Genomic DNA, 45175 nt, shown 5'->3' on the forward strand with positions numbered 1-45175 from the left:
GCTCGCGGCCGGCGATGCGGAGCGGCTCGCCGCGACGGCCGCCGAAGCCGCCCGGCGCGGCCTGCGCACCGCGATGACCTACAGCCGGATGCCGAGCGGCGGCACGCTCGGCCGGCTCGCGGAGCAACTCGAAAAGCGCGCGCTGCGCGTGCCGCGTTTCGACCGCTTTCCGCTCGAACAGGCGGCCCGCGCACTCGATCTCGTTCAAACGGGCGAGGCGAAAACGAAGCTGGTGCTTCATGTTGCGGATATCGCCCGCTGAGCGGCCCGCACGCACATCACAGGAGACAACGATGACCGATACCCGAACCGGCGTACTGGCCGGCAAGTGCGCGCTCGTGACGGGCGCAAGCCGCGGCATTGGCCGTGCGATCGCGCAGCGCCTCGCATCCGAAGGTGCGATCGTCGTCGTGACGGCGCGCAGCCTCACGCAATCGGCGACGACCGCCGGCACGCTCGCCGAAACGGTTGCGCTGATCGAGCAGGCCGGCGGCCGTGCGATCGCGCTTGCGGCCGACCTGTCGAACGCGGCCGAGCGCGATGCGCTCGTCGGGCGCGCGGCGCAAGCCGCCGGCGGCCTCGACATCCTCGTCAACAACGCGGGCGTGGCCGACTACGCGTGCGTCGACGCGATGCCGATGACGATGTTCGACACGACGATCGAGCACTATCTGCGGATTCCGTTCGCGCTGGCGCAGGCCGCGATCCCGCCGATGCGCGCCCGCGGCGCCGGCTGGATCGTGAACGTCGGCTCGGTGACGGCGCTGCCGCCGCTGCGGCCGTTCGACGATTTCTCGCGTGTGGGCGGCGCGACCGTCTATGCGGCGGTGAAGGCGGCGCTGTCGCGCTTCACGCAGGGGCTCGCGGCTGAACTCGAAGCCGACGGCATCGCGGTGAATCTCGTCGCGCCGAGCACGGCGATCCGCACGCCGGGCGCCGCGCGCTACATCCCCGAAGGCTATCCGACCGAGGACGTCGCGTATCTCGCCGAAACCGCGCTCGCGCTGTGCCGCCTGCCGGCGCGCGAACGCACGGGCCTCGTCACGCACAGCCTGCATTTCCCGCTCGCGCAGCAGCTCGCGGTGCGTTCGCTGGACGGCCGCACGGCGCTGCCGCCGCCGGTGATTCCCGCGTATGCGCATCCCCACATCGACCCGACAGGACTTTGATTGATATGACGAACTCGATTCGCTTCGACGGCGGTACCGCCGTGATCACCGGCGCGGCCAGCGGCATCGGCAGCGGGCTCGCGCGCCACGCCGCCGGGCTCGGCATGCGCGTCGTGCTGGCCGATCTCGACCCGGCGAAGCTCGACGCATTCGCGGCGACGCTCGACACCGACGTGCTGTGCGTGCCGACCGACGTCAGCCGGCCGGAAGCCGTCGATGCACTGGCGGAAGCGGCCTGGCAGCGCTTCGGCGGCGTCGACCTGCTGTTCAACAACGCGGGCGTGATGGCGACCGGCTTCAGCTGGGAAATCACGCCGGAACGCTTCGAGCGCAGCTTCGCGATCAACGTGCACGGCGTGCTGAACGGGATCCGCAGCTTTGTGCCGCGGATGCTCGAGCGCAACGTGCCGGCGCGCGTCGTGAATACCGCGTCGGTCGGCGGGTTCCTGCCGAGCCCGTTGATGTCGCCTTATTCGGCGACGAAATTCGCGGTGGTCGCGCTGACGGAATCGCTGTACGGAGAACTGAAGATGTTGGGCGCACCGGTCGGCGTGTCGTTGCTCGCGCCGGGCCCCGTGCACAGCAGCATCTTCAACGACCCGTTCGGCGATGCGCACGACCGGCCCGAGGTGCGCGGCTTCGTCGACACGATGCGCTCGATGCTGAACGCGCACGGGCTCACGCCCGACGCGTTCGCCGAGCGGGTGTTCGACGGCATCCGGGAAGGGCGCTACTGGCTGATTCCGCAACCGGAGACGATCGACGGCGCGCTGCAGCGGCGCACCGACGACATTCTCGCTTCACGCGATCCGTCGCTGCCTGCGTTCTGAGGGCCGGGCGGGGCAGCCGCGCCCGGCGTGCGCCGTCACATGTGCGTGCCGGCGTGCGTGCGGCCGCTCGGGTCGCCGCCGCGATCGGGTGGCGTATTGTTCTGATCGATCTTCGCGAGCACGAAGCCGGCGTGCGGCAATGCGCCGGGCGAGCGGTGCGTCGCTTGCGCGACGGCGTCGTGCGGCGACGCAGCGGGGAAACCGGATGACGTCACGCCCGGTTGAGCGAACGCCGAAAGGGAAGCAGCCGCCAGGGCGGCGGCGACGATCGCGTGCGATTTCATGGTGGCTCCTTCACGACTGACTACGGGACAACGTAATCAGTCTAGGGCGCGAAACTTAACGCGACGTGAAGGAGTGGTGCGGCGCGTATGACGGAATATTCATGCGCGCCGCGGCATTCATGCCGGCGCCGACACCAGCGCGCAGAAGTTCTCGAGGTCGACGTTGCCGCCGCTGATCACCACGCCCACCCGTTTGCCTTTAAGCACATCCTTCATCCGTCGCACGGCGGCGAACGACAGGCAGCCGGTCGGCTCGACCACAATCTTCATACGCGCGGCAAAGAAGCGCATGCAGTCGACCAGTTCCGCGTCCGTCGCGGTCAGGATGTCGTCGACGTCGCGGCGGATGATCGGGAACGTCAGGTTGCCGAGGTGTTGCGTCTGCGCACCGTCGGCGATCGTGCGCGGCGTGTCGATGTGCACGATCGCGCCGGAGCGGAACGATTGCTGGCCGTCGTTGCCGGCTTCCGGCTCGACGCCATACAGCGTCGCGTGCGGCGACAGCGCGCGTGTGGCGAGCGCGGTGCCCGACAGCAGCCCGCCGCCGCCGAGCGGCGCGAATACCGCGTCGAGCGGGCCGACTTCGTCGAACAGTTCCTTGGCCGCCGTGCCCTGGCCGGCGATCACGTCCGGGTGGTCGTAGGGCGGGATCAGCGTGAGCCCGTGCTGCGCCGCGAGATCGCGCCCGATCTGTTCGCGATCCTCGGTGTAGCGGTCGTAGGTCACGGCCTTGCCGCCATAGCCGCGCGTCGCGGCCATCTTCGCGGCCGGCGCATCCTGCGGCATCACGATCGTCGCGGGAATGCCGAGCATGCGCGCCGACAGCGCGATCGCCTGCGCATGGTTGCCGGACGAGAATGCGACGACGCCGTTGCGGCGCTGTTCCGCGTCGAAACGCGACAGCGCGTTGAACGCGCCGCGGAACTTGAATGCGCCCATGCGCTGGAGGTTCTCGCACTTGAAGAACACTTGCGCGCCGAGTGCTTCGTCGATCGTCCGCGACGTCATCACCGGCGTGCGGTGCGCATGGCCTTCGAGCCGGGCCGCGGCAGCGGCCACATCGTCGTACGTGGGGAGAGTCGGAGAATTCATGGGTTGCCCGGTGGTCGTGAGAATCGGTCAGCAGGAGAGCAGCGCGGGTAACGCGCTTGCATCATTTCGCATCGTTGTAGACGGTCGCGCGCGAGACGCCGAGATGCTGCGACACGATCTCCATCGCGCGGCGCACTTCGAGGAAACCGTCGGCCTTCAGCGTCTGCATCAGCTCGCGGCGCTGGTCGGTCTTCAGTTCGCGCGGCGTCGTCGCGAGGCGCATTGCGAATGCGTCGATGCGCTGCCGGATCGCGTCCGCGCCGGCCGGGTCGAGCGTTTCGGCGATGGCTTCGCCGTCCGTGCTGCAGAACTGGTTCAGCATGCCCTGGAAGCCGCGGAACAGCGTGACGTCGGCATTCAGGCACAGCGCGGCCACATAGCGGCCGGTGGAATCCTTGATGCCGATCGACGTGCTTTTCGCAGTGCGGCCGTCGGCGAAGCGGTTCGGGTAGTTCGCGAGCACGGGCGGGAAATCGTCGTCCGCGATGCGGGCGAGGCCGAGCTCGGTCGCAGGGTCGCCGACTGCGCGCCCCGACAGGTTGTTGTGGATCGCGAGGATCGCGTGCTTCGGCGTGCGCAGGTCGTGAACCACGACCTCGGTGAACGGCGCGAACATCGCGCCGAGCCCTTCGGCAATGCGCTGCACCTGTTCGATCAGCGAGGCCTGCTCGGACAGCACGAGTTTCCGGGTGGTGGTCATGATGGTTTCGCGGTCAGGTTTCGGATCGATGCGACGGCTTCGGGAAAGGCGCAACCGGCGTGTTACTCGCCGTCCGCCGCTTCCGGCCGCGTGATGTCGGCAAGCAGCGGCTGCGCGATCCGCACGTAGTCGGCGGCGTCGAGCACGACGGAGCGGTCGAGGCGGCCCGCGTTGAACGCGATCTCGGTGTTGCGTTCGACCAGTGCGGGATCGACCACGAGCGTCACGCTGGAGTCGAACACGAACGGCGGCACGGCACCCATCACGCAGCGCGTGACGGTGGCCGCGAGGTCGGGCGACGCGAGGGTGGCCTTGCGGCGGCCCACCGCATCGGCGACCTTGCGGAAATCGATCTTCAGGTGGCCGGGAATCACGGCGAGCGCGGTGGTGTCGCCGCCATCCTTGAACGTGCACAGCATCGCCTTCGCGCCCTGTTCGGGGCGTGTGCCGCGCAGCGCGGCGATCGCGTCGGATTTCCCTTCGGCCGGGTGCTCCAGCACGCGGAACCGCGCGCCGGACGTGTTCAGCAGATCGCAAAGCGTGTCGAAAACGGAGTAGTCGCTCATGTCGCTCCAGGCAGGTGAGGCCGGGGAATCGGGGCGCGCTCGGATTCGAATGCTTCGGCGTGCCGGTCGATGGATTGTCCAATTATAGACGTTTTGTCATGGATGTGGCAAAGGGGCAAAGAGACGGGAACGCGCCACCGCCCGCCGTTACTTCGTCAATCCGCGTTCCTCCCATCGGTCCCACGTCTTCAGTGCCTGACGGGCCACCCGGCCGAACAGAAACGACAGGGTGTCGCTCTTCATCGACATCGATTTCCTGTTCACGATCCAGAAGTCCGTCAGAGCCGATTGCTTTCCGCTCAGCAGATCCGCGATCGTCCGGCCATTGAGGTGCGTCAGGGCGACGCCATGACCGAAACATCCGCCCGAGTAGATGATGCGTTCGTCATCGATGAAGCCGATTTCCGGCACCATGTCCATCGTCACCGAAACCGGGCCGCCCCATCGGTAGTCGATGCGCGTGTTGCGCAGCTGCGGGTAGATCCACTTCAAGTGTGCTTCGCAATGCCGCCACGCTGCGGGGGCGGGAACCTCGTCCATTGCGTCCGTCCGGTAGCTGATCGCATCGCCGCCGCCCATGAGAATGCGGCCATCGGCTGTCGGCCTGAAATAGTGCAGCATCTGCCGGTTGTCCCCGAACGACTGTCGTTCCTTCCAGCCGATGCTTTCCCATTGCGCATCGCTCAAGGGTTCGGTGACGACCTGATACGTCCAGAGCGGATACTGGCGCGCTTTCAGCTTCGACGAGCCGGGAATCTCGCGAGAATAGGCATTCGTCGCCACGACGATCCGGTCCGCCTCGATCCGGCCGTGCGGCGTCGCGATGCGTACCGCCAACGGCGTTCTTTCCAGGCTCGTGACAGGTGTCAGCTCATGGATCGACACCCCGCTCGACATCGCCAGGGCCTTCAGCGACCGGACTTGCTTGCAGGGGTTGAGATAGCCGGTGTCCGACTCGTAGATGCCGCCTGCGAAACGTTCCGAATGGAAGTCCTGCTGGAACTGTTGCGCGCTGCGCCACGCCATGTCCGCGTCGATGCCCAGCTTCTGGAACAACTCGAGCGTCTTTTGCATGCGGCCCAATTGCTGCTGCGTGTAGCTCGCGCGGACCAGGCCGCCATGGCAGTAGTCGGACTGAAAGCCATGTTCCTCGATGAGGTGCCGGGTGTGCGCCACGGCGAGCTTCAGGTAGTGATGGGCATCGACCATCTTTTGCCTGCCCCAGCGCAGCAGGACCATTTCCGGCTCCAGGCCGAACATTTTCGTGCTGAACCCGGCGTTGCGACCGCTGGCGCCGAATCCCACGATGGCGGCTTCCAGCACGACGACTCGCGCGTTGGGATTGTCCTTCTTGAATTGAAACGCGGTGTTCAGCCCGGTGAAGCCGCCTCCGATGATGGCGACATCGACCTTGAGATCCCCGGACAGCGATGGATTGGGCGAATATTCTCCGTAGGCGTGCTGCCAGAACGATCTGGCCTGAAGCAGTGATGTTTGATCGAGTGCCATGGCGATGCTCACAGGTGGGGAGGTCCGGTTGCCGCTCGATGAACGATGAAAGGGCGCAGCGGCAGATCTCACGGGTTGCAAAGGCTCACGCCTGCTGATGATGGTGATTAATTTCGGTATGCATAATTATTTGCTCGTGCCGATGAATGAACGCGTCGACACGGCTTGCCAGCACGGCGTCATCTCCGTCCAGCGAGCGCCTCATCATGTCGATCTGAAATTCCTCCTGATCGACCATGTAATTCAGCAGGGCGCGCGAATCGGAGGGGCCGATGTCTCGTAGGTGCCGCAACGTTTCGCAGTAGGCGATCGTCTGTGCGTACACGTATTTCAGGAGCGGCTTCAGCACACACGTCGGGACTGAACCGATTACCCATGCCTTCACCCGCGTAGCCAACCTGGGCGAATCATCCATGCCCCAACGAGTTGCCGCAGCGTGGTAAATCGGCGCATTGAACGCTTCCAGTTTTAAATAGGCTGCCCATAGTCGCTGGCGAGGATCGCCGTCGAGACGCCCCGCAAGTCGTCCAATGGCACGCAAGGCGAAGGCGCGGTTCTGGATCTCGTAGTGAAATCCATCGGTAAATGCGTTGGTCGGCATCAAGGTTTTCCGCTCGTGTAGGGCCGGTGCCTGACCAGGAGAGCCTGCTCCCCGTCATGCCGGCATGTCGATCGATTCGAACAAGCACAAAGCAATCCTAATGATTGAGGTCTGACATCTCTCAATGGTCGGATCAATGGGCTACGTACTCAATTGCTGGAAACGCCGTCCGTCCCGCGCTCGACACCTTTCGTATCGCTTCCCGAAAGGCAAGCGATCCTCCTGAGCGCGTCTTGAGCGACGTCGGGCAATCTGCCCCGCATACCGTCGCCGGGGCGTATTGACAATAATATGTCACGTGACCTATTTGTGCAACATCGACGCTGAACGTGTACCGTGGGCAGCGAAACCTGGTTGCGGCCGTCCAGCCCGGCGCCACGAGGCTGGGGGCGTGCTTCTTGAGTCATGGAGCGGTGCGCTTGCCACTGCGCCGGACTGTTTTCCCAGGGAGGATTTGCGCAAGTGGAAGACAAGCACGGATTCCCCGTGCAGACGGACGGACAACCTGTCTTGTGTGCGTTCGCCAATGGGCAGCGTCTCGTCTCCTCCGTTTTGAAACCTGCGTAGAATGTCGCCGTCAGGTTCGGCGTCTCGGCTGCCACAGTGGAACCGAGGCCTTGAAGCCGGCGGCAAATGTGGGTCGACCGACACGGCCCGATGTCGGGTAGCGAAGTTTTGCAAAATCCGGTCGACCAACCTATATTCCCGCTCGCGGTGTATCGAGCGGACCCGACTCGCGCGGTATGCGACCGGGCATGAGCGGCGCCGAAGCGTCATCAGTACCATCGCCCCGGGGCATGCGCGCACGGGGCAGCAGGAGGAATTCTTGAAGAGGGCGGCTCTCGATAACGGACGCGTCTTGACCGAACGCGGAAAGAACGCGGTGAACAAAATTATGGCCAGTGCGATCGAGATCTTCGTGGACGAAGGCTACGGTGGGCTGACCATGCGGAAGGTCGCGGCAAAGGCGGGATTGGCGCTGTCCAACCTGCAGCACTACTTTCCGACGCGCGAAGACATCTTCGAGGCCATCCTTGCCGTGACGAGGGAGGCGTACGCCAATACGTACGACAGCGTGCGCGCGGACATGTCGCTGACACCCGAGGGCCGCCTGGAGAAAGTGGTTCGCCTGTTGCTCGAAGACGGAAAGCAGCCCAAGACCCAAAGCCTGTTCGTGAACTTCTGGGCACTGGCCCAGACCCAGGAGTTCGCGCGGAAAATGCTCGAAGAGGGATATGGATTTCAGCGGAGCGTGATCGCGGGATTCATCGAAGCCGTCAACCCGGCGCTGTCACCGGCAGTGCTTACCCGGCGAGCGGCACTGGTGACGGCGCAGATCGAGGGGCTCATCGTGTTGATTCCGCAAAGGAATCGGTTCCCGTCGGATATCAAGGGAATCGAGGATGACGTGGTGATGGCCATTCTGGCTTTGGCCAAGGCGCCGTGAGCTGAATCGCTGCGGCGGCTTGGCGTCAGGCCGGATTTGAGGCGGCTTCAGAATACGGACGATGCTGCGCGCCGACGCTGGCCGAGGCACGGCGATATCTCACGCAGGCCGCGAGAGGCCGTTCGACGACGGACGTGGCAAGCGTTCGAGTCGTCGGAGCCCATCAAGTCAAACGCAGAGTCGAGGGCCCGGTGAGGCTTGCCGGCAACTGGCTGGAAAATGGATCGACGGGGAGTACACGGGCAATGGTGACCAGTACGCAGGAACACCGCGAAGCGGATTCATCGTCGGCGCGGCGATATCCGGGCATCCGAACAAGCAAGACGCGCCACTTCTACGTACAAACGGCGCTATCGCTCATGCTCGCGCTTGTTGCGCATTGCACGTTTGCCTCGAGCGACGTGAGCGACGAGGCTCAGCAGCAAGCTGCGTTGCGTGCCCTGATGGGCAAGGATCCTGCGCCGGCGGATAGTGTCAAGGGCATTGCGCTGTCGCCATGGGCGCATGGGCCATCGGCTTCAGGGCCGCTGTGGGTCGTGTCGGCTTTGGTCCAGCGTTCGAACGAGAACGTTGACGCGGAGTTGTGGACAGGTGTCCTGACCCGCGACGAGCAGGGGTTCCGCCTGCTCGCGAGCGATCGAAGCGAGCGCGTCGATACGTCGCCGATGTTGTGGAGTGCAGTCCTGGTCATGGACGTCATTCCCTATCGCATCAGTGCGCAGGAAACCGCCTTTGGCGTTCGCTTCAACAATAACTACACATCGACTTCTTTTAGCGATTCGACCGAGATACTGAGCCTGTATCGCTATGCCGATGCGCGCGTGATGCCGATCTTCACCGCAGTTACCGACTGGTCGACCTTGGACAAGGACGGGGCTGCGACGTGTGTCGCGGAGAAGGCGGGAAAAGGCAAGGATCCGGGCGACGCACGGCAGGATGCGTGTGATGCGGAAAACACGGAGGAGGTTCATTACGTGTTGTCGTTCAGCCCTCGCATGACCAACGGGCACTACGACCTCATTGTGCGTCCGAAAGGCAAAGTCGCGTCGGGCAAGTCCGCGCGGTTTACCTGGAACGAGAAGACGTATCAGCCGCGCCGATTCACCGGCGACTGGCACTGAAATTCGGCCGTGTCGGATCGGCGCTACGTGTCGACACGGCCGCTTCCATCGTTGAACCATAGCGATGGTCTCATGCACAGCTGAGGCCGTCGGGAATGGTTCTTCATCAGAGAGATCTTTGACAAACCATGCAGACGGAAATCGAAGCGCCGGGCCCAGCCGGCCCGTTGAAAGGCACGCTCTTGTCCCCGGACACCGGCGATGTTCCTGTGGTGCTGATCGTGCCGGGCTCCGGCTCGACCGACAGAAACGGCAACGCACCGAGCTGGCTTCAGGCGTCGACTTATCGATTGCTCGCGGAAGGATTGTGCGAAGAAGGTATCGCGTCGGTACGAATCGACAAGCGCGGCATGTACGGCAGCGCGTCGGCGATACCGGATGCCAATGACGTCACGATCGAGGATTACGCGGCCGACATCTACGCGTGGGTCGCCGCCATCCGGGCGCGGACAGGCGCTTCCAGCGTATGGGTGTTGGGGCACAGCGAGGGCGGTTTGGTGGCGTTGCTGGCGGCACGGCAATCGGCCGATATCGCCGGCCTGATCCTGGTTGCCACGGCGGGGCGTCCGTTGGGGCCCGTATTGAGGCAGCAACTGCGATCGAACCCGGCAAATGCCCCGATCCTGGAAAATGCAATGTCGATCCTCGATTCGCTGGAAGCAGGGGATCGTGTCGATGCAGCCAGCATCGATCCAGTGCTCATGCAGTTGTTCAGGCCGCAAGTTCAGCGCTTCGTGATGAGCGAATTGACTGTCGATCCGGCAGCGCTGCTGGCCGGTTACATGAAGCCCGTGCTCATCGTGCAGGGAACGCGGGATATTCAGGTTGACGTGCAGGACGCGGAACTGCTGAAGCATGCCAATCCGCGGGCCGAAATGGCGCTGATCGCCGACGCCAATCATGTGCTCAAGACGGTCCGCACGCCGGATCTGCAAGAAAACCTTGCGGCTTATTCGAACCCGGATCTGCCGCTGACGGAGGGTGTCGTGGCGGCTATTTCAGCGTTCGTGCACGCATCCACGGCGAGTCGGCGTTAGGCCTGGTCGAATCTGGTTTGTCCGTTGGGGCGGCCTGAACGGGGGCGGGCAAGCGCCGGATGACGTCAAGCGTCTGCTGTCCGCAAGCGAGACGGACCGCATCAGCCGGCCCGGGCGGAACGCATTGAGCGCGAGCTGGCGGCAGGCGACTTTCGACGAGCAAGCACAAATTCCGGAAATCGTGCGCCGTCAGCGACTCAGGTATTCAGTCACGCGCACCTGCAGGTGGGGGATCGCATCGGTGAGCCGCAGATACGCGTCGACATCCATCAGCGTCCATTCCTGGCCTTCGTCGCCGAAACGGATCGCGGCGACTTCCGCACCGCTCAACCAACCGGCGAAGAACCAGTGTGGCAGGCGATCCGGTCGATTCGACGGATAGACCCGCGACCAACCGATCCGGCTGCCCGGTATCGTCAATCCGAATTCCTCATGGAGTTCACGTAGCACGCAAGCTTCGGGCGTCTCGTTCCCTTCCCGGCCTCCGCCCGGCAGGTCCCACAGACCGGGAAACGGTATGTCGGGCTTGTCGTCGCGTCGATAGACGAGGATTTCCCGGTCCTTGAAGAGCGCGATTTTCGAACCACTGAAGGGGGCGGGCGATTCCATGCAGGATCCATATCGTGGAAGCGGGGTTGTCAGTGTAGATTCTCGGACATCGACGCGTACGCTCGATTTAATATAAGCATCCGTTCGGCACGACAACGATGATCCGGCAGGCGCTCGCGTAGCCTGAAAATTAGCGTCGGCCCGGGGCCGGGCATATTCCGCATAGAGACGAGATGAGCGCGATGGTGTCGATCAGAGCAGCGAGGCAGGCAGACGCCGCGCGTATTGCCGTGCTCGGCGCACATGTCTGGGTGGACACCTACGCAGCGGCGGGCGTGTCCGAGGTCATTGCACAGTACGTGCTGAGGACTTTTACGCCCGAACGAATCCTGACTCTGGTGAACGATCCCAGCACCGTCCTGCTGGTTGCCGAGGCAGATGGAAATCTTGCCGGATATATCGTCATCCGTCTGGATTCTCGCCATTCAGACGTTCCCGTCGAAATTGAAACGCTCTACGTCCAGGCGACCTTTTCCGGCCGTGGAATCGGATCGTCACTGCTGACGCATGCGCGCGGCATCGCAGAGGAGAGAACCGGAAGTCGGTCATTCTGGCTCAGCGTCAACTCGCAAAACGAGAAGGCCATCGCGTTCTACCGTTCCCGGGGAATGGCGCAGGAAGGGACTGCGTACTTTGAGCTTGGCGGGATCCGGCACGAGAACAAGATCATGGTCGCCAGGGGCTGACAGGGCTCCTGGCGTCGTGAAGCGCTGTCGAGCGCCGGAAAGTGTGCTGCATCGACGGGTTGAATCCGCAAGGAACATGGCGGGCCGTTGAGGTGCGAGGCCGCCGCTGGCCGGTACCGGTCAACCACCGATGCACGGAAACAAAAAACGAACCATGACAAACCTGATTCGATTCCGCGTCCGACCGGTATTTCACGGCAGCGATCTTCTGGTCGAGGTACTTGACGACCATCGGACGGTGGATTTTCCAAACCTCGCTGCGATCCTGCAAGATGCGCTGCATTCGATCCAGGTCCCGCATCCGGACGGCCTGGATGAACCCGAGGTCGCATTGTCTCAAGACCGCTACTTCAGCTATTGGACATACGCTCGGGGCAGCTATGAAATTGACGACGATATCTGGGGCCTGTTCGTCACGGCAACGATCGACAACTTGCCCATCGTCGCGGACATCGAAAAAGCCCTTCTTTCAACGGGAAAGTTCGTCAAGGAAGAAGTGGATTTCAGTGCGTTCAGGTGAGTTGAAACGAGCCGGCGACGCGTGCAAGCGCTCCACCGGCCCGCAACAGAACACCGCAATCCATCCAGGGAAAGGTGATCGCACCACGCGATCACCTGACTTCACCCTCGCACAGCCTTCACCACATACTGACTCGTCGGCACCACATCGATCTTGTCGAAATCGATGAAGCGACCGCAGCTATCCATCATCTCCGCCACATTCCGCTGGAATTTCTCATCATCACCGACCGCGTCGAAGAACGCGTGCGGATCGGTCATCGCGGCGGCCGGGAAGCATTCCTCGACGATCGCGTCGTACCCGGGCGCCGCATGCGTGAGCGCCCGCACGACGACGTTCTGCACGTACAGGAAATTGTCCTGCGTATCGATCGCGACGCGCGTGTGATGCCCGTGCCACACGTCGAGCCACGCTTCGTGCGTCAGCCGCGGCGGCCGCTTCAAGAACGCGAGCTGCGAAAAACCCGTAGTGCGCTCGCCCGGCCGCGCCGGAAAGCGCGTATTCGGAATCGGCTGCGACTCGGTGACGAGATACGCCGCCATGTGCGGGACCACGGCGCGCACCGCGTCGTCGAACGGCTGGCGGAACATCGCGTTCGCGCTGTCGACCCACACCGCGACGATCCCGTCGATGCCCGGGTGCGTGTTGGTCTGCTTCAGGCCAGCGGCCGGTGCGACATCCGCATCCGCGACGTTCACCTGCACGCCGTGCGCACCGAGCGACAGCAGCTTGTCGGCGAGCTGCGCGCGCACCGTGCGGTTCCACTGATCGGGCGCGGCCTGCGCGTCGCGCCACAACACGTAAATGACTTTCTCCATTGCTCCGGCTCCAGGGGGGAATGACGGGATCGGCGGCGGTGCCGCCGGGGTTCAGGAAGCGGTTTCAGGCGATCCGGCCGCCTGGTGCGCGCCCGGTGCGAACCGGTTCGCGGTCAGCGAGAACGACGGCGGGATCGGCGACGTGACGGTTTCGAACAGCCGCTCGTGGCGCGTCGCGTGAATGCGCCATACGCCGTCGCGTTTTACGTACTGGTCGTCGTAGAACGCCGTGCCGTGCAGCAGGTAGTTATCCTCAAGATTGATCGCGTGATCCTCGAGAAACCACACGCCGCACGCGTGATCGGCCGAGACCAGCGTGAGCTCCGGATGATGGCCGTGATGCATCGTCAGGAAGGTCGGCTTGCCGATCAGCTCACGCAGGCTCGATACGAACGCGTCACGGCCGTCGTATGCATAGCGGCCGCCGTACAACCGCGCCTCGCAGTCTTCGGTCAGGCAATCGGCGAGCAGCGCCCAGTCGTGCGTGTCGACCGCGCGGAAATACCGGTACTTCAACTGTCGGATCTGCTCGTACTCATGGAGCGTGCGGGTCGTGTCGTCCATCGCCGGGTCTCGTGGTGGTGTCGTTCGATGGTAGGAACGAAGCTGCCTGCGTCACATCGTCTGTTCGGACGAATGCCGTTGTCGAACATGAACGGCACTGCCGAAACGAATCACCGGTTTCATCCGAACGGGTGATGGCCGTCGCATCGTGCGGCGGTAACGTGGCATCGACGCGGCGTTCGAACCGCGCCGGCACCGAACAAGGAGACAGGATGCCCCTCATCGAATCGCTGGAAGCGCGCGTGCGCCGGCTCGAGGACGCCGACGCAATTCGCCGGCTGAAGGCGCGCTACTTCACGTGCTGCGACCGCAAGGATCCGGAAGGCATGCGCGACTGCTTCGCACCCGGCCACGTGCCCATCGACTACGGCGTGATCGGCACGTTCGACACGCGCGACGCGCTGGTCGACGTATTCGCGCAACTCGGCTGCCATCCGCACATCGTCGAGATGCACCACGGCGTGAATCCCGAGATCGATGTGCTCGACGCGACGCATGCGCGCGGCACGTGGGGCCTGCACTACCAGATGATCGACACGAACGCGCGCACGCTCACGCAGCTCGGCGCGTACTACGACGACGAATACCGGAAGGTCGACGGCGAATGGAAGATCGCGGGCACGCGCTGCGTCGTCACGTCGACGCTGTCGGCCCGCTACGAAGGCGATGCGCCGGGCGTGCTGTTCGCCGGCGCGCAGCCGCCGGCCGCCTGACGCACGCCAGCGCCACCCACGTGGCGCACATTCCACAGGAGACATCGAACATGACACAGAAACACGATGCGCCGGTTGCCGTCGTGACGGGCGCATCGCGCGGCGCGGGCAAGGGCATCGCGCGCGCGCTCGGCGCGGCCGGCATGACCGTCTATGTCACGGGCCGCTCGCAGAACGAAGGCGATGCGCCGCTGCCCGGTACGATCCACGAGACCGCACGCGAGATCGATGCGCTCGGCGGCCGCGGGATCGCGGTGGCCTGCGACCACGCGGACGACGAACAGGTGAAGGCGCTGTTCGAGCGTGTCGAACGCGAAAGCGGGCGGCTCGACATGCTCGTCAACAACGCGACTTACCTGCACGATCAGCTGATCCTGCCGGGCCCGTTCTGGGAGAAGTCGCTCGACCTCGTCAACATCCTCGATGTCGGGCTGCGCTCGGCCTATGTCGCGAGCTGGCACGCGGCGCGGCTGATGGCGCAGCGTCGCAGCGGGCTGATCGCGTTCACGTCGTCGTTCGGCGCGAGCTGCTACATGCACGGCGCGGCCTACGGTGCGCAGAAGTCCGGTGTCGACAAGTTCGCGAAGGACATGGCCGTCGATCTGAAGCCGTTCGACGTCGCGGCCGTGTCGATCTGGATGGGCCCGCTGCGCACCGAGCGCACGACGCGCGTGTGGGAAGAACACCCGGATCTGTACAAGGAATTCTCGCTCGTCGCGGAAAGCCCGGAGTTCACGGGCCGCGTGATTCATGCGATCCACGGCGATCCGCAGCGCATGGCGCTGTCGGGGCAGGTGCTCGTCGGCGCGGAAGCCGCGCTGCGGTACGGCATCGCCGATCTCGACGGCGAGCAGCCGCCGTCGTACCGCGAACTGCTCGGCGGGCCCGTGCAGGCGCATCCGGCGATCGTCGCCTGAGGAGCGCGCATGGGCATCCTGACAGGCAAGGTCGCGCTCGTGACGGGCGCGGGACAGGGCGTCGGCCAGGGCGTTGCGCAGGCACTCGCTGCGGAAGGCGCGCAGGTCGCCGTGGTCGGTCGTACGCGCGACAAACTGCTCGCGACCTGTGACGCGATCCGCACGCGCGGCGGTGTAGCGGAGCCGTTCGTGTGCGACGTGATGGACGCAACGCAGATCGAGCAGTGCGTCGACAGCGTTGTCGCGCGGTTCGGTGGCGTGCAGATCCTGATCAACAACGCGCAGGTCGTGCCGCTCGGCCGCCTGCTCGACGTGACCGACGCGGATTTCATGGCGGGGCTCGAATCGGGGCCGATCGCGACGCTGCGGATGATGCGCGCGTGCCATCCATATCTGAAGGGCGACGGCGTGATCGTCAATTTCGCGTCGTCGGCCGCGGTGCGCTGGGATGCGTCCGGCTACGGCGCGTATGCGGCGACCAAGGAGGCGATTCGTGCGTTGACGCGCGCGGCCGCCTGCGAATGGGGCGTGGACGGCATCCGCGTGAACGCGGTCGCGCCGCATGCGTTGTCGCCGGGCCTGAAAGGCTGGGTCGATGCGAATCCGCAGGAAGCCGCGGCGTTCTTCCGCACGATTCCGCTCGGCCGCGTCGGCGACTGCGAGCAGGACATCGGGCGCGCGATCGTGTTCCTGGCGAGCCGCGATGCCGCGTACCTGACCGGCGCGACGTTGCCGCTCGATGGCGGGCAGGCTTACTGGGGCTGACGGCGGGGGCCGACGGCGTGCGGCGCTGGCCGCGTGCCAATCATGAACCGGCAAACACGCGCCGACATGCGCGCGGCAGCCGGCCAACCGGATTCGAAGAGAGGACGACATGGGTCGACTGGAAGGAAAGGTAGCGATCGTCACGGGCGGTGCGCGTGGCATGGGTGCGGCGACGTGCCGGTTGTTCGTCGCGGAGGGCGCGCGCGTCGTGATCGGCGACGTGCTCGACGCGGAAGGCGAAGCGCTCGCGCGCGAGCTTGGCGACGCGGCGCGCTTCATGCGGCTCGACGTCGCCGACGAAGCGAACTGGGTGCGCGTGACCGACGCGACGATGGAGCAGTTCGGCCGTATCGACGTGCTGGTCAACAATGCGGCCGTGCTGACGTTCGGCGGCATCACCGAGCTGTCGAAACGCGATTTCGAACGTGCGGTGTCGATCAACCTCGTCGGGACGTTCGTCGGCATCCGGACCATCGCGCCGCACATGATCGCGCAGAAGAGCGGGTCGATCGTCAACATCTCGTCGGTGGACGGGCTGCGCGGCGTGAACGCGCTGGCCGCGTACGTATCGAGCAAGTGGGGCGTGCGCGGGCTGACGAAGGTCGCGGCGCTCGAACTCGGCCACCAGGGTGTGCGCGTGAATTCGATCCATCCGGGCGGCGTGAATACCGCGATGTCGAACCCGACCGGCGCGCCGCTCGAGGAAATCAACAAGCACTACGCGAATGTGCCGCTGCAGCGCGTCGGCCTGCCCGACGAAATCGCGCGCGCGACGCTGTTCCTCGCGAGCGACGACGCGTCGTACTGCAACGGCGCCGAACTGGCCGTCGACGGCGGGATGGCGGCAGGCGCGTATTACCCCGGATTGCCTGGCGCACCGTTTTGAGCGGGGGCGCTCGTCGCACGCTCCTGTCAGATGTTTGTGTACGCAACCTAATTCGGGGTTTCCCGCAGTAGCGAAAACGCGAATTCGCACGGCTTGCGTTGGCGTTTGCGAAGCGCGGGAGCGGCAGGCCGATTTTGCCGCTCCCGCGAAACCCTTGCCGGACGGCCGTCCTGGCCGTTTTGTCCCCAAATCGCACGCAATGGCGCTGTAAAAAGGACGCGCAGGCAACCGGCGTGCCGGCTCGCCGACATAGTTGTTTCTTGTTGCAACGCAACGTTTGCCGAATAACGGCGATGGTATGCTGGCCGTCATGGAGTTGTACGGCAGGTTGCTTGTATGGCGAAACTCGCGTTCGCAATTACTAAAGAGACATCACCTTCTCTCGCATGCATCGCGGCATCGACGCGCGCTCCGCTCGCGCGTCCCGCCCTGCGTGCCGCCGCACCCTGCGCTCCAATCGCATCCCCCATCTCGCGGGCTCGCCCCGCAACCCCCATCCCCGCCCAATAATCTGGAGACATCCTCATGTCGCAAAACACTTTGGCCGAAGCAACACACGGCCCGCTGATCGCTCCGCCGGCTTTCGTCAAACATCGCAAGCTGATCGACTGGGTGTCGCGCATCGCGGCGCTCACGGAGCCCGAGCGCGTCGTGTGGTGTGACGGTTCGCAGGAAGAAAACGACGCACTGTGCCAGGCGATGGTCGACCAGGGCACGCTCACGCGCCTGAACCCGGCGAAGCGCCCGAACTCGTATCTCGCGCAATCCGATCCGTCCGACGTCGCGCGCGTCGAGGATCGCACGTTCATCTGCGCGGCCTCGCGCGACGACGTCGGCCCGACCAACAACTGGGTCGAACCCGCCGAAATGCGCGAGACGCTCAACGGCCTGTTCCGCGGCTCGATGCGCGGCCGCACGCTGTACGTCGTGCCGTTTTCGATGGGCCCGCTCGGCTCGCCGATCGCGCACGTCGGCGTCGAACTGTCCGACAGCCCGTACGTCGCGGTGAACATGCGGATCATGACGCGCATGGGCCGCGAGGTGTACGACGTGCTGGGTGAGGACGGCGAGTTCGTGCCGTGCGTGCACAGCGTCGGCCATCCGCTCGAAGCCGGCCAGCAAGACGTGCCGTGGCCGTGCAACCCGGTCAAGTACATCGTGCATTTCCCCGAGACGCGCGAGATCTGGAGCTTCGGCTCGGGCTACGGCGGCAACGCGCTGCTCGGCAAGAAGTGTTTCGCGCTGCGTATCGCGTCGACGATGGGCCGCGACCAGGGCTGGCTCGCCGAACACATGCTGATCCTCGGCGTGACGTCGCCGGCCGGCAAGAAATATCACGTCGCGGCTGCGTTCCCGTCCGCATGCGGCAAGACCAACTTCGCGATGCTGATTCCGCCGCAGGGTTTCAACGGCTGGAAGGTCACGACGATCGGCGACGACATCGCATGGCTGAAGCCGGGCCGCGACGGCCGGCTGTATGCGATCAACCCGGAAGCCGGCTTCTTCGGTGTCGCGCCGGGCACCGGCGTGAAGACCAACCCGAACGCGATTTCGACGCTCACCGAAAACGTGATCTTCACGAACGTCGCGCTGACGGAAGACGGCGACGTGTGGTGGGAAGGGCTGACCGACACGCCGCCCGCGAAGCTGACCGACTGGCAGGGCAACCCGTGGACGCCGGAAATCGGCAAGGAAACCGGCCGCAAGGCTGCGCATCCGAATTCGCGCTTCACGGCGCCGGCCGCGCAGTGCCCGTCAATCGACGGCGACTGGGAAAACCCGGCCGGCGTGCCGATCGACGCGTTTATCTTCGGCGGCCGCCGTTCGACGACCGTGCCGCTCGTGACGGAGGCGCGCGACTGGGTCGAAGGCGTGTACATGGCCGCGACGATGGGCTCGGAGACGACTGCCGCGGCGGTTGGCCAGCAGGGCATCGTGCGTCGCGATCCGTTCGCGATGCTGCCGTTCTGCGGCTACAACGTCAGCGATTATTTCGCGCACTGGCTCAAACTCGGCAAGCAGCTCGACGGCGCGGGCGCGAAACTGCCGAAGATCTACTGCGTGAACTGGTTCCGCAAGGATGCGAACGGCAAGTTCGTGTGGCCGGGCTTCGGCGAGAACATGCGCGTGCTGAAGTGGATGCTCGATCGCCTCGAAGGCACGGGCGGTGGCGGCGAGCATGCGTTCGGCGTGTCGCCGGCGTATGAGGACCTGCACTGGGATGGGCTCGATTTCACGCGCGAGCAGTTCGATGCGGTGACGTCGATGAACGCCGACGAATGGCGCGAGGAGCTGAAGCTGCATGCGGCGCTGTTCGATACGCTGAAGCTGCGCCTGCCGGCCGAAATGACCGACACGATGAAGAAGATCGAGCAGCGCATCGGCGCCTGACGGTCCGCATCGACGGCGTTGTCCTGACGTCCCGCCGCCGGCATGCATCGCCGGCGGCGGGACGTTTTTGCATCGGCTCTACACACGCGCTGTCCGCTTACTGCGTGCGGCAATGCGCGACGACTTCATCCACCGCGCGCTGCACGTCGCCGCGCCGGTAGCGCAGCAGCGCGCTGTCGGCCGGATCGGGCTCGTACGACACGACGTTGCCACGCCCCGTGTAGATCGCCATGTCGGGCAGCAACGGATGCTCCTGGTCGAGCGACGGCACGTCCTGCGGATTGCCGGCCGCGCGGAAGAAGGCTGCGAAGTAGTCGGCAAAGCTGAGGTTCTCGTCGCCGACGAGGTAGGCCTTGCCCGTTTCGCCGCGCTGCAGCGCCCCCCAGATCGCTTCCGACAGCGATTGCGTCGAGATGAAGTTGCTGCCACCGGCCGGCCCGAACACGGGCAGCCCCGCGAACTGACCCTGCGCATAGCCCGTGTAGGCAGCGAACATCTCGTTGCGCAGCCCCGGCACCGATCCGACGACGAACGGCGCATTGACGCTGCAGACGGCAAACGACGGCGTCGCGAGCGCACGCACGCGTTCGTCGGCGAGATGGCGCGAGCGCACGTACGGCACCGTGTCGACGAGCGCCGGCGCGACCTGCGGATAGAAGCTGCCGACCAGCACCGCACGCTTCACGCCCGCGTCGCGTGCGAGCGCGAAGAAGCGCGGCACCGCGTCAACGTTCGCGCGTTCCCAGTGCGCAGCTTCGTCGGTGCCGGGCGGCAGGTGGCGGATATCGTTGCCGGCTGCGAACACCACGGCGTCGAACGGCGCGAGATCGTCGCGCGTGAAGTTGCCGGCCACGTAGTCGCGCAGCAGCACGTCGAACTGCGCGAGCGCGCTGCCGGGCGCGGGCGGCTTGCGCGCGGCGAGCGTGACGTGGTTACCCTGCGCGTGCAGGTGCAGCGCGGCATGGCCGCCAATGAGGCCGGTGCCGCCGACGATCAGGATCTTCATGGTGTCTCCCGTAGCGGCGCAACCGCGCCGCGTGAAATGAACAGGCGAGCGGTGCCGCTCAGAAGTTGAAGCCGTTGCCCGAGACGACGGGCATGTTGGTCCAGAAGCCGTTCGGGTCGCGATACCAGCCGGCCGCCGCGAGCGCGCCGCCGTCGACATGCAGCGTCGTGCCGGTGATCCACGCGGCGAGCGGGCTCGCGAGGAACAGCGCGGCGCCTGCGATATCGCCGGCCGCGCCGAAGCGCCCGAGCGGGATCCAGCGCGGGATGTGCTCGCGATGCTCGGCCGCGACCATCGCGCTCACAGGCACCTGCGGCGTCTCGGTGGTCTCGGGAGCGATCTGGTTCACGCGAATGCCGGCCGGCCCGAGTTCGACGGAAAGGCTCTTCGTGAATCCGGTCAGCGCGGCCTTGAACGACGCGTACACGGTGCAGTTCGGAATCGCGCGAAAGCCTTCGATCGACGACACGCCGACGATGCTGCTGCCCGCACCGCGCTTGCGCAGCAACGGCAGCATCGCGCGCGTGACGATGAAGACCTGGCGCAGGTTCACGTCGAACAGACGCGCGATGTCGTCGTCGGTGCAGTCGTCGAACGGTTTCGCGATCTGCAGGAAATCGCCCACATTGTTGACGAGCACGTCGAGGCCGCCGAAACGTGCGTCGACGGTTCGCGCGAATGCATTGACCTCGTCGCGGCGCGTGACGTCCACGGTGCCGACGAGCGCATCGACGCCCGCCGCTTCGAGCGCCTGGCGCACGTCCTGCGCGCGGGCCGGGTCGATCTCGGCCACTGCGACGCGCGCGCCGGCTGCGCCGAACGCTTCCGCGCACGCACGGCCGATACCCGCGCCGCCGCCGGTGACCAGCGCGGTCTTGCCGGTGAATGAAATCATTGATGGACTCCTTTGAACGGGAAGGCAGGGCGTCGCGTCACAGCGACGACACCAGTTGTGCGTTGACGATCCGCAGCTCCGCACCGTTCACGAAACGCGATTCGTCGGACGCGAGGAACAGCACGAGATTCGCGACGTCCTGCGGGTCGCACATGCGCGCCATCGGATCGCTGCCGATACCGAGCGCGGCCGGGTCGAGATCGGGCATCAGCGCCTGCGTCATCGGCGTCCAGATCCCGTCCGGATGGATCGAGTTGCAGCGGATCCGGTAGCCGCTGCGCTTGCAGTGCACGGCGACGCTGCGCGCGAGCGCCGTCACCGCGCCTTTCGACCCGGTGTACGCGCACATCATCGGCAGCCCGCCGAGTGCGGCGACCGACGACATCATCACGATCGAGCCCGGCGTGTCGTTCCCCTTCATCGCGCCGATCGCATACTTGCAGCCGAGGAAATAGCCATCGGCATTGGTGCGCATCACGCGCCGCCACGTGTCGAGGCTCGTGTCCTCGATCGAGCCGACCGGGCAGATCGCCGCGTTGTTGACGAGCACGTCGAGACGGCCGAAGCGGTCGAGCGTCGATGCGATCGCATGCTGCCAACCGGCTTCGTCGGCGATGTCGTGGCGGACGAACAGCGCCGCGTCGCCGATCTCGCGTGCGAGCGCACGGCCTGCGTCCTCGTCGATGTCGGTCAGCACGACACGCGCGCCTTCGGCGGCGAGCAGCAGCGCATCCGCGCGGCCGACGCCGCTTGCCGCGCCGGTAATCAGCGCGACCTTGTTTGCGACTCGATTCATGGTCGGTCGAATTCCTTTGAGGTTGAAAGAAGGCCGGCACTCATGCGGCGCCCGGCACGCGGCCGGCCTTGATCGCGTCGAGCGCGGCCGTGCCGTAGATCTGCGCGATCGTGTCGTCGACGCGCGGGTTGGTGCGCAGCTCATGGCCGCCGTCGACCGCGAAGCTCTGGCCGGTCACCCAGCCCGACTCGGGGCCGGCGAGATAGCGCACCGCATGCGCGATCGCTTCCGGCTCGCCGAGCGTGCCGAGCGGGATCTGTTCGAGAAAGCTGTCGACGAGCGCGCGGTTGTCGAACATCGGCGCGGTGGCTTCGGAGCGCGTGAGGCCCGGGCGCACCGCGTTCACGCGGATCTTCGCGCCGGCCAGTTCCTCGGCCGCGCCGCGCACGAGCGCTTCGAGCGCGGCCTTCGCGGTGCAGTACGCGGACAGCCAGCGGAAATTGATCTGCGCGGCCGTCGACGAAATGCAGACGATCGCGCCGCCGCCGCTGTCGGCGAGCCGCGGGGCGGCATGACGGATCGCGGCGAACGCGCTGTGCAGGTTCAGGTCGATTTCGGCGCGGAAGGTGTCGGCGTCGTGCAGCAGCAGCGGCCGGAAGCCCGCACCGCCGACCGTCGGCACGACGATGTCGAGGCGCTTGTCGAGTGCCCATGCGCAGTCGAGCGCGGCTTGCAGGTCGGCCTCGTCGCACGCGTCGCCCGCATGGATCGCGACGCGGCTGCCGGGTACCGCGTCGGTCAATTGCCGCTGCGTGCGTTCGAGCGCATCGCGGCGGCGGCCCATCAGCACGACGGCCGCGCCGTCGGCGACGAGCGCGTGCGCGCAGGCCGCGCCGATGCCGCCGGCGCCGCCCGTCACGAGTGCGGTGCGGCCGTCGAGGGGAGCAGGGGTGCGCATCGTTCAGCCCTCCAGCGGCAGGTCTTGGGCCCAGTCGACGTGCAGCGTGCGCGCGGCGAAGCGCCACGTGTCGCCGTCGAACACGCAGCGGTCGCGATAGCGCAGCCCCCAGTCGAGCTTGCGCTTCACGCCGTCGCGCACGTAGACGTGGCAGGCGACGCCGTAGGTTTCGACATCGGCCTCGCCGCCGTCGAGCGTGACGAGCTGGTTGTGAACGTGATGCTGGGTCGCTTCGTAGCGCTCGATCACGCGCATGCCCGCGACGATCGCGTCGCGGTCGTCGAAGCGGAAGCCGGGGCCGGCCAGGGTGGCATCGGGGGTGAAGAGTGCGGTGAGGCGTGGCCAGTCGCGCCGGTCGACGGCTTGCGCGTAGCGGCACGCCAGTTCGTACAGCGCGTGGCGGGGATTGGAATCGGTCATGCGTGGGCTCCCGTGGAAGAACGGAACGCGTCGGCTGCGCGAAGCGGGCCGACGCGGCGGCATTGCGACGTCGACGCGCAGGTTCGCACCGGGCAGGCCGGGATTCATCATCCATACGGAGCAGGGCGAGGGTCGGGGAAAACACCGGGGCAGGCCGTGACGCGTCACATGAGGACGCATGGATGGTGCGGCGCAGCGACCGGTGCGCGACATGCGTCTGACGATTCGTGTGGCCGGCTGCGACAGGCGCGCGACGTGCCGCGTTTCATCGACGTGGGCGAAGCCGTGGCGCGCGATGTTGCGATGCGGCAGGTCGCGCATCGTCCGCTCAGCGTTTGCCCCTAGTCGAAACGGACGATGGCCGGCGGCCGGGCGCTGGCTACCGTGCAGTCATCCGGTGCCGCATGCGATGCACGCCGGACACGAACCGCACCAGCGGACAACCGGAGGGGACGACGATCATGAGACTGACGACTCGCAAGCTGTGCGTATTGGCGATAGGCACGTTCGCTGCCATGGCGATGGCGCGATACGGCGCCGATCAGATTCCGTCGCCGCCGTATGCAGCCGGCATCCTGCAATGCCGCTCGGTCGACGCGAACGGTTTGCCGATCGGATGCGTGCCGATCGATCCGTCGCACTTCGGTTTCGCCGCGATGCGCGGCATGTGACGCCAGCGCCGGCGCCGACGCGGCCGCACGTCGCGCAGCGCGGAAGCCGTGGCGGCGCGATGGCGTACGGATGTCTTTCGCTACGCCCACGGTTGAATCACCCTGCGGCGATCCGGTTTCACGCGGCTCGACTTCATCCGGACATGAGGCGGCGAGCGTCTGGCACACGCGCCGTCTCGCAACCGTCGCGGCAACAGGGCATTGCGGCGACGTCCACGCCGCACCGTCTGTCAGGCCCTCGCCACATCCGCCGCTTTCCGCAGATTTCCCCAACGCTGACCCATTCCTCATGTCATCCGACTATTCCCTGACTCACCCCCTGAATACCTGCGACGTGCATCACTGGGACGCCGAACACGATGTCGTGATCGTCGGCTTCGGCGCGGCCGGCGCCTGCGCGGCGATCGAGGCCGCGAGCGCCGGCGCCGACACGCTGATCGTCGAGCGCGCATCGAGCTACGGCGGCACGAGCGCGCTGTCGGGCGGCGAGATCTACCTCGGCGGCAGCGGCGGCACGCCTGCCCAGCGGCAGGCCGGCTTTACCGACGACACCGAGGATCTGTACCGCTACCTGATGCTGGCCGGCGGCCGCGACGCCGATGACGCGAAGGTGCGCCTCTACGCGAACGAAAGCCTGGCGCACCACGACTGGCTCGTTGCGCAGGGCCTCACGTACAAGAACACGTTCATCGCCGAGCGGATCGTCGAACCGGAAACCGACGACTGCCTGATCTGGTCGGGCAGCGAGGAAGCCTGGCCGTTCAGCGAGGCCGCGAAGCCGTGCCCGCGCGGGCACACGCCGCAATGGCCGGGCTGGGGCGGCGGGCAGATGCTGATGCGCGTGCTGGCCGAACGCGTGGCGGCGCTCGGCGTCGCGACGCGCTACGACACGCGTGCGCTCGCATTGATCGTCGATGACGGCGGCGCGGTGCGCGGCGTCGTGCTGCGCGCCTATGGCGAGACGGCGTTCGTGCGGGCCCGTCGCGCGGTGATCCTGTGCGCAGGGGGCTTCGCGATGAACCGCGAGATGGTGCGCCGACACGCGCCGCAGTTCCTGCGCTCGGACGAACCGATCGGCAGCCCCGGCGACGACGGCTCGGGCATCCTGCTCGGCCAGAGCGCGGGCGGCGCGGCGATCCACATGGATCAAGGCTTCGTCAGCCTGCCGTTCTACGCGCCCGAAGCGCTGATCAAGGGCATCTTCGTGAACGCGCGCGGCCAGCGCTTCATCAACGAGGACGGCTATCACGGCCGCACGGGCCATCACGCATTTCACCAGGCCGACGACCGGATCTACCTGCTCGTCGATCAGGCGACGTATCAGGAGCCGCCTGCGATCGCGCGGATCGGCATCGCGGCGGCCGGCGAAACGTGGGAGGAAGTCGAACGCGACCTGCAGATGCCGGCCGGCACGCTGACGGCGACCGTCGACGTGTACAACCGCCATGCGGCCGAAGGTGCCGATCCGCTGTTCCACAAGGCGAAGAAGTGGCTGCAGCCGCTGATCGAGCCGCCGTTCGTCGCGCTCGATTGCCGGATCGACTATGCGTTCTATCCGCACTTCACGCTCGGCGGGCTCGACACGCTGCCGACCGGGCAGGTGGTCGATGCGGCGCGCGCGCCGGTGCCGGGGCTCTATGCTGCGGGCCGCACGACCTGCGGGCTGCCGCGCTGGGGCGCCGGGTACAGCTCGGGGCTGTCGCTGGCCGATGCGACGTTCTTCGGCCGGCAGGCCGGGCGTCACGCCGCGCAAGCGGCGTGCGACGCAGTGCGCCGCGCCGCGTAGCGTTGTCAGGCCGGAAATGAACGACGCCCCGGGCAATCGCATTGCCCGGGGCGTCGTCGTATCAAGCAGTCAAGCGGTCAAGCCGCCAATCAGTCAGGCCAGTCGGCCCTCAGCCGAGATCGAGCGCATTCGTCAGATCACCCGGCGGCGTCGCGCCGCGCGCGGCGAACGCCTTGTTGCGCGCGACCACGCCGTCGAGCGGCGCGAGCCCGTGCACGCGGCTGATGAAGCGCAGGATCGAGTTCGTGTCGTACAGCGTGTGATCGACGAAACCCTTCTTCGCGAACGGCGAGATCACGAGCGCCGGAATCCGCGAGCCCGGCCCCCAGCGATCGCCTTCCGGCGGCGCGACGTGATCCCACCAGCCGCCGTTCTCGTCGTGCGTCATCACGATCACGGTGTTGTCCCATTGCGGACCGCGCCGGATATGGTCGATCACGGTTGCGATGTGACGGTCGCCCGATTCGATGTCCGCGTAGCCGGCATGCATGTTCAGGTTGCCCTGCGGCTTGTAGAACGTGACGGCCGGCAGGCGGCCGGCATCGATGTCGGCGATGAAGTGGTTGGTCGACGGCGCGTCGCCGAGCCCGGCGTCGCGCAGGTGCTTGCTGCGTGCGTCGGTGCCGGGCGCGTAGTTTGCGAAATAGTTGAACGGCTGGTGGTGGTACTGGAAATCGGGCACGTTGCCCGTATCGCGATGTTCGAGCGCGTACTGCCACGCGCCGCTGTACCACGCCCAGTCGACGTTCTTTTCCGACAGGCGGTCGCCGATCGTCGCATAGCCCTGCGGCGGCATCACGCGATGGTCGGCCGGATCCGCATACGCGGCGTTGCCCGGATCGGGCGGCGGTACGTAGCTCGGCTGGTATGGCGGCGCCATCGTGTTCACGCCGTAGCCGTCCGGCGTCAGCGCGCCGTCGGCGGCGAACTTCGGCGGGCCGTCGAGCGCGGACGCAGGCGAATTGTCGGCGAGTTTCAGGCGCGTCCCGGCGGGATCGTCGCCTTCGACCTTCGACAGCAGTTTCGCCGCATGCGGATGCTTGTGCGCGTCCGGATACAGCGGCGGCTGCGCGGAGATCAGGAACATGTGGTTCATCCACGAACCGCCGAAGGCCGCCATGAAGAAGTTGTCGCACAGCGTGTATTGCCGCGCGAGATTCCACAGCCGCAGCGTGTCGGCCGAGTTGCGATAGTGGCCCATCACGAGGCCGCCCGAATCGGCCCACGCGGCGAACTGGTTGTTGCGGCCGGCCGCGATCTGCATCTGGTTCTGGTAGAAGCGGTGCCACAGGTCGCGCGTGATCACGCCATTCGGCAGCGCCTTGCCCTGTGCGTCCGTAATCAGGAACGGCGCATTCGGCAGCTTGTCGATGTCGCGCTCGGCGATCGCGTAGCGCTTGCCGTCCACTTCCTGCGCCTGCGGCACGAGCCCGCCCCAGATCTTCGGCAGCACGGGCAGCGGCGTCTTGCCGTCGCGATCGAGCTGCTGCGCGTGTTCGGGCCGCACCTCGCTCAGCGGATGGCGCACGCCCGGGAAATCGCCGTACAGGTTCGCGAAGCTGCGGTTTTCCGCATAGATCACGACGATGTGGCGCACGCGCTGGCGCAACGCTTCGTCGATGCGCAGGTCGGCGGCGGAACGCGGCGCGCTGCCTGCCGTGGATTCACAGCCGCTGAGCGCGACACCCGCACCGAGCGCGGCGAGGCCGCCGAGCACTCGGCGGCGGTCGGGATCGGCGGGAAGGTCGTCGGGGCGATCGGGGGTGTCGTTCACGTCGTGGGTTCCTCGAATGGGCGGGTGGACGGGGGCGTGATGCGTGGCGGTGTCGCACAGGCTGCCGCGCCGCGGGATGGAAAGCAACGGCCCGTGTTGCATCCGGGCAGGTGCGATGCATCTGTCACAAAAATGTCACGAACGCGACTATAACGCGGCAACGGGGGCGGGTGAAAGGTGTTTGTCGGACGATTCGAGTCGCGCCTCGGGCGATGCGCGACGCTCGCGCGCGAGCTAGACTGGATTCAGGGGCGGCGCGTCGCAGCGTGCCGCCCGGGCGAGGATTGCCCGGCGGCGCCGGCCGATGGCGTCGTCGCGGTGCCGTTGATGCGACGAACGAGGCGATGAGGCGAGGCGACGATGGCGCGCATGAATGCCGCTTCCGCATGGCCGCCGATGGCGCGCGCCGGCTGCGCGCGCGCCCGCACACGTCCGCCGTGCCGCGCCACGTAGCGCGCACGTCCGGCCCGATGCCATGGACAGGAAATTCGACTACCCGGGATTGCTGATCGCGGCGGGCTTCTTCGTGCTGTTCGCCGCGCAGTTGCTGATGCTGCATCCGACGTCGGCGTCGATTGCGTACAGCGATTTCCACCGGCTCGTCACCGCACGGCTCGTCGACGATCTCGAAGTCGGCCCCGCAGCGATCTCGGGCACGCTGAAGATGCCGCAGGCCGGCACGATGCTGCCGGCGTCGGAAGCGGCGGCCGTGCAGCAGGCCGGCGCGCCGTGGCGCTTCACGACCAACCGCGTGACCGACGAGCACCTGACCGACACGCTGACCGCCGCCGGCATCCGCTATCACGGCGCGCCCGATACCAGCTGGATCGCATCGCTTGCCTCGTGGCTGCTGCCGCTCGTGCTGTTCGTGTTCATCTGGAACATGATGCTGCGCAAGCGCGGCGGGCTGCAGGATTTCACCGGGATGGGCAAGAGCCGCGCGCGCGTGTACGTGCAGCAGGAAACCGGCATCACGTTCGACGATATCGCGGGCATCGACGAGGCGAAGGCCGAACTGCAGCAGCTCGTCGCATTCCTGCGCAACCCCGACCGCTACCAGCGGCTCGGCGGCAAGATCCCGAAGGGCGTGCTCGTGGTCGGCGCACCGGGCACCGGCAAGACGCTGCTTGCGCGCGCGGTGGCCGGCGAGGCAGCCGTGCCGTTCTTCTCGATCAGCGGCTCGGCGTTCGTCGAGATGTTCGTCGGTGTCGGTGCGGCGCGCGTGCGCGACCTGTTCGAGCAGGCGCAGCAGAAGGCGCCGTGCATCGTGTTCGTCGACGAGCTCGATGCGCTCGGCAAGGTGCGCGGCGTCGGGCCGATGTCGGGCAACGACGAACGCGAGCAGACGCTCAATCAGTTGCTCGTCGAGATGGACGGCTTCCAGGCCGGCTCCGGCGTGATCATCATGGCTGCGACGAACCGCCCTGAGATCCTCGATCCCGCGCTGCTGCGGCCGGGCCGCTTCGATCGCCACATCGCGATCGACCGGCCCGACGTGAATGGCCGCAGACAGATCCTCGGCGTACACGTGAAACGCGTGAAGCTCGCCGCCGACGTCGATCTCGGCGAACTCGCGTCGCGCACGCCGGGCTTCGTCGGCGCCGATCTCGCGAACGTCGTCAACGAGGCGGCGCTGCATGCGGCCGAACTCGGCAAGCCGGCGATCGGCATGGCCGATTTCGACGAAGCGATCGACCGCGCGTTGACAGGCCTCGAGCGCAAGAGCCGCGTGATGAACGCGCAGGAGAAGCTGACCATCGCGTATCACGAGGCCGGCCACGCGCTCGTCGCGGAAAGCCGCGCGCATTGCGATCCGGTGAAGAAGGTGTCGATCATTCCACGCGGTGTCGCGGCGCTCGGTTATACGCAGCAGGTGCCGACCGAGGATCGCTACGTATTGCGCCGAAGCGAGCTGCTCGACCGGATCGATGCACTGCTCGGCGGCCGCGTGGCAGAGGAACTCGTGTTCGGCGACGTGTCGACGGGCGCGCAGAACGATCTTGAACGCGCGACCGCGATGGCGCGCCACATGGTCATGCAGTACGGGATGAGCGAGAAGATCGGGCTCGCGACGTTCGACGACGGCGATGCGCGCCAGGGCATGCCCGGCGCATGGCATGCGGGCGACGGACGCTGCAGCGAGCATACCGCGCGGATGATCGACGACGAGGTGCATACGTTGCTGACCGACGCACATGCACGGGTCGCGGCGACGCTCGCCGACCGCCGCGATGCGCTCGAACGCATCGCGCAACGGCTACTGCAATGCGAGGTGCTCGAACGCGATGCGCTGCAGGCGCTGATCGACGGGCGCGTCGAACCGTCGTCCGCAACGACGGCGGCGCCGGATGGCGAAGCCGGCTCACGCGGCGGCGCGGTCGAAACGGAGCAGGCGTCCGCGGTCGAGCGCGATTTCGTCGCGTATGGGCCGCCACGCGAACCCGATCGCTGAATACGCCGCGAACCTGCGAGCGGCGCGCGTCGAAGCGACTGCGTGCCGGCATTCCTTTCCCCGATGATCATCACGGAGTCGCCATGAGCGAGGCGCACGTATCGGTCGATGTCGCGCAGCAGGCGCGTTTCTGTTTCGAAGTTTCATTTGCCGGCACGACGCTGGCGCCGGTGCTGACCGACGAACCGCCGCCGCTCGGCGACGGGCGCGGGCCGAACCCGATCCGGTTGCTGGCCGCAGCCGTCGCGACCTGTCTCGCGGCGAGCCTGCTGTTCGCGCTGGAAAAGCAGCATGTCGATCCACAGCCGATTGCCGCGCATATCGACGTCGACATGGTGCAGAACGAAGCAGGCAGGGTGCGGGTGGGCGCGATGTCGGTACGGTTGTCGATCGGCAAGACGTGGGCCGATCTCGCGGCCGCGACGCGCGTGCTCGATCAGTTCGATGCGTATTGCGTGCTGACGGAGAGCCTGCGCGAAGGCATTCCGGTGTCGGTCGACCTGTGCGACGTGAACGGCGCGGCGCTCGAATACGCGGCGACGGACGCGTGAGCGCGCGTCAGGATTCGGTCGCGGCCGCGACTTCGGCGGCTTCCGCGAGCGCGTCGAGAAAGCGCGTGCGCCACCAGTGCACGTCGGTCTTGCGCACGATCGCCATCAACGCCGCGTGACGCTGGCGGCGTTCTTCGAGCGGCATCGCGAGCGCGCGCTGGATCGCCTGCGCGGTGCCTTGCGTGTCGTACGGATTGACGAGCAGCGCCGACTTCAACTGTTCGGCCGCGCCGGCGAAGCGCGACAGCACGAGCACGCCCGGGTCGGCGGCGTCCTGCGCGGCGAGGAATTCCTTCGCGACGAGGTTCATCCCGTCGCGCAGCGGCGTGACGAGCGCGACGCGGCTCGCGCGATAAAGGCCCGGCAAGCGCTTGCGCGCGACGGTGCGGTGAATGTAGCGCATCGGCATCCACTCGAGCTCACCGTAGTCGCCGTTGATCGCGCCGCACAGGCTGTCCATCTCGCGCCGCAGGTCGTCGTACGCGCCGAGATCCTCGCGACTCGGCGCGGCGATCTGGATCAGCGTTGCGCGGTTGCGGTTCTCCGGATACTGCTCGAGCAACTGGCGGAACGCATGCACGCGCTGCGGCAATCCCTTCGTGTAGTCGAGCCGGTCGACGCCGACCAGCAGCTGGCGGCGTGAGTATTCGTCGCGCATCCGCTCGAACATGTCGATGCCGTCGCGATCGCGCGCGAGCGATTCGAACTCGTCGACGTTGATGCCGATCGGGAATGCGCCGGCCGACAGCGTGCGGCCGAACGCGCGCAGGCGGCCGTCGGGTAGCCGTGCAGCGCCGGCTTCCGCTTCGACGTAATGCTCGAAGTGGAGCAGATCCGACTCGGTCTGGAAGCCGACGAGATCGTAGGCGAACAGCGAACGCATCAGCCATTCGTGTTCCGGGATCGCGGCCATGATCGGCGGCGGCGGCATCGGGATGTGCAGGAAGAAACCGATCGGATTCGTGCAGCCCATCGCGCGCAACTCGGCGGCGAGCGGAATCAACTGGTAGTCGTGGACCCAGATGGTGTCGTCGGGCCGCAGCAGCGTGCGCAGCTTGCGCGCGAACAGCTGGTTGACGCGCCGGTAGCCGTCGGCGAAGCGGCGGTCGAACTGCGCGAGATCGAGCCGGTAGTGAAACACCGGCCACAGCACGTTGTTCGAATAACCGAGGTAGTACGCGTCGTAATCCTGCGGGTCGAGATCGATCGTCGCGAGCTGGATGCCGCCGACGTTCTGGATCTGCACCTCGTCGCCATGCGTAGGCTGATCGTCGCCGCCGCGCAGCCTCCCGCTCCAGCCGAACCAGACACCGCCGGATTCCTGCAGGCTGTCTTTCACGGCGACGGCGAGCCCGCCGGCCGCGGCTTTACGAGGATCTGCAATGCGATTGGATACGACGACGAGTCGGCTCACCAGCTCTCCTGACGATTGTTGGGGGAAAGGTTCGTGCGGCCGTGGCGCGAGAAGCAGACGCCGCCATCGACACGCAGTGTGCGCAGCGATGGGGCCGCAATGCGATCGGACGGGAGTCAGGGCACGCGATTCGCCGTCCGAACGGGGAGTGCTTTTTTAAGCATACTCGTCATTCGTGCGTTTTAAAAGTCTGCATCGGCGAGCGGTGCGCGTGCGAATGCAGTGCGATCTCCATGTCGCCGGTGTGGCAACGCGCGATACACGGGCGGGATCGAAACTTGCGCGACGCTGCAGAAGCAGCGTGCGCCATGCGATGCGGAAGCGGGCGTATCACGCGCGATCGTGGGTGACGATATGCACATCGTCACGCGCGCAAGAAGCCGCGCCGGTCGGTAGAAACGACCGTCGATGCGGCGGCTGCACCGATGCGCGAGCTACACCGAGCTACACGTAAGCGTGCCGCGAGCGCACGACGCGAATCGGCGAGGCGCGACGTCGTGCATGCGAACCTGCCGCGCCGGACGGTGACGATGCACAGCCGCACCGCGTGCCGCGTGCGGCCGCGCTTCGCGCGCTGCGCGCACGCGTGACGCAGGCAGTACGGCGGAACAGCGTGCGCATCGTCGCCTCCTTGCGGTATCGGTTACGCAGCGGCCGGTTGCCAGTGATGCGCGACGGGCTCTTGCGCGTATGCGCCCGGCGATGCCACTTGCGTGCCGGACGGCATCCGGAATGCGGCAACCGTTTCGGACAGCTCGCGGCCCTGCGCCTCGAGCGACTTCGATGCGGCCGCGGCCTGCTCGACGAGCGCCGCGTTCTGCTGCGTCGTCTCGTCCATCTGCGTGATCGTCAGGTTCACTTGGTCGATGCCGCGGCTCTGCTCGGCTGATGCGGCCGCGATCTCGCCCATGATGTCCGTCACGCGCGCAACGGCCTGCGTGACGTCGGACATCGTCTTGCCGGCTTCGCCCGCGAGTTCGGACCCGTCGCGGATCGTCTGCACCGACGCGGAGATCAGTTCCTTGATTTCCTTCGCGGCCGTCGACGAACGTTGCGCGAGGCTGCGCACCTCGCTCGCGACCACCGCGAAGCCGCGGCCCTGTTCGCCGGCACGTGCCGCTTCGACGGCCGCGTTCAGCGCGAGGATGTTGGTCTGGAATGCGATGCCTTCGATGATGCCGGTGATGTCCGCGATCTTCGACGAGCTGTGGCCGATCTCCGTCATCGTGTCGACCACGCGGCCGACCACCGAGCTGCCGCGCTGTGCGACGTCCGATGCGTTTGCGGCGAGCGAGCTGGCCTGTTGCGCGTTCTCCGCGTTCAATCGCACCGTCGACGTGAATTCTTCCATCGTCGCGGCGGTTTCCTGCAGCGACGCGGCCTGTTCTTCGGTGCGCTGGCTCAGGTCGAGGTTGCCCGACGCGATCTCGCCGACCGCGTGCGCGATGCTGTTCGACGAGTCGCGCACGCGGCCGACGATGCCGATCAGCCGCTCGTTCATCGTTCGCAATGCGTCGAGCAGATCGCGTGTCTCGTCGTTGCCGCTCACGTCGATGCGGCTGCCGAGATCGCCGTTCGCGACCGTGCGCGCGACGTCCACGGCCGAGCCGATCGGCACCGTGATCTTGCGCGTCAGCCACAGGCCGCCGCATACCGCGACCGCGACCGCGATCAGGCAGATGCCGGCCAGCAGGTTGCGCTCCATCGCATAGCGATCCGCGAATTGCTGCGCGATCGCGAGTTCGCGCTCATGCGTATAGGTCGCATATGCGTCGGTGGCGCGCACCAGTTGCGCGAGCAGTGGCCGGCAGTTGTCGTCGATGTCGGCGGTCGCCTCGTCTTTCTTGCCGGCCTGCGCGAGGCCGACGATGCGCAGCGCGACGGGCCCGTAGCTGCCTTCGATGCGCACGATGTCGCCCACCAGTTCGCGCGCGCGATCGGAGGTGTCGGTCGCGTTGGCCATCATGTCCTTGAGCTTCGCGAGATGGTCCTGTACGTCCTTGTGCGCCTGGTTCACCTCGGCCAGTTCGAGCTCGAGGTCGGACGGTTTGGTCACGAGTACGAGGTTGCGCGCGGCGATCGCGCGCCGGTCGACCGCGGTGCGGATTTGCGCGGAAAGGGTCGCCCGCGCATTGATGCCGTTCATGTAGCGGGAAAACTCGGCGTTCGTATCGGATAGCGCCTTGAGTGCCATGCCCGACACGATCACGACGACCGCGGCGAGCAGGCCGAAGCCGCCAAGGAGTTTTGTTTTGATGCTCATTCTGGCGATTTTCACAGTGTGCCTCTGTGCGTGTGGTTAGCGAATTGAAATTATTGTTCGACCAGATACGGGCTCGTGCCGGCATTAACGGGTATACGGGATGATTCTTTACCCTTCGAAAACCCTGATATTAGTTTTTTTAGCGCTGAAATCGTTGTCAGGCGGGCGCTCGTGATTTTGATCAAGAATCGGCGGCGTGCCCGTGATTAAAAGGTTTATCCGTGGAATTTGAAACCGGTTTTCCTGGGTGAAACAAAAACTGTCGTTTTGCTAATAATCGTCTGATGAATTTGATTCGATTTATGGATGAATAAAAGGATTTTTGTGGGGCGTTAATTGGGGAGGGAACCGATCGATGGCGTCGGCATGTGCCGCGCGATTGGCGGTAATGGCCGATAAACGGAGATTCGCGGCGGAGTGGGGGCGCCGGAACGAGGCCCGCGGCGGGTGCCGCGGGCCATGAGAGGGTCAGAACGTGGTGCGCAACCCGGCCATCACGCTGCGGCCGCCTTCCGGTGCGAAGCCGCGCACAACCGAGGTCGAATAGCGGATCTCCTGGTTCGTCAGGTTGTCGCCGCGCAGGTACGCGAGCCAGTGCGTCGGGCCGACGCGGAACTTGTAGGTGAGCATCACGCCGAGCGAAGTGTAGCCATCCGTCGAGAAGTCGTTGTCGGGCACGCGATGCTGCGACCACGCATGCGTGACTTGCGCGCGCGCGCCGAACGGGCCGTAGCCGTAGTCGGCTGCGAGCGTCGCGCGCAGCGGCGCGATGCGCGGCAGCGGCTGGCCCGTGTCGACGTTGCGCGCATGCGTGTAGTCGGCCGTCAGTTCGAGGTCGACGGTATGGCCGCGCCGCGCGAACGCGCGCCACTTGCCGTCCAGCTCGATGCCGTAGAACTCGGCGCGCACGCCACGGTAGATCGCCTCGTTGAGCGAGCCGTCGGTACCGGGCGCGACCGGTTCGCCGTCGTCGTCAACGACGCGGCCCGTGTTGTACTCGGTCAGGTAGTTCGAGAAGCGGTTGTAGAACACGCCGACGCTGCCGCGATTCGGGCCGCTCGCGTAGCGCAGCGACAGGTCGGTCGACACGGCCTTTTCCTTCGACGCGTTCGGGTTGCCGATCAGGAACTGGCCGGTCGCATCGTGCGGGCCGTTCGAATACAGCTCGTAGAAGGTCGGCGCGCGTTCGGTGTACGCGACGTTGGCCGCCACCGACCACACGGGCGTCAGCGAGAACAGCGCGCCGGCCGACAGGCTGCCCGCGTTGAATTCGCGCGGCTGCGCCCCCGCGAATTTCTCGACGCCGGCGGGATCGGGATCGACCTTCACGTGCTCGAAGCGGCCGCCGAGACTCAGCTTGAGCGCCGGGACCACCTGCCATTCCTCGAGGCCGAACAGCGCGACGCTGTTCGTGCGCGTGGACGGCACGAGCATCTCGTCGCCCAGCGCGGAGAACGTGTTCTGGCCGAACTGCACGCCGATCGCGCCTTCGAACGGGCCGATCTTGCGATGCGTTGCCTCGATGCGCGCCTCGTAGCCGCGATTGCGGAAGGTGGTCGCGGTCTCGCCGTTGTCGACTTCCTTGTGGCGGTAGTCGGTGTACGCGAAGTCGAATTTCAGCTTCGTGAACGGGCCGCTGAGGTTGCGCACCTCGGACGCGAGTGCAAGGCGTTCCTGGCGCATCCGCAGCCGCACGTCGCTTTCCGCGACGGAGCCGTAGTTCGATTCGTAGCCGCTGTAGGACAGGCCCGCGAAGCCGTCCGCCCACGTGTACGACGCGCCGACCGCGCCGCCGTGCACGCGGCCGTCGCTGTTCGGTACATTGCCGTACGGCTGCGGCGTGTCGGGGCCGTCGATCGCGCGTTGTGCGCTGCTGCGCGCGTAGCCGGGAATCCGCAGCTTGCTCGTTTCGCGGTCGAACGCGTCGACGTGGAACGCGAAGCGGCCGTTGCCGCCTTCGACCTGCGCTGCGCCCGCGCGCACCGAGTTCGCGCCGCCGTAGCGCGCGTCGAGCGCACCCGTCACGCCCTGGATCGCTTCGCGCGGGATCCGGTTGTCGATCGTGTTGACGACGCCACCCACCGCATTGCCGCCGTACAGCAGCGCAGCCGGGCCGCGCACGATCTCGACGCGTTCGATCGACAGCGGGTCCTGCGGCACCGCGTGGTCGTACGACAGCGACGACGCATCGTAGGCCGCGACGCCGTTCTGCAGCAGCCGGATCCGGTCGCCATCCATCCCGCGGATGATCGGGCGGCCGACCATCGGCCCGTAGGTGGTGGTCGACACGCCGGGCAGCCCGTTCAGCGTTTCGCCGAGCGAATCGGCCTGGCGGCGCGTCAGCGCATCGCCGGAAAGCTGGACGGTCGGCGCGATCAGTTCGCTGTCGCCGAGCGGGTTCGCGGTCACGAAGATCGGGGCGAGCGCAGTGGTCGGCGGCGTGCCGGACACGGCGGGTGGTTCGGTCTGTGCGTGCGCGACGGCGGCGAACAGGATCAGCGAAAGGGACGAGAGCGGGCGAAGCGGTAGACGAGGGAGGTCGCGCATGGTCGGTGAATCGGTTGGAATCGGATCGGATAACGAGCGATGCGAGTCACGGCTGGATACGATATATTGTTGCGTCAGCGACGCGCAGTGACCCGTTGGAACATGGCTCGGCGAGGCTCGGCCACCCACAGTGGAACGGCGTCAGGCGGACGAGCACGCGAAATGATATGTTATATCATTTCAAATTCCAAGCCGGATGGCAGGTCGTCGCAAGGTTTCCGTCGGATTGGCGAAAAGGCGACCGGAGCGGCGAGCCGGTCGCGGGAAAGGCGGGCCGTGGGTTCGTCCGGTGCACGGAACGAGTGGTGACGTCGAAGCACCCGTGCGACGGGAGTGTGATAGATTTCCGGCGCGGCCAATGTGCCGCGAACGTTCTCAGGGCGGGGTGAAATTCCCCACCGGCGGTAATCGCGCGATTGCGCGTAGCCCGCGAGCGCTTGCCGGCACGCATGTGCCCGGCAAGGTCAGCAGACCCGGTTGGATTCCGGGGCCGACGGTCACAGTCCGGATGAGAGAGAGCGGGGTTCGTTGCGTACGCAAGGTACGCGGCTTGTCCCTGTGCGCCCATTCAACTCACACAGGACCTATCGATGACCCAACTTGCTTCCCCCTCCCGCACTGCCGCTCCGCGTATCGCCTTTGTCCAGTCGTGCTGGCACAAGGAGATCGTCGACCAGTGCCGAAACGCGTTCGTCGACGGACTCGTCAATGCGAACCTGAGCCAGGCGGATTGCGATTTCTTCGAAGTGGCAGGCGCTTTTGAAATTCCGCTGCATGCCAAGCTGCTCGCGAAAACCGGCAAATATGCGGCCATCGCGTGCGCCGGCCTGGTCGTCGATGGCGGTATCTATCGCCACGACTTCGTCGCGCAAGCGGTGATTTCCGGTCTCATGCAGGTGCAGCTCGAAACCGATGTGGTGGTGCTGTCGGCGGTGCTGACGCCGCATCATTTCCACGGGTCGGCCGAGCATGTCGGATTTTTCCACGAGCACTTCCTCGTGAAGGGCGCGGAACTCGCGCACGCGTGCGTCGATACGATCGGCAAGGTCGCGGCGCTGAAGGCGGGATCCGTGGCCGCTGCGCTGCCGCAGGCTGCCTGAGCCTGACCGGGTACGTGCCGCTGCGTCGTTTGCGCCGCGGAACGTGAGATCACGCGTACGGCGTGACTCGGAAGGCGGTGACGACACGGCGTCTTCGCCGCCGCTCAGCGTTCCACCGGAAACCGCTCCTGCAGCGCATGCAGCCAGCGCGCGACGACATCGAGTTCGTCGTCGGAAAACCCGTCGCACAGCTTGCCGTTGAGTTCGCGCAACAGCACGCGCGCACGCTTGAGTGCCGCGTGGCCTTCGTCGGTCAGGTATAACCGCGTCGCGCGGCCGTCGTCCGAATCGGCATGACGCGTGATCAGGCCTGCTTTCGCCATCCGGTCGGCGAGCCCCGTCATCGCGGACGGTGCAAGCTGCAGCGCGGCGCCGACTTCGCCGATCAGTGCGCCATCCTGTTTCGCGAGGCAGAACAAGGCGCCTGCCTGCGCGGCGCTCGCACGCGTCTCGGTTTCCGCCTTGCGGTCGATCCAGCGCTGCACGCGCCGCTGGCCGATGTTCAACATGAAAAACAGTCGTCGGTCTTCGCTCAAGCTGGGTTCCCGGCTGCAATGGAAAGGGAAGGACGGCCCGCGGCTCGCGGCGTGTCGAGTGCCTGCGCGAGCCAGTCGGCCACGTCGGGCCACAGCACGGTGCCGGGGCGGCTGCGGAAGAAGCCCATGTGCCCGACCGGGCCGCTGCCCGCCGTGTGCGGATCGATCTGGCGGCGTTCGACCGCCGCGCGGGTCAGATAGCTTACCAGCAGCCCGATCGCAGTCGGGTTCGCCCACGGGTCGTCGTCAAAGCCGAGCGCGAGGATCGGCAACTGCTGTTTCGCGTAACGCTCGGCCGCGCCGAGTGTCGGATCGTCGAAGAAATAGTGCGGCAGCGTCGTCCAGCGGCTCCATTCGCGGAACACGCCGGCCGGCATGTCCTCGCCGAGCCCGAGCCGCTTGCCGGGCACGTAGCCGAGCAGCGCCGACATCAGCGGGCCGAGCACGCGCAGGATCAGCCGCACCTTCAGGCGTTCGGCCGCCTGCGTGATCAGCCGCGTGCTGCCCGCATGCGCGGCGATGAGCACCGCCGCGCGCAGGTGCGGCGTCGCGGCCGACAGCCCGATCGCATGCCCGCCGACGCTATGCCCGACCGCCAGCAGCGGCAATCCTTCGTACGCCTGCCGCGCCCACGCGGTTGCGCCGCCCACGTCGAGTTCCATCCAGTCGCGCATGCGGGCCTTCAGTGCGCCCAGGCGCGCGGGGCGAGATGCACCGATCCCGCGATAGTTGTAGGTAAGCGCTACGAAGCCGCGTTCGGTCAGGAAGCGCGCGAAGCCCGCATACAACCGCTCCGGCACGGCCGTTGCCGGATGGATCAGCACCAGCGCGCGCGGCTCGGCGTCCGGCGACCACAGTGTGCCGCGCAGCGCGTAGCCGTCTGCGGCGGAAAACTCGATGGGTTGGGAGGTCATGGCCATCCTCGTCCGGGTAGTTATTTCGTATGCGAAATATATTCCGTGATTTATTTCGTGCACGAAATATCTGTCGAGGATTCATTCGAACCGGGTTTCCATGAGCGCGACGGGCGGCATCCGGCGCCGCCGGTCAATTCATAAAACATTTGCATCTTTGCATAGAAGAATATTGCGTTTGTTTCATGATGCAGATCGACGTATCGTCACCGGTTCCATCCGTTCCGCCGGCCGCCGTGCACGGCGGACCACGGGGCGCCGCCGTCGTGCGGCCGCCCGCCAACCCTCCGGGAGATCACGTTGCTGAGCCGAATCGTCACGGCACTCTTGCTGGCGCTTGCCGCGCAGCCGGGCATTGCCAAGGACACCGTCACGCTGCGCGTCGGTGAACAGAATTACTTCAACATCCAGGCGTCGATGGAGGCGTCCGGCGTGCTGAAGGACCTGCCTTACACGATCGAGTGGAAGCATTTCCAGGCCGCTGCGCCCGTTGCCGAATCGCTGAACGGCAATGCGATCGACGTCGGCTTTCTCGGCGATTCCGCGCTGCTCACGCTGGCCGCGCGCGGCGCGCCGGTGAAGGTGGTTGCCGTGTCGCGGCAGAGCCTCGACGGCGTCGCGATTCTCGTACCGAAGGATTCGCCGGTGCGCACCGTGGCCGACCTGCAGGGCAAGACCATCGCGGTATGGCGCGGCGCGTGGAGCCAGCAGCTCGTGCTGCGCGCGCTTGAACACGCAGGCTTGCGCGCGGACTCGGTCAAGTACGCGTACCTGATGCCGATCGATGCGACCAACGCGTTCGCGAACGGCTCGGTCGACGCGGTGTCGCTGTGGGAGCCGTTCGTCAGCACGCTCGCGTTGCGGCAGGGTGCGCGGCCCGTGACGACCGCGCAGGGGCTGATGCCGGCGCTGAGCTTCGTTGCCGCGAACGAGCAGGCCGCCGCCGGCAAGCGCGCCGAGATCACCGATTTCCTGCGGCGCGTGGTGGCCGCGCGCCAGTGGGTCGACAGCCATCCGCGCGAGTACGCGGACCTGTGGGCGAAGCGCGCGAAGCTCGAACCCGACGTCGCGTATCGCTGGCTCAACAACGCGAAGCAGCGCGTCGGCCCGGTCGACGACACGGCCGCGAAGGATGCGCAGAACACGGCCGACTTCCTGCACAAGGCCGGCGTGATTCCGGTGGCGTACGACACGTCGAAGCTGCTCGACCGCTCGTATGCGGGCGCATTCACGGCGTCTGCGCAGAAGACGGCCGCCGCGCAGTAAGCGGGCCGTCCCCGACACGATTTCCGATCGAGAACCACAAGGACACCCCGACATGCCAGTCGACATCATCGGCATGATCACCGCGACACCCGGCGCGGAGGTCGACGTACCGGGCGGCGCGGCCGTCCAGCCCGACTATGTGCGCCGCTTCGCGCAGGCGCACGAGGCCGCCGGCTTCGACCAGATCCTGGTCGGCCATTTCAGCAACGCGGCGGACGGCTTCATCGTCGCGTCGTTCGCGGCCGCCGCGACCGAACGCATCCGCATCCTGCTCGCGCACCGGCCGGGCGTGATCGTGCCGTCGGCCGCCGCGCGGCAGATCGCGACGCTCGACGTTTTCAGCGGCGGCCGGCTCGCGCTGAACGTCGTGTCGGGCGGCGACGATGCGGACCTGCAGCGCGACGGCGATTTTGTGCCGCACGATGCGCGCTACCGCCGCACCGGCGAATATCTCGACGTGTTGAAGCGGATCTGGCAGGCCGACGCGCCGGTCGATCATGATGGCGCGTTCTACCGGTTGCGCGGCGCGTCGCCGCTCGTGAAGGGCGCGCAGCGGCCGCATGTGCCGATCTATTTCGGCGGCTCGTCACCGGCCGCACTGGCGGTAGCGGGCGAGCATGCGGACGTCTACATGACGTGGGGCGAGCCGCTCGCGTCGGTGCGCGAGCAGGTCGCGCGGGTGCGGGCTGCCGCCGTGCCGTTCGGGCGGGCGCCGCGCATCAGCGTGTCGTTCCGGCCGATCGTGGCCGACACCGAGGCGGCTGCATGGGAGAAGGCCGAGGCGATTCGCGAACGCGTGCGCGCGGCGCGGCTCGCGAACGGCCAGCCGATCGCCGGCCATGCGCCGCAGAATGCGGGCTCGCAACGGTTGATGGCCGCCGCCGCGCAAGGCGACGTGCTCGACGAGCGGCTGTGGATGGGCGTCGCGAACCTGACCGGCGCGCGCTGGAATTCGACCGCGCTGGTCGGCACGCCGGAACAGGTCGCGCGGGCGCTCGGTGCGTACTACCGGCTCGGCGTGTCGACGTTCCTGATTCGCGGGTTCGATCCGCTCGACGATGCGCTCGATTACGGGCGGGACCTGATTCCGGCGATTCATGCGCAGGTCGCGAATCTCGACAGGTATGGGGCTGCACTGCCGGCATAGGCGCGACGCCGACTGTCGACCGACGGGGCATGGCGCCTCCCCGAGTCGGGGCCGAACCGCCACCGGTTACAATCCGCGCATCGGACCATGGGCCATGGCCGACGAGAGCGGGATCGTGAGGCGCCGCACGAGTAGCGCCGTCATCCGATTCGAAATCAGAAATCGAATAACGAAGCGAAGCAAGTCATGCGAAAGATGGCAGGGGTTTTACTGGCGTGCGGGGTGCTGGCCGGTTGTGCGAGTACCGGAGCGAATCGGGGTGGCGCGTACGATCCGGCAACGGAAGCGCGGATTCGGGTGTATCTGGGCGCCTCTTCCCATTTCTATTTCAACACCACGTGCGAGCCGAACGACTACTGGTTTCTCAAGGGGCCGCCCGGCATGGATGTAGCCGTGCCGGGTTTTACGCGTGCACTTGCGGGCAACACGACGATCGGCATGCCGCTGCCGGATGACGCATACAAGTACTACGACGAGTACGTGATCAAGGCGAACCAGCCGCTCACGATGACGTTTCAGATCGGCGGACAGCGGATAATCGACATGGGTGCGGTGGGCACGACCACCATCAGCCAGCGCGTCGAGCATGCTGCGCGCTCGTTCGTGCCGCAACCGGGGCTCGACTATGAAGTGTTTCCCTACGAAGCGAAATGGGGGCTCGAGACCAAGCTGCGGCAACTGCACGTGAACGGCAAGCAGGTGTCGACGACCGACGTGGAGCTGGCTCGCGCGCCGCGCTGCCCGTGACGGGCGTTGCCGAAGCGTGGCTGGAATGGCGCGTCGCGCTGCCGCGCTTCAGAACGACGGCAACCCCGGCGGATTGGTCTCCGCACGCGCGATCGCCTCGCTCTGCAAACCCCAGCGCGCGAGCGCCTGCCCATAGCGGCCGCTGCCGATCAGCGCGTTCGTCGCGAGCGTCAGCGCGGGCGCGAGCCCGCTGCCGCGCCGCGTCGCGATCGCCACGTCGGCATTGGCCGGCCAGCCCGCATTGACGACGCCGACGAGGCGAATCTTGCCCGTGCGCGCGGCCTCGTATGCGAGCGACGCGTTCGGGTTCAGCTCCGCATCGGCGCGGCCCGACAGCAGCGCGACGCGCGACGCCGCATCGTCGTCGAAGTAGAGCAGCTCGGCCGGCTTCAGCCCCTGCGCCACGTTGCGCTTGTTCCACTCGAGCAGGATGCGCTCCTGGCTCGTCCCCGCCCCCGTGATGATGCGCAGGCCGGCGATGTCCTTCGGCCCGGCGATCTTCGCGATCGGGCTGCCGGTGCGCACGTAGAAGCCGTGTAGCCCGAGCCGGTAGGTCGTGAAATCGTATTTTTCCTTGCGCTTCTCGGTCACGCCGACATTCGAGATCACCGCGTCGTACTTGCCGGATGTCAGCCCGAGCGGCCAGTCGGCCCACGCGATCGGCAGCAGCACGAGCGTGCGGCCGAGTGCGTCGGCGACGAGCTGCGCATAGTCGGGATCGGCGCCGACCACGGTGCGCGCGTCGGTCGCGTAGGTCGACACGGGCGGCGCGTGCGGTGAAATCGCGACCGTGAACGCGCCGTCGCGCACCCAGCGATAGCCCGCTGCCTCATGAACGGCTGCGTCATCGCGTGTGGCGCGAATGCGGCCAGCCTGGCGCGGATCGAGGTCCGCGGTCGCGGCGGCTGCATGTGCCGTGCGCCATGGAAGGGTGCCCGCTGCCGCGACCAGCGCGGCGGTCATGAACTGGCGTCGGTCGGTCATCGTGCGGCACCTCGCAGGTCGGGAACTGCGCGCATCACAGCACCCTCGACAGGAACGCGCGCGTACGCGGATGCGACGGCGCGTCGAGCACGACGGCCGGCGCCCCGGATTCGACGATGCGCCCGCGCTCCATGAACAGCACGTTGTCGGCGACTTCGCGCGCGAAGCCGATCTCGTGCGTGACGATCACGAGCGTCGTGCCCGAACGCGCGAGTTCCTTGATCACGTCGAGCACCTCGTTGACGAGCTCCGGATCGAGCGCCGACGTCGGCTCGTCGAACAGCAGCACCTTCGGGCGCAGCGCGAGCGCCCGCGCGATCGCGACGCGCTGCTGCTGGCCGCCGGACAACTGGCGCGGGTATGCATCGGCTTTATCCGCGAGACCGACACGCACGAGCAGCGTGCGGGCGATGCGCTCGGCGGCGTCGCGCGTGACGCCGCCCACGACGACCGGCGCCTCGACCAGGTTCTCGAGCACCGTCAGGTGCGGGAACAGGTTGAAGTTCTGGAACACCATCCCGACGGCCGTGCGCCGCGAGAGCACGTCGCGTTCCTTCAGCTCGTAGAGCACGTCGCCGTCGCGGCGATAGCCGATCAGTTCGCCGTCGATGTCGATGAAGCCGTCGTCGACGCGTTCGAGATGGTTGATCGTGCGCAGCAGCGTCGACTTGCCCGAGCCCGACGGCCCGATGATCGCGGTCACGCTGCCACGCGGCGCGACGAACGAGACGTTGTCGAGCACGCGCAGCATGCCGAACTGCTTCGATACGCCATGCACGGCCACTTCGCCACCGGCGCGCGGCGCGACGATGGTCGCAGTGTCGCTATCGCCGTGAGCCTGCGCGACCGATGCGGTGTGACGGGACGCGACACGCCGCCACAGCACGCCGAGGCGCGCCAGCGCGAACGTGATGACGGACGGCGGCGGGTTGCGCAGCGCCCCGCGCGCATAGTGCCGCTCGACCTGCACCTGGATGGCCGACAGCACGGTCAGGATGATCAGGTACCAGACGGTGGCGACCATCAGCAGCGGAATCACTTCGAGATTGCGGCGGTAGATCACCTGGACCGTATAGAACAGCTCCGGCATCGCGAGCACGTAGACCATCGACGTGCCTTTCGCGAGCATGATCAGGTCGTTGAACGCGGTCGGCAGGATCGCGCGCATCGCCTGCGGCAGCACGATCCGCGTGGTCTGGCGGCCGCGCGGCAGCCCGAGCGCGGCGGCCGCTTCGAGCTGGCCCTGGTCGACCGCGAGAATGCCGCCCCGGATCACCTCCGCGGAAAACGCCGCATGGTGCAGCGTGAGGCCGAGCACGGCCGCGAGGAACGGGCTGATCAGGTCGGTCGTCGGCGTGTCTAACCACACGATGTCGGTGAACGGCACGCCGAGCCGCACGTGCTCGTACAGGTAGCCGAGGTTGTTCAGGATCAGCAGCAGCACGATCAGCGGAATCGAGCGGAACAGCCACACGAACGTCCACGCGCTCGCCGACAGCAGCCGCGACCGCGACAGCCGGGCCAGCGCGACGAACGCGCCGAGCACGAGGCCGGACACCGCGCCGAGCAGCGTCAGCACCAGCGTGCGCGCGAGCCCCGACAGCACCGGCGGCGACAGGAACCATTCGGCGAACACCGGCCAGCCCCATTGCGGGTTGCCGAGAATCGAATGCAGAACGATCGCGATCAGCGCGACGGCGAGCACGGTGCCGGCCGTGCGCGACCGGTGGCGCGCGGGCACGATCCGGAAACGCGTGCCGGCGTCGCGCGCGCCGGGGGAAGA

43 protein-coding genes and 1 riboswitch are annotated in these 45175 nt (G+C 66.6%); of the genes, 21 read left to right on the forward strand and 22 right to left on the reverse strand.

What is annotated here, in order from left to right:
* The 3 genes from G3O00_RS13475 to G3O00_RS13485 form a co-directional block, all read left to right on the forward strand.
* On the forward strand, nucleotides 1-262 hold a 262-nt coding region (locus G3O00_RS13475), incomplete at its 5' end, for a zinc-binding dehydrogenase (RefSeq protein WP_206143237.1).
* 31 nt (nucleotides 263-293) lie between these two features.
* Nucleotides 294-1169 (forward strand): SDR family NAD(P)-dependent oxidoreductase, encoded by an 876-nt coding sequence (locus G3O00_RS13480; protein WP_206143238.1) that lies wholly within the window; start codon nucleotides 294-296, stop codon nucleotides 1167-1169.
* 5 nt (nucleotides 1170-1174) lie between these two features.
* Nucleotides 1175-1999, forward strand: a complete 825-nt coding sequence (locus tag G3O00_RS13485; protein WP_175219573.1) for an SDR family NAD(P)-dependent oxidoreductase — start codon at nucleotides 1175-1177, stop codon at nucleotides 1997-1999.
* 35 nt (nucleotides 2000-2034) lie between these two features.
* Here G3O00_RS13485 and G3O00_RS13490 read toward each other — a convergent pair whose 3' ends face one another.
* The 6 genes from G3O00_RS13490 to G3O00_RS13515 form a co-directional block, all read right to left on the reverse strand.
* Nucleotides 2035-2283: a hypothetical protein gene (locus G3O00_RS13490; protein WP_174929426.1), complete on the reverse strand. Its 249-nt coding sequence runs from the start codon at nucleotides 2281-2283 to the stop codon at nucleotides 2035-2037.
* 117 nt (nucleotides 2284-2400) lie between these two features.
* Nucleotides 2401-3375: a threo-3-hydroxy-L-aspartate ammonia-lyase gene (locus G3O00_RS13495; RefSeq protein ID WP_206143239.1), complete on the reverse strand. Its 975-nt coding sequence runs from the start codon at nucleotides 3373-3375 to the stop codon at nucleotides 2401-2403.
* A 61-nt stretch (nucleotides 3376-3436) separates the two neighbouring features.
* On the reverse strand, nucleotides 3437-4075 hold the full coding sequence (locus G3O00_RS13500; protein WP_174915547.1) for a helix-turn-helix transcriptional regulator: 639 nt from the start codon (nucleotides 4073-4075) through the stop codon (nucleotides 3437-3439).
* A 62-nt stretch (nucleotides 4076-4137) separates the two neighbouring features.
* The gene (locus G3O00_RS13505) at nucleotides 4138-4641 is read right to left on the reverse strand and encodes a YbaK/prolyl-tRNA synthetase associated domain-containing protein (RefSeq protein WP_206143240.1); all 504 of its coding nucleotides are present in this window, start codon (nucleotides 4639-4641) and stop codon (nucleotides 4138-4140) included.
* A gap of 147 nt (nucleotides 4642-4788) precedes the next feature.
* Entirely contained in the window at nucleotides 4789-6150 is a 1362-nt protein-coding gene (locus G3O00_RS13510) for an FAD-binding oxidoreductase (RefSeq protein WP_206143241.1), read from the reverse strand.
* Nucleotides 6151-6235: 85 nt separating this feature from the next.
* On the reverse strand, nucleotides 6236-6751 hold the full coding sequence (locus tag G3O00_RS13515) for a hypothetical protein (protein ID WP_174929422.1): 516 nt from the start codon (nucleotides 6749-6751) through the stop codon (nucleotides 6236-6238).
* 859 nt (nucleotides 6752-7610) lie between these two features.
* On the opposite strand from G3O00_RS13515, the gene G3O00_RS13520 reads away from it, so the two are divergent.
* The 3 genes from G3O00_RS13520 to G3O00_RS13530 all read left to right on the forward strand — a co-directional run bounded on the left by G3O00_RS13520 (nucleotide 7611) and on the right by G3O00_RS13530 (nucleotide 10356).
* Entirely contained in the window at nucleotides 7611-8198 is a 588-nt protein-coding gene (locus tag G3O00_RS13520) for a TetR/AcrR family transcriptional regulator (protein ID WP_206143242.1), read from the forward strand.
* 245 nt (nucleotides 8199-8443) lie between these two features.
* On the forward strand, nucleotides 8444-9319 hold the full coding sequence (locus G3O00_RS13525) for a hypothetical protein (RefSeq protein WP_206143243.1): 876 nt from the start codon (nucleotides 8444-8446) through the stop codon (nucleotides 9317-9319).
* A 128-nt stretch (nucleotides 9320-9447) separates the two neighbouring features.
* A complete protein-coding gene (locus G3O00_RS13530; RefSeq protein ID WP_206143244.1) occupies nucleotides 9448-10356 on the forward strand; it encodes an alpha/beta fold hydrolase in 909 nt (302 codons plus the stop codon).
* 189 nt (nucleotides 10357-10545) lie between these two features.
* Here G3O00_RS13530 and G3O00_RS13535 read toward each other — a convergent pair whose 3' ends face one another.
* Nucleotides 10546-10965: an NUDIX hydrolase gene (locus G3O00_RS13535; RefSeq protein WP_206143245.1), complete on the reverse strand. Its 420-nt coding sequence runs from the start codon at nucleotides 10963-10965 to the stop codon at nucleotides 10546-10548.
* A 173-nt stretch (nucleotides 10966-11138) separates the two neighbouring features.
* Here G3O00_RS13535 and G3O00_RS13540 point away from each other — a divergent pair, with 173 nt between their 5' ends.
* Nucleotides 11139-11651: a GNAT family N-acetyltransferase gene (locus G3O00_RS13540; RefSeq protein WP_206143246.1), complete on the forward strand. Its 513-nt coding sequence runs from the start codon at nucleotides 11139-11141 to the stop codon at nucleotides 11649-11651.
* A 154-nt stretch (nucleotides 11652-11805) separates the two neighbouring features.
* Entirely contained in the window at nucleotides 11806-12171 is a 366-nt protein-coding gene (locus G3O00_RS13545; RefSeq protein WP_206143247.1) for a hypothetical protein, read from the forward strand.
* A 101-nt stretch (nucleotides 12172-12272) separates the two neighbouring features.
* On the opposite strand, the gene G3O00_RS13550 is transcribed toward G3O00_RS13545, so the two are convergent.
* Together G3O00_RS13550 and G3O00_RS13555 are read right to left on the reverse strand one after the other, a co-directional pair.
* Nucleotides 12273-12989: an EthD domain-containing protein gene (locus tag G3O00_RS13550; RefSeq protein WP_206143248.1), complete on the reverse strand. Its 717-nt coding sequence runs from the start codon at nucleotides 12987-12989 to the stop codon at nucleotides 12273-12275.
* Nucleotides 12990-13040: 51 nt separating this feature from the next.
* Entirely contained in the window at nucleotides 13041-13553 is a 513-nt protein-coding gene (locus tag G3O00_RS13555) for a nuclear transport factor 2 family protein (protein WP_011355109.1), read from the reverse strand.
* Nucleotides 13554-13765: 212 nt separating this feature from the next.
* Between G3O00_RS13555 and G3O00_RS13560 the strand changes: the two genes are divergently transcribed.
* From G3O00_RS13560 to G3O00_RS13580, 5 genes are all read left to right on the forward strand, one after another.
* The gene (locus G3O00_RS13560) at nucleotides 13766-14266 is read left to right on the forward strand and encodes a nuclear transport factor 2 family protein (RefSeq protein WP_206143249.1); all 501 of its coding nucleotides are present in this window, start codon (nucleotides 13766-13768) and stop codon (nucleotides 14264-14266) included.
* A 50-nt stretch (nucleotides 14267-14316) separates the two neighbouring features.
* Nucleotides 14317-15183 carry an SDR family NAD(P)-dependent oxidoreductase gene (locus G3O00_RS13565; protein ID WP_206143250.1) on the forward strand — a complete coding sequence of 289 codons (867 nt, stop codon included), beginning with the start codon at nucleotides 14317-14319 and terminating at the stop codon, nucleotides 15181-15183.
* Between the two features lie 9 nt (nucleotides 15184-15192).
* A complete protein-coding gene (locus G3O00_RS13570) occupies nucleotides 15193-15948 on the forward strand; it encodes an SDR family oxidoreductase (RefSeq protein WP_206143251.1) in 756 nt (251 codons plus the stop codon).
* 109 nt (nucleotides 15949-16057) lie between these two features.
* Nucleotides 16058-16834 (forward strand): glucose 1-dehydrogenase, encoded by a 777-nt coding sequence (locus G3O00_RS13575; protein WP_206143252.1) that lies wholly within the window; start codon nucleotides 16058-16060, stop codon nucleotides 16832-16834.
* Nucleotides 16835-17359: 525 nt separating this feature from the next.
* Nucleotides 17360-19225 carry a phosphoenolpyruvate carboxykinase (GTP) gene (locus tag G3O00_RS13580; protein WP_174929410.1) on the forward strand — a complete coding sequence of 622 codons (1866 nt, stop codon included), beginning with the start codon at nucleotides 17360-17362 and terminating at the stop codon, nucleotides 19223-19225.
* A gap of 97 nt (nucleotides 19226-19322) precedes the next feature.
* On the opposite strand, the gene G3O00_RS13585 is transcribed toward G3O00_RS13580, so the two are convergent.
* Genes G3O00_RS13585 through G3O00_RS13605 form a run of 5 tightly spaced genes read right to left on the reverse strand, consistent with a single transcriptional unit; the run spans nucleotide 19323 to nucleotide 23240 of the window.
* Nucleotides 19323-20231 (reverse strand): NAD-dependent epimerase/dehydratase family protein, encoded by a 909-nt coding sequence (locus G3O00_RS13585; RefSeq protein ID WP_206143253.1) that lies wholly within the window; start codon nucleotides 20229-20231, stop codon nucleotides 19323-19325.
* 58 nt (nucleotides 20232-20289) lie between these two features.
* A complete protein-coding gene (locus tag G3O00_RS13590; RefSeq protein ID WP_206143265.1) occupies nucleotides 20290-21123 on the reverse strand; it encodes an SDR family NAD(P)-dependent oxidoreductase in 834 nt (277 codons plus the stop codon).
* Between the two features lie 40 nt (nucleotides 21124-21163).
* The gene (locus G3O00_RS13595; RefSeq protein WP_206143254.1) at nucleotides 21164-21922 is read right to left on the reverse strand and encodes an SDR family oxidoreductase; all 759 of its coding nucleotides are present in this window, start codon (nucleotides 21920-21922) and stop codon (nucleotides 21164-21166) included.
* 40 nt (nucleotides 21923-21962) lie between these two features.
* Nucleotides 21963-22820, reverse strand: coding sequence for an SDR family oxidoreductase (locus G3O00_RS13600; protein WP_174929407.1), 858 nt, complete (start codon nucleotides 22818-22820; stop codon nucleotides 21963-21965).
* Nucleotides 22821-22823: 3 nt separating this feature from the next.
* Nucleotides 22824-23240 carry a nuclear transport factor 2 family protein gene (locus G3O00_RS13605; protein ID WP_174929406.1) on the reverse strand — a complete coding sequence of 139 codons (417 nt, stop codon included), beginning with the start codon at nucleotides 23238-23240 and terminating at the stop codon, nucleotides 22824-22826.
* 461 nt (nucleotides 23241-23701) lie between these two features.
* Between G3O00_RS13605 and G3O00_RS13610 the strand changes: the two genes are divergently transcribed.
* Entirely contained in the window at nucleotides 23702-23911 is a 210-nt protein-coding gene (locus G3O00_RS13610) for a hypothetical protein (RefSeq protein WP_041493573.1), read from the forward strand.
* 289 nt (nucleotides 23912-24200) lie between these two features.
* Complete coding sequence (locus G3O00_RS13615) at nucleotides 24201-25697, forward strand: FAD-dependent oxidoreductase (protein ID WP_206143255.1); 1497 nt, start codon at nucleotides 24201-24203, stop codon at nucleotides 25695-25697.
* A 109-nt stretch (nucleotides 25698-25806) separates the two neighbouring features.
* Here the strand turns inward: G3O00_RS13615 and G3O00_RS13620 are convergent, their stop codons facing one another.
* Nucleotides 25807-27471, reverse strand: a complete 1665-nt coding sequence (locus G3O00_RS13620) for an acid phosphatase (protein ID WP_041493295.1) — start codon at nucleotides 27469-27471, stop codon at nucleotides 25807-25809.
* 475 nt (nucleotides 27472-27946) lie between these two features.
* Here G3O00_RS13620 and ftsH point away from each other — a divergent pair, with 475 nt between their 5' ends.
* Both ftsH and G3O00_RS13630 read left to right on the forward strand, forming a co-directional pair.
* Nucleotides 27947-29923, forward strand: a complete 1977-nt coding sequence (gene ftsH / locus G3O00_RS13625; protein ID WP_206143256.1) for an ATP-dependent zinc metalloprotease FtsH — start codon at nucleotides 27947-27949, stop codon at nucleotides 29921-29923.
* Nucleotides 29924-30006: 83 nt separating this feature from the next.
* Entirely contained in the window at nucleotides 30007-30474 is a 468-nt protein-coding gene (locus G3O00_RS13630; protein ID WP_011355124.1) for an OsmC family protein, read from the forward strand.
* A 7-nt stretch (nucleotides 30475-30481) separates the two neighbouring features.
* Here G3O00_RS13630 and otsA read toward each other — a convergent pair whose 3' ends face one another.
* The 3 genes from otsA to G3O00_RS13645 all read right to left on the reverse strand — a co-directional run bounded on the left by otsA (nucleotide 30482) and on the right by G3O00_RS13645 (nucleotide 36698).
* Nucleotides 30482-31888 (reverse strand): alpha,alpha-trehalose-phosphate synthase (UDP-forming), encoded by a 1407-nt coding sequence (otsA, locus tag G3O00_RS13635; protein WP_011355125.1) that lies wholly within the window; start codon nucleotides 31886-31888, stop codon nucleotides 30482-30484.
* A 643-nt stretch (nucleotides 31889-32531) separates the two neighbouring features.
* Nucleotides 32532-34151 (reverse strand): methyl-accepting chemotaxis protein, encoded by a 1620-nt coding sequence (locus G3O00_RS13640; protein WP_206143257.1) that lies wholly within the window; start codon nucleotides 34149-34151, stop codon nucleotides 32532-32534.
* 468 nt (nucleotides 34152-34619) lie between these two features.
* Nucleotides 34620-36698 carry a TonB-dependent receptor gene (locus G3O00_RS13645; RefSeq protein WP_206143258.1) on the reverse strand — a complete coding sequence of 693 codons (2079 nt, stop codon included), beginning with the start codon at nucleotides 36696-36698 and terminating at the stop codon, nucleotides 34620-34622.
* Nucleotides 36699-37065: 367 nt separating this feature from the next.
* Nucleotides 37066-37222, forward strand: a riboswitch (FMN riboswitch).
* Nucleotides 37223-37288: 66 nt separating this feature from the next.
* Between G3O00_RS13645 and G3O00_RS13650 the strand changes: the two genes are divergently transcribed.
* Entirely contained in the window at nucleotides 37289-37798 is a 510-nt protein-coding gene (locus G3O00_RS13650) for a 6,7-dimethyl-8-ribityllumazine synthase (protein WP_011355128.1), read from the forward strand.
* 104 nt (nucleotides 37799-37902) lie between these two features.
* Here the strand turns inward: G3O00_RS13650 and G3O00_RS13655 are convergent, their stop codons facing one another.
* A complete protein-coding gene (locus G3O00_RS13655; protein ID WP_206143259.1) occupies nucleotides 37903-38334 on the reverse strand; it encodes a MarR family transcriptional regulator in 432 nt (143 codons plus the stop codon).
* Complete coding sequence (locus G3O00_RS13660) at nucleotides 38331-39248, reverse strand: alpha/beta hydrolase (protein ID WP_206143260.1); 918 nt, start codon at nucleotides 39246-39248, stop codon at nucleotides 38331-38333. Before G3O00_RS13660 ends, G3O00_RS13655 begins: the two co-directional genes overlap by 4 nt.
* Before the next feature lie 300 nt (nucleotides 39249-39548).
* Between G3O00_RS13660 and G3O00_RS13665 the strand changes: the two genes are divergently transcribed.
* The 3 genes from G3O00_RS13665 to G3O00_RS13675 all read left to right on the forward strand — a co-directional run bounded on the left by G3O00_RS13665 (nucleotide 39549) and on the right by G3O00_RS13675 (nucleotide 42408).
* The gene (locus G3O00_RS13665; RefSeq protein WP_206143261.1) at nucleotides 39549-40514 is read left to right on the forward strand and encodes an ABC transporter substrate-binding protein; all 966 of its coding nucleotides are present in this window, start codon (nucleotides 39549-39551) and stop codon (nucleotides 40512-40514) included.
* 52 nt (nucleotides 40515-40566) lie between these two features.
* Nucleotides 40567-41661: an LLM class flavin-dependent oxidoreductase gene (locus tag G3O00_RS13670; protein ID WP_206143262.1), complete on the forward strand. Its 1095-nt coding sequence runs from the start codon at nucleotides 40567-40569 to the stop codon at nucleotides 41659-41661.
* Between the two features lie 186 nt (nucleotides 41662-41847).
* Nucleotides 41848-42408 carry a hypothetical protein gene (locus tag G3O00_RS13675; RefSeq protein ID WP_174929395.1) on the forward strand — a complete coding sequence of 187 codons (561 nt, stop codon included), beginning with the start codon at nucleotides 41848-41850 and terminating at the stop codon, nucleotides 42406-42408.
* Nucleotides 42409-42456: 48 nt separating this feature from the next.
* Here the strand turns inward: G3O00_RS13675 and G3O00_RS13680 are convergent, their stop codons facing one another.
* On the reverse strand, nucleotides 42457-43392 hold the full coding sequence (locus G3O00_RS13680) for an ABC transporter substrate-binding protein (protein ID WP_206143263.1): 936 nt from the start codon (nucleotides 43390-43392) through the stop codon (nucleotides 42457-42459).
* A gap of 34 nt (nucleotides 43393-43426) precedes the next feature.
* The coding region (locus tag G3O00_RS43930; RefSeq protein WP_206143264.1) for an amino acid ABC transporter permease/ATP-binding protein at nucleotides 43427-45175 on the reverse strand (1749 nt) is incomplete at its 5' end.

Source organism: Burkholderia sp. Ac-20384 (assembly GCF_017104605.1).
Classification (GTDB): domain Bacteria; phylum Pseudomonadota; class Gammaproteobacteria; order Burkholderiales; family Burkholderiaceae; genus Burkholderia; species Burkholderia lata.

Coding starts and splice junctions, on each gene's coding strand:
- G3O00_RS13480 (WP_206143238.1), top strand. CDS start 294: ATGACCGATACCCGAACCGGCGTACTGGCCGGCAAGTGCGCGCTCGTG.
- G3O00_RS13485 (WP_175219573.1), top strand. CDS start 1,175: ATGACGAACTCGATTCGCTTCGACGGCGGTACCGCCGTGATCACCGGC.
- G3O00_RS13490 (WP_174929426.1), bottom strand. CDS start 2,283: ATGAAATCGCACGCGATCGTCGCCGCCGCCCTGGCGGCTGCTTCCCTT.
- G3O00_RS13495 (WP_206143239.1), bottom strand. CDS start 3,375: ATGAATTCTCCGACTCTCCCCACGTACGACGATGTGGCCGCTGCCGCG.
- G3O00_RS13500 (WP_174915547.1), bottom strand. CDS start 4,075: ATGACCACCACCCGGAAACTCGTGCTGTCCGAGCAGGCCTCGCTGATC.
- G3O00_RS13505 (WP_206143240.1), bottom strand. CDS start 4,641: ATGAGCGACTACTCCGTTTTCGACACGCTTTGCGATCTGCTGAACACG.
- G3O00_RS13510 (WP_206143241.1), bottom strand. CDS start 6,150: ATGGCACTCGATCAAACATCACTGCTTCAGGCCAGATCGTTCTGGCAG.
- G3O00_RS13515 (WP_174929422.1), bottom strand. CDS start 6,751: ATGCCGACCAACGCATTTACCGATGGATTTCACTACGAGATCCAGAAC.
- G3O00_RS13525 (WP_206143243.1), top strand. CDS start 8,444: ATGGTGACCAGTACGCAGGAACACCGCGAAGCGGATTCATCGTCGGCG.
- G3O00_RS13530 (WP_206143244.1), top strand. CDS start 9,448: ATGCAGACGGAAATCGAAGCGCCGGGCCCAGCCGGCCCGTTGAAAGGC.
- G3O00_RS13535 (WP_206143245.1), bottom strand. CDS start 10,965: ATGGAATCGCCCGCCCCCTTCAGTGGTTCGAAAATCGCGCTCTTCAAG.
- G3O00_RS13540 (WP_206143246.1), top strand. CDS start 11,139: ATGAGCGCGATGGTGTCGATCAGAGCAGCGAGGCAGGCAGACGCCGCG.
- G3O00_RS13545 (WP_206143247.1), top strand. CDS start 11,806: ATGACAAACCTGATTCGATTCCGCGTCCGACCGGTATTTCACGGCAGC.
- G3O00_RS13550 (WP_206143248.1), bottom strand. CDS start 12,989: ATGGAGAAAGTCATTTACGTGTTGTGGCGCGACGCGCAGGCCGCGCCC.
- G3O00_RS13555 (WP_011355109.1), bottom strand. CDS start 13,553: ATGGACGACACGACCCGCACGCTCCATGAGTACGAGCAGATCCGACAG.
- G3O00_RS13560 (WP_206143249.1), top strand. CDS start 13,766: ATGCCCCTCATCGAATCGCTGGAAGCGCGCGTGCGCCGGCTCGAGGAC.
- G3O00_RS13565 (WP_206143250.1), top strand. CDS start 14,317: ATGACACAGAAACACGATGCGCCGGTTGCCGTCGTGACGGGCGCATCG.
- G3O00_RS13570 (WP_206143251.1), top strand. CDS start 15,193: ATGGGCATCCTGACAGGCAAGGTCGCGCTCGTGACGGGCGCGGGACAG.
- G3O00_RS13575 (WP_206143252.1), top strand. CDS start 16,058: ATGGGTCGACTGGAAGGAAAGGTAGCGATCGTCACGGGCGGTGCGCGT.
- G3O00_RS13580 (WP_174929410.1), top strand. CDS start 17,360: ATGTCGCAAAACACTTTGGCCGAAGCAACACACGGCCCGCTGATCGCT.
- G3O00_RS13585 (WP_206143253.1), bottom strand. CDS start 20,231: ATGAAGATCCTGATCGTCGGCGGCACCGGCCTCATTGGCGGCCATGCC.
- G3O00_RS13595 (WP_206143254.1), bottom strand. CDS start 21,922: ATGAATCGAGTCGCAAACAAGGTCGCGCTGATTACCGGCGCGGCAAGC.
- G3O00_RS13600 (WP_174929407.1), bottom strand. CDS start 22,820: ATGCGCACCCCTGCTCCCCTCGACGGCCGCACCGCACTCGTGACGGGC.
- G3O00_RS13605 (WP_174929406.1), bottom strand. CDS start 23,240: ATGACCGATTCCAATCCCCGCCACGCGCTGTACGAACTGGCGTGCCGC.
- G3O00_RS13610 (WP_041493573.1), top strand. CDS start 23,702: ATGAGACTGACGACTCGCAAGCTGTGCGTATTGGCGATAGGCACGTTC.
- G3O00_RS13615 (WP_206143255.1), top strand. CDS start 24,201: ATGTCATCCGACTATTCCCTGACTCACCCCCTGAATACCTGCGACGTG.
- ftsH (WP_206143256.1), top strand. CDS start 27,947: ATGGACAGGAAATTCGACTACCCGGGATTGCTGATCGCGGCGGGCTTC.
- G3O00_RS13630 (WP_011355124.1), top strand. CDS start 30,007: ATGAGCGAGGCGCACGTATCGGTCGATGTCGCGCAGCAGGCGCGTTTC.
- G3O00_RS13640 (WP_206143257.1), bottom strand. CDS start 34,151: ATGAGCATCAAAACAAAACTCCTTGGCGGCTTCGGCCTGCTCGCCGCG.
- G3O00_RS13645 (WP_206143258.1), bottom strand. CDS start 36,698: ATGCGCGACCTCCCTCGTCTACCGCTTCGCCCGCTCTCGTCCCTTTCG.
- G3O00_RS13650 (WP_011355128.1), top strand. CDS start 37,289: ATGACCCAACTTGCTTCCCCCTCCCGCACTGCCGCTCCGCGTATCGCC.
- G3O00_RS13660 (WP_206143260.1), bottom strand. CDS start 39,248: ATGACCTCCCAACCCATCGAGTTTTCCGCCGCAGACGGCTACGCGCTG.
- G3O00_RS13670 (WP_206143262.1), top strand. CDS start 40,567: ATGCCAGTCGACATCATCGGCATGATCACCGCGACACCCGGCGCGGAG.
- G3O00_RS13675 (WP_174929395.1), top strand. CDS start 41,848: ATGCGAAAGATGGCAGGGGTTTTACTGGCGTGCGGGGTGCTGGCCGGT.
- G3O00_RS13680 (WP_206143263.1), bottom strand. CDS start 43,392: ATGACCGACCGACGCCAGTTCATGACCGCCGCGCTGGTCGCGGCAGCG.